Raw genomic sequence first — 54,466 nt, forward strand, 5'->3', positions numbered from 1 at the left:
CAGTCCCAGGACGTTCGCGATTCCACACTCCGAACGCGACGTGGTGGTCTCGACGGATCTGCGACGCTTCTTCCCGTCCATCGGGTTCGATCGAGTGGTCGCGATCTTCGAGGCCGTGGGCTATCCGCGGAGGGTCGCGGCGAATCTCGCTGCACTGTGCACGACGGTCACCCCGGCGGCCGAATTGATCGGAATGGATCGTCCGACCGCGGCGAAACTTCGCACGACACACTTACCGCAGGGCGCGCCCACGTCACCGGCTCTGGCCAATCTCGCTGCGCGACAACTCGATATCCGCGTCTCGGGCCTAGCAAGGTCGATGGGTGCTCGCTACAGCCGCTACGCGGACGATCTTGCGTTCTCCGGCGGTGCAGACCTGAAGGTCGACACGCTCTTGTGGGCGGTCTCGCAGATCGCCCACGACGAAGGCTTCGCCATTCATCCCGACAAGACGAGGGTCCGACGCTCTCATCAGCGGCAACAACTCACCGGACTCGTCGTCAATTCGTGGCCGGCGGTACCGCGAGAGGAGTACGACACGCTCAGGGCGCTACTGCACAACTGCATCCGCTCCGGCGCGGCTGGGCAGAATCGACACGATCACAACGACTTTCGAGCGCACGTATACGGACGCATTGCTCGAATCGGCGAAACGAACGAGACGCGTCGAGCAAAGCTGTTGAGCATGGCTTCGCGAGTGAACTGGGACGAGCCCGCAAGCTCGTGAACACGGCTGCTGATCGGAATTGTTCATTTATGTTGACTTCTGAGCCATATTAGTTCATATTGTGCTCATGTACATGGCACGGCGCGACGCCGGCTGATGCTCGCTCATCAGCGCCAACAGAAGATTCTCGACCAGGTGACGGCTGCGGGCGCAGTCAAGGTCGCGGATCTCGGCTCAGCATTGTCAGTGTCCGACATGACAATTCGACGCGACATCAACGAACTCGTCGCCCGCGGTCTGGTCGAGCGCGTGCACGGCGGTGTGACGCTGCCGCGGTCGGCGAGCGCCTTCGAGCCGGGCTTCTCCGCGAAGTCGGAACTCGATCGAGATGCCAAGGGTGCCATTGCTCGCGCCGCTGCACGATTCGTTCGGCCCGGAACCTCCATCGGCATCTCCGGTGGCACCACGACGCACGCCCTCGCACAGGAACTGCTCGACGTACCGAACATCACCGTCGTCACCAACTCACTTCCCGTCGCCGACGTCTTCCACACCGGTGGCCGCACCGATCAGACCGTGCTGCTCACCGGCGGGCAACGCACGCCCTCCTACGCACTCGTCGGACCGCTGACGGTCGGTGCGCTGCACAGCATTCACCTGGACATGCTGTTCCTCGGAACGCACGGAGTGGACTTCGAATCCGGGCTCACCTGCCCCAATCTGATGGAAGCACAGACCAACCAAGCGCTGGTTGCGTCGTCGCGTCGCGTCATCGTGCTCGCCGACCACACCAAGTGGGGTGTTCGGGCGCTCGCCAACATCATCCCGCTTTCCCGCGTGGACGTGTTCGTCACCGATGCCGGACTCGACCCCGGCGTGCAGGACACGTTGTCCGAGAGGGTCGACGACGTGGTGATCGCCGTAGGCCCAGCCATCGACACGAACGAGGAAACGAGCACTCGATGACCGCGCATGACGGCACGACGCACTCGATGCGCAAGACGTCGACCACCTTGGCCGACGGCCGTGAGCTGATCTACTACGACGACACCGAACCGTACGTCTCCGGTGGAGCCACCCGTGACCTGGTCGATACGCGAGCACTCACGCCGTCGATGTCGTTGTCGCAGATGCGGTTCGACGTCCTCACCGGTGAGTGGATAGTGATGGCCGCCCAGCGGATGGACCGGACGTTCCTGCCGCCCGCCGACGCGTCACCGCTGGCCCCGAGTCGCCCCGGCCGCCCGGCGACCGAGATTCCGGCTGCGGACTACGACGTGGTGGTGTTCGAGAACCGCTTTCCTTCATTGTCCGAAACCGCAGCGCAGCAATCACTGTCGGCAGAAGTCGATGGCGAGGCGCTGTGGCCGCTGATGCCGGGGACCGGACGGTGCGAGGTGATCTGTTTCGCCAGCGATCCCGATACGTCTTTCGTGTCGTTGGAACTGTCCCGTGTCCGCACGATCATCGACGTCTGGGCCGATCGCACCACGGCTCTGTCCGCGATCCCCGGCGTCCAGCAGGTGTTCTGCTTCGAGAACCGCGGTAAGGAAATCGGCGTCACCCTGACCCACCCGCACGGTCAGATCTACGCGTACCCGTACCTCCCGCCGCGGACGGATGCATTGATGCGGCAGTCCCGCAACCACTTCGAGCGCACGGGCCGAGTCCTGTTGGCCGATGTACTGGCCGCGGAACTGCGCTCGGGTCGGCGCATCGTGGTCGACGCCGAGCGCTGGGTTGCGTACGTGCCCGCGGCATCGCGCTGGCCGGTCGAGGTGCACCTCGCTCCCCGTCGCGACGTCGCGGACCTCGCCGAGCTGAGCGACGTCGAGCGGGACGAGCTGGCCACGGTCTACCGAGATCTACTGCGCGGCGTCGATGCGTTCTTCGAGGGCGTCGACGAGGTGCCGTACATCGCGGCGTGGCACCAGGCACCCGTGGGAGCCGATCGTGAGCTGGGACGCCTGCACCTGCAACTGTTTTCGATGATGCGCTCACCGGGTCGAATGAAGTTCCTCGCCGGATCGGAATCCGCGATGGGGGCGTGGATCAACGACACGACACCCGAGCGAATTGCGGACCGCCTGCGCGAGGTGCTGGCATGAACTGGCTCGACGTCGTCGCCGAGGAGGATCTTGCCGACCGAGCGGCGGAGTTGTTCCGCAGTGCGTTCGGCGGCGTACCCGACGGTGTCTGGATCGCGCCGGGCCGGGTCAATCTCATCGGTGAGCACATCGATTACGCAGGCGGACTGGTATTGCCGTTTGCGCTGCCGTACGCCACTGCGGTCGCCGTGCGCCGCCGTGTGGACACCACGATGCGCGCCGTATCGACGCACACGGACCAGGCGTGGACCGGTGAACTCGGTGACATCGGGCCGGGCACTCCGTCGGGCTGGGCTGCCTACGTGGCGGGGGTGTCCTGGGCACTCGACACCCACGGAGTCGGCGGAGTCGATGTGGCCGTGCACTCCTCGGTGCCGGTGGGTTCGGGGCTGTCGAGCTCGGCGGCCCTCGAATGCTCCTTCGCCCTGGCTCTGGACGACCTATTCGATCTTCGACTCGATCGAAAGGTGCTGATAGAAGCGAGCATTCGTGCCGAGAACGAGATCGCAGGCGCGTCGACGGGCGGTATGGATCAGAACATCGCGATGTCGGCCGAGCCGGGACATGCGCTGCTGCTCGACTGTCTCGACGGTTCGACGCGCCAGATTCCCCTCGATCTGGCGGGCTCGGGGTCGCGATTGTTGGTGATCGATACCAATGCGCCGCACCGGCTGGTCGACGGTCAGTACGGAGCGCGTCGAGCGGCCCTCGACACGGCATACGCCGAACTGGGGGTGACGACGTTGCGCGGACTCGACCCCGATCAGGCAGTGGCAGGGCTCGACGACCAGACACTCGTTGCCCGAGTCCGCCACGTCACCAGTGAGATTCGACGCGTGGAGCGAGCTGCGGAGCTACTGGACAGTGGTAACGCCGGCGCGGAACTCGGTGCCCTGATGACCGCGTCGCACACGTCCCTGCGGGACGATTACGAAGTCAGTTCACCGGAACTGGACAGCGCTGTCGACGCGGCACTGCGCGCCGGTGCGTACGGGGCCCGAATGACCGGCGGGGGTTTCGGCGGCTCCGCGATTGCGTTGGTTCCCGCTGATCGAATCGATGCGGTGGCCGACGAGATCAACAGCAGAGCAACACGATCGGGACTGCCGGAACCCACCTTTCTCACGGCCGAGCCCGCCGGCTCTGCGCATCGATTCTTCTGACGGTTCGCGAGCAGATCAGCTACGGACCTGAGACGCCGCGAACTGTGCCCCCTGCGTCGTGGAGCCGTTGGTTCCGTACTGAAGGTGCGCGAATGTGTTGAAACCGCCGATCTGGCACACCGGATCGCCGAAGTTGCAGAAGCTGCGGGCCCGCGGGCCGTAGGTGGCGCTGGCCGTTTCGATTTTGCTGCCGCGCAGTCCGATCGGATTGCCGAAGACGACGACTGCCTCGACTCGATCGGCTATTGCGGCCGGGATGACGGCACCGGTGATGCTGCTGGGGGTTCGCACACCGACAGCATTGGTGACCACTGTCGCGCCCTGCGAGTATCCCGCGATCACGAACTTCGTCGACGGGCAGGAGGCGGCAACGGAGTTGAGATGTCCGACGAGGTCGCGCGATCCGGGACCGGCGCTGGCCTGGGTGAAATCGGCCGCGTAATTCACGGCATAGGTGCTGACCGAACGGTCCGACAGCTCGGACTTCAACCGATCGACGAACGGTGTGCCGGTGATCCCAAGGCCGGGGAATTCGCCGGTTCCGCGGGCGAACGAGACATCGACGTCCGAACACGGAGCTGCGTTCGCGACTCCGGACGGTAATGCCACGAAGAACGCGGAAACTGCCAGTGCTGCAACTGAATATGAAGCCAATCGCTTGTTCATGGAGTACTCCTCGGTCGGTGAATGTGCCCGTCGAACCATAGCTGTGTCGACCCGACAGGTCCGGAAATTGCGGCCGAAATCTCCGATCCGAGCAATCTTCCTGGAACGCTGGCTTCTCAACGCCTGTTGCGTTATTCTCCTCGGCGGGGTGAGCCCGATCCGCGCCGAGTGTGGATCCAAATTTTTCCGGGGGGAATCAAGTGTCGAACAAGTGGTTGCGCGCCGTCGTGGTGTCTGCAGTGGCGGTTGCGTTGTGTCCGATTGCCACGGCGTCGGCGGATCCTGCGCCCAGCCCGGCACCAGCGACCGTGATGGGCTCGATCGAGAACGGGCCGGGCAGCTTCAGCGTCTTTCGCACCGTCGACAGCGGCCAGCGGCCCACTGCCGAGGACAACGCCGCATGCAACGACTACTTCGGCTCGCCGCGCTCGCTGACCGTGGTCGAGCGGTTGGACGCGCGGATGTACACCTTCACCAACGATCCGTCGACGGGCTTCCTGCAGAACCCCACCGCACAGAACGTCGGACCCATCTACGTGTGCGACGGGCCGATGGTCGACGGTCAGGCCTTTCTCGACCAGTGGGGCGCACTGACGGCACCCGGCCTCGGCACGCTGTCGATGAGCGGGCCGTGCGGTCTCGAGTTCATGATCGGCTCGCCCGGACGCGCGGCCGTGGATTGTGTTCTGCGAGTGAATCCCAACGAATCCGGGGTCACCGACGGTGTCGCGACCAGCAACTCGATCGCCAATCCGCTCCGCCTGCCGGACGGGCGTACCGGCTCGTTGTGGACCCTCTACACGCTCGGTGAAGGTACCGCTCCCGTGCCGGAGCCCCTCGCAGGAACGCCGCAGCCGACGGGATCGGTCAAGTACAGCGTCGGCCGCGAGGTGAACTCGGTCTCGACCGGTAGCACTCCTGCCTGCCCTGGAGGTGTGCGTACCACCGAGATCCACGCAGTATCCGTGGACGCCGCCACCGGCGCGGCATCGACCGAACCTTCCGAGGACGTCGCCGCCACGGCGTCGATCTGCTACCAGAACCCGTCGTCGCCGGACTTCGGCGCATCGCTGAGCATCACCAGTTACGGCGTCACTCCTGCGCTCACGGCCACGTCGACCGGACAGTGCCGTCGTACCGATCTGCCCATCGAGCCGGGCACCGTGCAGCAGTCGTGCGGGTTCACCTTGCCGCCGCAGCCCGCCCTCGGTCTGACCGGCGGCCAGGTGACGCTCAACGGCTTGGTTCCTACGAACGACGCTGCAGGATCAGCCAATTCGGCAATCTGGACCACGTCGTTCCTCGGTTCCATCACACCTCGATGATCGGCCGTCGGACCGGGGTTCTCGTTCTGGCGTTGGTAGCGAGCTGCATCTCGGGCACTGTCGTGACGGTGCCAGGGGCAGCGGCCCAACCCACCGCTGGTCCCCTCGGCTACGGGCAGACGAGGGATATCGCTGTCGTTCCGCTACCGGGGCAGCCCGAAGGAATGGCAATCGATCCCGAGGACGGCAGCATCTGGTCGGGATCGAATCGGCCCAATTCGTCTGCGGACGTGTGGCATTGGGATGCCGACGGCCGCTTGCTCGAGACGTTTTCGTTGGTCGATCACGTACCCGCAGAACATGGCGTCAACGGCATCGCTCTCGACGGGGACGGTCGGGTGTACGCCCTCGACTACTCGGGAGCGCGGGCCGTGCGCATCGATCCGGCGACCGGAGCGCAACAGGTCTACGCGACGTTCGCTGATCTGCCGACCTGTGCTGGGGCCGTGGGTATTCCGTGCGAACCGTCGCCCGTCGATCGACCGGCCTGGCCGAACTGGGCTACGTTCGCACCCGATGGGGCAATGTACGTCAGCGACCTGAATCAGGCCACCATCTGGAAGGTTCCCGCGGGCGGTGGAGCGGCCCAAATCTGGTATCACAACGCTGATTTCGCATCCATCTACAGCATCAACGGCATGCAGTTCGACGCGGCGGGGCGTCTCGACTTCGTGGTGACAATGTCTTTCGCCCCGGACATCACGTCGATCGGTCGTGGCGACGTGTACCGCATTACGCCGGACTCGGACGGTGCACCGGGGCCGCTCGAAAAGGTGGCCGTGGTCGGGCAAGGCGACGGCTTGGCGATCGGAACGAGCGGACGCATCTACGTGCCGATCTCGAACCCCATCGACAATTCGATCCAGGTGGTCGACCCGAGTACGGGTGCTGTGGTGGCAGACTTGCCGGCCATCGTCGATCGCGTCACCCGCTCGATTCCCTATTCGACCCCGGCTTCGGTGGCATTCCGGGGAACGTCGTTGATCGTCTCCAATCACGGTCTCCTCGCAATCGACCCGCATCAGTGGGCGATCCTCGAGCTCGGGGTGGGGGAGACGGGATTGCCACTGCATTATCCGACGGGACTGGACCGGATCCCCGTGCCGTGAAGATCGGGTGCAGTAGACCGCGCTCAGAGCGGTCCACTGCACCCGATTTTCTGGTCTTGACCCTCACACTGTGTGAGACAGGAGTCTTGGAGGGTCATGTTCAGCATCGGAGAGTTCGCATCGATCGGCCGGGTGTCGGTTCGGATGCTTCGGCATTACGACGAGATCGGGCTGTTGACGCCGGCGCGGGTTGATCCGTTCACGGGCTATCGCTCGTACGACGGCACGCAGTTCGAGGTTCTGGGTCGCATCTTGATGTTCAAGGATCTCGGGTTTCGGCTCGACGAGGTGACGCAGATCGTGCACGCCCAGGTCAGTGACTCTGAGCTACGTGAGATGCTCGCCGCCAAGCGCGATGACGTCGCCCATCGGATCGACCTCGACGCCGCTCGCCTGCGCCGACTCGATGCGCGGCTCTCCCACACCGAAGGGATTTCGATGATCACCGTGGACACCAAGTCGCTACCGCCCAACCGGATAGCCGTCGTCAGCGAGACCGCCCCCGGGTTCGGTCCCGAGAACATCGGCCCCGTGATCGGGCCGATGTACGCACGACTCGCCCAGACGCTGGCCGCGCACGGTGTGAGTTTCGGTCCGTCGTCTATCGCCATGTACGAGGCCGTCGACGATGGGGACGGTACGGGCATTGTCGTGCATGCCGCATTCGAGGTAGGACCGGAAGTAGCGGCCGGTGAAGGCTACGAGGTTCGCGAACTTCCGCCCGTCGAGCTCGCGGTAACCACTGTTCACCACGGTTCTATGGCGACGATCGGTGAGACCTGGGAGCAATTCACGGCGTGGATCGAGGCCAACGGCTACGAACTCTCGGGCATCTGCCGTGAGTACTACCTGGTATCGGAGCCGCAGCCGCAGGAGAACTGGGTGACCGAACTGCAGCAGCCGGTGATCCGGCGTCAGGACGCCTGAGCGAGCTCCACGAGGGCAGTGCACTGGCAACCGCCGGTGACCTCCTCGCATTCGAGAACCAGGAAATGGCGGACGTACTCGAGGTCCACGCAGTTCGGCTCCGTGCACTCCGCACCGCCGACCGCGTGGATCACGAGTGTGCCGTGGCAGGTATCGAAGCTGGCGGACATGCGAATCCCTTTCTGTCGTTTGTCTCTACATCCTTGATATCACCGGGCTCCGACAAGTTCGGGAGAAGACGAGCGTGTTCGACGCCTGAGCTGGGCAATCGCGCGTCGACCCACGTACCGACGGTAGGGCTGGCCCTACCTCACGTCGTGGGTTCACAGTGAGGACGCCCCGGCAACTGCCCACTTAGGCTCATCCGCATGAACCAGGCATTACCGATTCCCCTGAATCCCCTCAGAGCGTGGATTTCGCAGCAGTGGTGGTTGGCGATGGCGTCGCTGTTGGCGACGACGTTCGCCGGCCTGGGCGGTTGGCTGATCGTCGGTCTGCTCCTGTTCGCGGTGTTCGCATTGCCGTTCGCCCTCAGCGGTGTACTCGTCTTCGTGTTCACGATCGTGGTCCTTCGTTGGCTGGACATCGCGGCACGAGCGGGCATCGACCTCACCAGCGGCATCGAGATCACGAAACCCGACACCATCGTCTATCCGACCAGCTGGCGAAAGTTGGTGTGGTGCGTCCGCGACGTCGGGCTGTGGAAGTCGCTCGTCTACTGGATCATTCGTATTCCGATCTCGGCTGCCCTGCTGTTCTTGCTGCCGGCGCTCTTCCTGGCGCTTCCTGTTCTTGCGGCCGCCCCGATCGCGTGGTTGGTCACCGATCCCGAGGGCACGGGCCTGGAGATTGCCGAACGAGTGGACTTCCCACTGGTCGCGTTGATCGGAGTGGCAGCTCTGGTGGTACTGGTTGCCGGCGTTCCGCCACTGACGACCCTGCTCGCAAAACTCGATTGGTGGAGCGCTGCAGCACTTCTCGGACAGTCCGAGTCGAGCAAGCGGGTGAACGAACTGACCGTGAGCCGTGCTCGCGTCGTCGACGCCGCCGATGCCGAGCGGCGACGCATCGAACGAGACCTGCACGACGGTGCCCAACAACGGCTGGTCTCGGTGGCAATGTCACTGGGGCAAGCGAAGTCTCGCGCATCCGCTACCGAGGACGTGGTGTTGAGAAGTCTGCTCGACGATGCACATCGAGAGGCCAAGAATGCAATCGGTGAGATACGGACGTTGACGCGTGGACTGCATCCCCCGATCTTGACCGATCGCGGACTCGACGCAGCACTGTCCTCGGTCGCGGCGTTGTCCACGGTTCCGGTGACCATCGAGATCGACCCGGCCCTCACCGGCGAGCGACGGCTGAATGCCACTGCCGAATCGACGGTGTACTTCGTGGTATCCGAGGCTCTCACCAACGTCGGCAAGCACGCCAAAGCCGGCCACGTGCAGGTGAACGTCGTTCGCGGCGAGTCCTCCGTTGCAGTCACCATCGTCGACGACGGTTGCGGCGGAGCGCATCTGGAGCCCGGTGGTGGATTGGCCGGACTGGCCGACAGACTCAGTGGAATCGATGGAACCTTGGCCGTGACCTCGCCGACTGGTGGCCCGACACGAGTGGAGGTGACCATCCCATGCGAGTGATCATTGCCGACGACTCGGTACTGCTACGTGAGGGTGTTGCACGTTTGTTGATCGACTCCGGTGCCGAGGTGATCGGAAAGGTAGGTGACGCGGCGCAGCTGTTGACGCTGATGTCGGCTACCGAGCCCTTGCCCGACGTCTGCGTCATCGACGTACGGATGCCTCCGACATTTCTCGACGAGGGACTGCGAGCGGCACTGGTCATTCGCGAGCGTTGGCCCGATGTCGGAGTACTGGTGCTCTCGCAGTACGTGGAGGAAAGGTATGCGGCCGAGCTCATTCGACAGAGCACGGACGGCGTCGGATATCTGCTCAAGGATCGCGTCGCCGATGTGGACGAATTCTCCGACGCGGTGAAGACCGTCGCCGACGGCGGAACGGTCATCGATCCCGAAGTGGTGCAGCAGATTCTGGCGCGCGCACCACGTTCGGATCCACTGGACTCGCTGACGCCGCGAGAGCGAGAGGTGTTGACGGCGATGGCCGAAGGCAAGTCCAATGCCGGCATCGCGGCCACTCTGGTCGTCGGTCAAGCAGCAGTCGAAAAACACATCGGAAACATCTTCGCCAAACTCGGTCTGCTCGGCGACAGTGCGGATCACCGCCGGGTCATGGCAGTCCTTCGATACCTGGGAGCTATTCGATGAATCGAATTCCATTGTTGCGCTACTCGTTGGCGATCACCACCGCGGTCGTCGTGGTCGGTACGGCCGGAGCCGGCACCACTGCTGCGATCGCCCTCGGCTTCTCCGTTCCGAAGACTCAGAACTACGACTACTCGGTCGATCACACGATCGACGGCTCGCAGCTGACCGTGACGACCGGGTTCGCGCATCTGAAGTTCGTGCCCAGTCCGGATGATTCGCTGCATGTTCGAGCGCACGGTATCTACCGAGGAGACAGTCCGACGATCGATATCGCCGCGGATGGATCGACCGTGGCGGTGGAATGCGCCTACGACAAATATGGATCCTGCGACGCCGATGTCGAATTGCAGATCCCGGCTGATCTGACCCTGACGGTCGACGGCGCAAACGGCGACGTCGTATTGTCCGATGTCGACGCCGACGTGGACATCTCGACAGCGTCGGGATCGGTATTCGCCCGTGGATCGGCAGGCACTCTGCGCGTGGACACGCGTTTCGGTGACGTGAAGATCAGTGATGCCACGGCGACCGCTGTCGAGGTGACTACGACCTTCGGCGAGATCACTGTCGAATCACGCACTGCGCCGGAATCGGTGAAGGCGCGCAACGTGATCGGTGACACGACGATCGGGCTTCCGCCTGCCGACTTCTATGCCGTCGACGCCAGATCCGAGAAGGGGGACGTCGTCGTCGACGTGGTCAACGACCCGAGATCACCGAAGACGGTGTCCGCCAACAGTGAGGAAGGGCAGATCACCGTTCGGCCGCGGTAGCGCGGTTGAGTGACTGCGTCGCCACGCACTGAACGAGCGGACGGAGGAAGTCGTGGGACGCGTCAACCACGGCCACGGGTGCAATTCCTGCGGGGACAGGGTGGCCGAGATGCGCGCGAAACCGGGAACGGGTGCCCAGGTGGTAGCCAACGATCGCCCGGCGAGTTCTTCGGCCACTCGTCCTCTGCGAACTTCCAGCTCGCGAGTCGCTGCGATCTCCCCGAGTGTCTCGGCGAGAAAGACCAGTCGCTTGCCGGATAGCTTCAGTCGGCGCAACAGTGGCTCGTCGAAGACGAATACCGCCGGTCGGTCGGGGTCGGCGGCCAGTGCGGGATCCGTTCCACTCAACGATTCCGCGGTCAGCCACACTTGTTGCGCACCTTCGCCTTCCGCCTCGGATGGGCCAGCGGGAACCGGTGCCTTGTTCAGATCGGGACCGTCGACCGCGGGCCCGAGGTCGTCGTCGGGCCAATTCTCGATGGGGCAGGCATCTTTCAGTGCGCAGTTACGGCACAGTGAGGGTGCCCGCTTGTTCACCTGCCAGCGGCTGAAGCCGTAGACCTTGCCGCTTCCGGTCCCGACCGTCCACTGCCAGCCGAGACGATTGGCCGCGCGCGAGCCGTCGAGCAGGTGGGCGAACATCTCGTCCTCGCCATCGCGCCACGTCGCCCCGGCACGCACGGCCCACTGGGAGGCGAGCCACATGCGAGTCTGATTGACCAGCCACCCGTCGTCGTGCAATTCACCCACCACCGAAGACATGCAGTTCATCTCCTCGGGCCACGGCTGCGCAGTCCAGTTCTGCGGTCTCGGCTGCTCACGGCGTAGCGAACGGCCGAGATGGGACCCGGTGCGCGCGTAGAGATGGCGGGCATATTCCTGCCACATCAGCTCGTCCCGATAGCGGGAACGGTCGCGTGGGGGAGCGTCGGCGACGGCGTCCCAGACCTCCCGCAGCGTCAGCAACCCGTGGCGGATGTACGGCGACATGCGGCTCGCGCCGCGGCGATTCACCGGGAGAACGGTGCTGCGATCGCGGGCGTAGCCGGTGATGTCGAGGCCGGCCAGCGCGGCATCGGCAGCAGACTGACCGCCGCGAATGCCTCCCGCCCTGATGCCTTCCGGGCCCTCGCGCGTCAGGTCGCCCAGATGCTCGGCAACCCAGGCAACGACGTCCTCGGTGGTGAAAGCGTCGGCGATGGAGGGAGGAGGAGGTAGCTCGGACATGCGGTCGGTCTTCCCCGTTGAAACGGAACGGAAACTCGAACTACAAGGCGGCGTCCAAGAGCTCGATGTCGGAGTCGTTCAGGATGAGGTGCGCTGCCTCGACGTTCTTGCGCAGGTGGGAAATGCTGGTGGTTCCGGGCAGCGGAACGACCGTCGCCCCGCTGTGACTACCGCGGTGATGAACCCATGCCAACGCAACTTGGCCGGGTGTCACCCCTCTGTTCAAGGCGACCCCCGCGAGAGCGACATCGAGGGGCGTGTCATGTGTGCCGGTGAGATTGCCATGCCCGAGGGGCGAATGTGCGACGAGGGCGATGCCGAGCTCCGCAAGAGTCGGCAGAAACAATTCCGCCTCACGATGGGCGAGCGACCACTGTTGCTGCACAACGGCAATGGGATGTACTGCGTGTGCGCGACGGATGTCGTCGACCGTGATGTTGGACAAACCGAGGTGGCGAATCTTGCCCGCCGACTTCAGTTCCGCCATCGCGGTGACCGTGTCCTCGATCGGTGTGTCCTCGCTGCGATGATGCAGGTAGTAGACGTCGAGGTAGTCAACGCCGAGCCGCTCGAGCGTGCCGTCGATCGCACTGCGAACCGTCTGCGGATCGGCCTTGACGGACCAGTCGTCGAAGCGACCCGATTCACCCCAGTAGACGCCGAACTTGCTGCACAGCGTCACCTCATCACGATGAGAACCCAACGCGCGCCCCACTGTTGCTTCGTTGCCGTACATTTCGGCTGTATCGAGCAACGTCACGCCTGCCTCGATGGCAGTGCGAATCAAGACTCCAGGATCTCGGTCCTCGTCCCCCCAGCCGTCGTCGGTCAGTCGCATCAATCCGAGGCCCTGAAGCGGTGGGATGTCGAGTATCCACGGATTCGCGTCTGTCATGGCCGACAGGGTATGACCTCAAGTGCCGTCGAGGTCAAGTGATTGCCCGTTGTGTCTTGGACGCTGGGCTCGTTCGGGTACTCCAAAGTCTTGTCAGCACTGCCCCTGCTGGGATCAAGAAGAGTGCGTAGGGTCCGCCAACCGCCCATTGCTCCGGTGTGGACAGCTCGGGACTCCAACTGTTCGGGTCGCGGCGGACAGGGCCGCCGTAGACGGCAAGGACAGAGTTGATCACGATCAGCAGGCAATACGCCGTTGTGAGGGCGAGTCCGACGGTCGCGTACCAACGGCCTCGGTGCGAGCTCTGGGGCGACGGGAGTTCGAGACTGCCAGCAATGGAGAAGACTGCAGCGGGAAGGAGAACGATCAAGCCGACGGCCGTGGTGATGTTCCACGTGACTACGACGTCCCCGATGGCGTCGTAGCCGATACCCGATGCGCCCGCTGCGAGGCTGATACCCCACCACAAGAGGGGAAGCGTTCCTGTCACGATCACGCCGCGGCGAAAAGATCTCGTGTGGTTCGGCCGCGTTGTCATGACGCCATTGGTATCACCGTCACCCGGGAGGCTCGGGTCAAGGACGGTCACCGCGCGAGGCTCGTACGTGTGTTCGAAAACTTGTCGGTGGGTCGCGGTAGATTTTGTTCATGCTTTCGGGGGACGGCGGATCAGGGGTGGACGGCATCGAGACGGTGCCGCCAGCTCCCGATGTGTCCGATCCCGAACTGTCGGCGCTGGTCTCAGCCGTCGAATCGACGGTCGCCGAATTGGCCGGGCAGGGGTCGGTGTCGTGGACGAATGCCGACCGGCGTGCGGTGATTCAACGCATGGAAACTGTGTCGCGGTCCGTGACGGCGTACTCGCACACCTGGCTCAACGAACTGATCAGCCAACACGGCCTCGACGTGTACCCGGGATCGGTACCGTCGTCGGTGGCATGGATGCTCCGGATCACCCCACGAGCAGCCGGAGCCCGAGTGCGCCTGGCTGCGGAGTTGGGTGACCGCACCTCCTTCTCCGGCGAAGTACTGCCCCCGTTGCTGCCGCACACCGCTGCAGCGCTGCGGGCAGGGCTGCTCGACGCCAAACACGTGCAGATGATCCGCGAATTCTTCAGACACCTGCCCTCCAGGACTGACCCACAGACACGCGATCTCGCCGAAGAGCAGTTGGTGGGTCTCGCATCGACCCGACGACCCGACGACTTCGCGCCGTTGGTGGCGCACCTGGACTCGATCCTCAACCCCGACGGCAATCACGACGATGATGACGACGACGAGAACGGAAAGCCGAGGCCGCGCAAGCGACGGGATGCGTTCTTCTATCTCGGTGAACAGGGTTCCGACGGTATGTCGGAAGGGAAGTTCTGCGTCGACTCCGAACTACGGGCCTACCTCGAAGCTTTGTTCTCCAAGGCCGCGAAGCCGGGGGTGAACAATCCTGCCGACCCGACATCGGTCGTCCACAACGAGACCAGCAACGAGGACAAAGACGAGACCAGCTACGACGACAAAGACGAGGCCGGCGGTGATGACGACGGCGGGGGCGGCAGCGCTACTACGCCGACGCCCGAGTCCTTTCCGGGCGATGCCGGGTCCAGTCATGCGGGCTTGTGGGATGAGACGAACTACGACAGTGACGGCGACTGCGGTGACGATGACGACTGCGACGGTGTCGACTGTGGTTGCGGCACAGGGTCCGACGGCACAGCCGCACCCAAGGACGCAGCGGCGCCCGACGGAGCTGCTGACTCAGACGACGCGGCAGATATACGTGATGCTGCCGCCGCGCGGGATCGACGCACCCAAAACGAACGCCGCCACGACGCCCTCAAGCTCGCGCTACGGCAGACACTTGCATCCGGGACACTCGGCACGCACCGCGGTCTACCCGTCACCGCGATAGTGACAATGTCGCTGCGGGATCTCGAAGCCGGCTGCGGATACGCCATGACCGCCACCGGATCACGCGTCAACATCCGCGACGCCATCCGCATGGCCTCCCACGCCCACCACTACCTCACCATCTTCGACGACCACGGACGTGCCCTCTACCTCGGCCGATCTAAACGCATCGCCTCAGCCGATCAACGCATCGTCCTCATCGCCCGAGACCGAGGTTGCTCGTTTCCGTCGTGCACCCGCCCGGCAACGTGGTCGCAAGCCCACCATGTGACCGACTGGGTCGACGGCGGCAACACCGACATCGACTCCCTCACCTTCGGCTGCGACATGCACCACGCACTCGTCGGCACCGGCCCCGGCAAATGGGCCACCACCAAAACCACAGCAGGACATCGATACCCGGGCCGCACCCTCTGGCACCCACCAGCCGGAATGGACCCCAAGCGCCGCGGACTGATCAACCACGCCCACCACCCCGAGGAAGTGCTGTACCCGCCAGACAAGCCCGGCGATGCCGGCGACGAGGAACCACGACAACCCGCATAACGACCCACACAAGCGTCACGGCACAGCTCTGTCTGTCGTCAGTACATGGCCCCCACGGACCGGTCGTGCGCGAAAAATAGCAAGACTCCAGAGTGGTTACCTGCGTACGGTGAGCCCATGATGGTTCTCGCGAGCAGGACTGCGGTGTTGTCGCCGCCAACCCGGTTCGTGTGGAAGGCGTTGATGCGACCCGACCTGCATCCGTCCAATCGCGGGTTTGCGTGGCCGGTGATGTTCGAGGGTGCCGCTCTGCCTGGAATTGTCGAGAGCAGCGAGTTCGACCGCGTCGTGTGGAGTTCGCCGTGGCCGACGGTTCCGGATGTTCTGCTGCAGTTCGATCTACGCCCGGAGACTCGTCTTCGATGGACGCTGTTGGCTCACGCGCCGGCACCGAGTCAGCAGACCATCGACTGGTTGCGCGACCAGGTCAGTCACCTGGTGAACGTCGACCTACGAAACGCGCTGGGTTACTGACCGCGAGAGCTATCGGTTGCCGCCGCTCGGCCCGTAGGGGTAGCGCTTGCCGACTGTAAACCACAGAATCGGCCCGACGATCGGCAGGATGAACGCAGCGAACGCCCATGCCAGCTTGGCCAGGCAACCCGTGCCGGGATCGCGGACAATCGATACGAGCGCAAGAATGAACAGGGCTAGGGCGATTGCGCCACCGGCAGGTGCCATGTGTCCGACGTTAGCTCAATCTGAGCATTCGATACTCATATCAGCCAGTTCACGAAAGTGGTTGCTGCGGCTTGTGTCCGACGGCTATGACATCTTGTCGCTCTCGATGGCGTGTACCCATGACTCCGGATTCTCGACGAGCCATGCAGCGGAGTCCGCCGCCGCTTCCGTTCGGAAGTGCACGCGGAGCAGGCTTCGTCCGACGGTCTTGCCGGCATGCGAGCCTGTCACGTCCGCGCCGTCTATGTCCTGCAACGGTATTCGAAGCAGGGTGGAGCTTCCGATGCGGCGGAACCACAATTCGCTGTCGGTCAGGACGAGCGCGCCGTTTCCTCGGACCTGAGCGCCGCCCTTGGATCCGAGGCCGAAGAAGTTTGCCATCGGATCCGACTTGACCACGCTGGAGTCGGCGAACTGTTGCGCGATCGCCGACTGTGACGACGAAGACAGTCGACGCACCAGCACTTTGACCAGCACCGCAATGCCCACGATGAGCAGCACGACACCCACAATGCCGAGCAATACAATCACTGTGACATTCATCGGCGCATCGTATCGAGCTACGTCGGGTTTGTCCGGTCGATACTTGCTTGGGAGTCCGCCGATCGGCCACAGAGAATCTGAGGTAGGCAAACGTCTTGACCGACTCGAACCCGTGCGTGATCCGACTGCACGCGTAGCGGCCCACTCAGTCCAATAAGCTGGCCCTCGATGAGAGGGGAGACGGCAATGGACAGTGACAGGAACCCCACTCTGCCGTTGGCGTTCGATCTCGCCTGGATGGGCTCGGTGGTGGTGTGGCTGCTGCCCGTCGGTGTGGCGTGGGTGTCGATCTTACGTACCTCCCACCGCCGTCGTGGTGCCGCTTTCTGGTGGTGTCTGCTCGTGCTGGTCATGCCGATCACCGGTGCGTTGATCTGGTTCGCGGCTCGGCCGAGAACTCCTGGGTCGATCAGCGATTGAGTTCGTAGCGGGCCAACCACAGTCCCGGCCGTACCTCTTGGTCCTCGGTGTGTACGAAGCCGAAGGACTCGTACACACCGCGTGCCGGTGGGTTGTCACGGCCGGTGGCCACCTGTACGCGCTGTCCGACAATCGATCCCAACATCGCGTCGACCAAAGCGCGTCCGATGCCCCGTCGGTGCGCGTGTGGTGCCACCACCAGACGATCGATCTCCGTCTCGGACCACGCTGCAGCCCCGAGTATTTCGCGATCGGTCCACGCGACGAGCCAGTGGACCCGCGCAGCACAGAGATCGTCCACCGACTCGTGCAGCAGCGGAATTCGGTCGTCGCCGATCAGGCTCGCCTCCACTGCATACGATTCTTTCTGTACCGCGAGAATCCGCGCGGCCAGGGATCGATCGGCGGCGGGGTCGACGCGAACGATCTCAATAGCGTCCACCGGCAGGAGCAGGCAGAGCATCGAGTGCAGCAAGGTGGTCCGGGCTCAGGGTCAGCGTCGCTGCAGCAGCGTTCTCGTCGAGGCGCGTCGTACGTCGGGTACCGGGAATCGGCACCACACGCTCGCCCTGCGCCAGGACCCAGGCCAGGGCCACCTGCGCCGGCGTCGCACCCAGCTCGTTGGCGACACCTGCAATGGCGTCGACGATCACGAGATTCGCGTCGAGGTTGTCCTGGCTGAAGCGAGGCAGGCGCGAACGGAAATCGTCTGCGGCAGGGGTGGTTCCACGAAAGTTCCCGGTCAGGAATCCGCGGCCCAACGGCGAGAAGGGGACGAATGCGGCACCGTTGTCCTGCGTCCATTTCAACGATGTTGCGAGATGGTCGCGCGTCCACAGCGACAACTCGGACTGCACCGCGGAAATGGGATGCACCTGCTGTGCGCGGTCCAGTTGCTCGACGCTGAACTCCGAGACACCCAGTGCCCGAACCTTTCCCGCCTGAACCGCCTCCGCCATTGCGCCGATGCTGTCCTCCACGTTCACCTCGGGGTCAGGGCGGTGCAGGTAGTACAGGTCGATGTGGTCGACGCCCAGGCGGCGGAGCGAGTCGTCGATCGTAGACCGTAGATGCTCCGGCTTGCCGTTCGGGCCCGAAATGATGGGTTCTCCCGCGTCGCCGATGTGAGAAACGAGACCGCCCTTGGTCGCGAGCACAACCTCGTCGCGCCTGCTTCCGATGGCCTTGCCGACGACCTCTTCATTGGTGAACGGGCCGTAGACATCGGCAGTGTCGATGAAATTCACTCCCAGGTCCAAGGCGTGACCGATGACTCGATCGGGGGTCTCCGTCTGATCGTCGGCCTTGTATGCCCAGGTCATTCCCATGCAACCCAAGCCGATGGCACCCACCTCGGGGCCGTCGTTCCACAGGGTCCGGGTCGGTATTGTCGGTGCGCTCATGGTCTCGACCATAGAGAAGGAAATGTGTTGTCGCTCGGCCTGGCCGGGCGGATAGCATCGCCGCATGGCTCTTCCACACTCGAAGGTGTATTTCGGCGACCGTTTGGTCGAGGCGCAGGATGCGACGCTCGGAGTTGCCACCTCGGCCGTTCTCTATGGGCTCAGCGTCTACACCGTGTTTCCGGTGCAGGTGGACGGCGGGCGTCGGACGGCATTTCGATTGCGCGATCACTATCAGCGGCTCGTCGAATCCTGCAAGATCATCGGCATCGACACCTTTGCCTCGCAGTGGACGTTCGAGCGATTCGTACAGGCGACGCGGGACGTGGTTGCCGCCAATGCCCCGACGGCAGAGGTCTACGTTCGAGCCACCGTTCACGTCGACGAATCGATTCCCGGAACGCGGGTGCGTGGGCTGCACACTACAGTCTCGATCTTCCTGTACGACGCCAATCCCATTGTGCCGCAGAATGGTATGCGGTTGAAGACGAGTGTGTGGCGTCGTATCCCGGACTACGCCATTCCCTCCCGTGCCAAGGTGAACGGTGCCTACGTCAATTCTGTTCTCGCCAAACAGGATGCGATCGACAGTGGGTTCGACGACTGCATCTTCCTCGACATCAACGGTCACGTCTGCGAGCTCAGTGCCGCGAACATCTTCCTCGTCCGTAATGGAGTGCTCGTCACACCCGACGTCACCAGCGACATCCTGGACGGCATCAACCGTCGGACGATCCTGACCCTCGCTCGCGAAGAAGGACTGACCGTTCAGGAGCGCACAGTCGACCTCACCGAGCTGTACATTGCAGACGAAGTCTTCGTCTGCGGCACCTCTGCCGGAGTTGCCCCGGTATACGAAATCGATGGGCGTGCAATAGGAAACAAGGAAACAGGCCCAGTGACGCTCACTCTACGAAAGCGCCACCAGGCCGCGCTCACCAGTGACGAGGTGCATGGTTGGGTGAGCGTGCTCTGACAGTTACGTAGGGCAGGTCGCCGTCAGGCCGCTGATCAGTGCGTCACTTGCGAACTGGAACATCGGATCGATGGCCGGGTCCGGTGCCGCAGACGTCCAGGCCACGGACACCTGACGATCCCCGTCCGGGCTGGAGAAGCTGAGTGTGCCGTACCCGAAGCCGTTGCCGCGCTGACCGAATACCAGTTCCCCGGAGCCAGGATTGCATGCGTCACCACCGAGCAGCAGTCCGAGCCCGTACGTGGACGGCATCACCACCTGCATCTCGTCGATCAAGTTCTGCGGGATCAGCGTGCCGTCGAACAAGGCTCGGAAGAAGGTGTTCAGATCACCCACGGTCGAGACCACTGCGGCGCCCGAGGACCAGATGCTGGCATCGTAATCGGTTACGTCGGTGTAGGTTCCGTTCTCCAGCGCATAACCGTGCAAGGCATTCTCGGGTATTGCCGAGTCTGTCGGGTAGGTGGAATCTTTCATGTCCAACGGGTCGAAAATTCTGTCCTGCAATGACTGCCCGATGCTCTTTCCATCCAGTTGCGAAGCAATACGCCCGAGCACAACGTAGTTGGTGTTCGAGTAGACGAACTCGGTACCGGGTTCGGTCGGCCACGGCTGGGCCAGCGCTTCGGCGATGTGCTCGTCGTCGGTGACGACATCGCCGGATCGGGACGCGATCGCGGCTGCGCTGTCGAAGCCGGACAAGGAGTCCGGTAGCCCGCTGGTGTGATCGAGGAGCTGGCGCACCGTCACCGGTTTCGGAAGTAGACCCGGCAATAGTTCGTCGACCTGCTCGTCCAGTTGCAGCTTGCCCTCGTCGACCAATTGCAGGATTACCGCCGCGACCATCGGTTTGGTGACGCTGGCGATACGGACCGGGTCGTCGGCGGACGCGGCCTCGGTGCCCCCGCGCTCGACGACACCGGCCGCTCCCGACCACGTGTCTTCGCCGTCGCGTACCTGCGCGACAGCGGCAACAGACCCGGCGTCGACCAGTGCGTCCAAGGCTGCCTGGACGTCGTCGGTCTTGATGCTTCCGCTCGAGGGCGTGGTGGTGACCGGCGCGACAGCCGACGGTTCGTCGGTAGACGAGCACCCACTGACCAGCAGTGACGCAGAGATTGTGAGGGCGGCGAGGATTCGTAGCTTGCTCATGCTTTCGACACTATTGCCGGGGAACAGGGGATTTCAGTGTCAAATGTCAGTGATTTTCGATGAACGGCAGGACGGGAACCAGAGCGCGAGTGGAAATATCGTGTCGTACGGCGGTGACGAACAGGTTCTCGTCGAGAACGGCTTTCGAGTTCAGGGCGGGATAGGAGACCGAGACCGAACTGCTGTCTCGCTCTCGATCACCGATGACCGCAATGTACGAGTCGCGGTGCAGTCGAGCACTCCTGATGCGCGCGCCGAGCGAACCCTCCTCGAGGACTTCGGCTCGAATCGATTCCCCCTGCAGTCGGCCGACCAGCGCCCGTGCTGCGAGTGAATGGGTATCGCCCACCGGAATGACGGCTACCTGCCGAGGGGCGAGCCACGGTGGCATTCGCCCGGAGTGGCGTTCGATCAGCATTGCGGTCAACCGCTCCATCGAGCCGAGTACGCCGCGATGAATCATCACCGGACGGTGTTTCGCGCCGTCGGACCCTGTGTACTCGAGCCCGAACCTTTCCGGTTGGTTGAAGTCGATCTGAACGGTCGACACGGTGTCGCGATGACCGGGGACCTGAACATCGATCTTCGGCCCGTAGAAAGCGGCCTCGCCGTCGCCGACGGTGAACTCGCGATCACCCAGCGCGTCACGCAACTGCCGCTCGGCGGTATTCCATTCCACCTGATTGCCCAGGTAACTCCCGTCTCGGGAGCGTACGGACAGACGGAACAACGGCTCGAGACCCAGTACCGCATAACACTTCTCGACCGATTCCAGAGCGCGGCGAACTTCGTCGCGAACTTGATCCGGACTGCAGAATACGTGCGCGTCGTCCAGTGAGATCTGCCGTACGCGGGTCAATCCGCCCAGCACACCGGACAATTCGCTCCGGAACATCGATCCCAGCTCCGACACTCGAAACGGAAGGTCGCGAAAACTACGCCCACGCGCGGCGAAGACCTGGGTGTGATGCGGGCAATTAGCCGGGCGCAGAACGAATTCCTCTTCACCGATCCGCATCGGTGGGAACATATCGGCCGAAAATTTGTCCCAGTGTCCGGATTTCTCGAACAGGGAGCGCTTGGACAGAACGGGGGTGTAGACGCCGAAACAACCCGAGCGCGCCGATTCCTCGGCTGCCAGCTTCTCCAATTCTGCCCGGATGACGGCACCGTCGGGAAGCCACAGGGGTAGCCCGGCACCGATGGCCGGACTGGTGTCGAACAAGTTCAGCTCGCGACCGAGCTGGTGATGGTCTGACATCAAGGGTGCTCCACTTCCACTGTGTCCCAGAAGAAGTGACCCAGAAAGCAAAGAACCCCGGGAAACTACTCCCGGGGTTGTTCGATTCAGGTCGGTGCAGGCCTACATCGGACGCCGGAAGATTGCCGGCGTCGTCGTCTGTGGCTGCTGGTGCATCATGGCGACGACACTACAACGCATCTGCGACGGCTGGCAAGGGCTCTCAGCGATCGACCTGGCAGAAGCGGAGGTTGTTCGAGAAGGGATCGGTGACCGTCATGGTAGGTCCGCCCGGTGCGTCGTGATCGATTCCTGGTCGGCTGTGCGGGTTGTTCTTCTGCAGCAGTTCGGCATTGAAGGACGTGACATCCGCGATCGGTATCCACACCGATGTTCCGGGTGTGCCGTCGCCGTAGTGCTGGGATAGATCCAGGGTGCACTGCGCACGCGAAATGCGTACGTAGAGCGGCAGATGCGGCTCGAATCGGTGTTCCCACTCGACGGTGAATCCGAGGTAGCCAATGTAGAACGCGCGCGCTTCGGAATCGTCGAAGATACGGAGAATCGGAATCGCCGGGCCGAATGCCTTCATGACGACGAGTGTGACATGCCGAGCAGAACTTTTGCCGCGGCCTTTGCTGCAGCAGCAGATTCGGGCGACTCCGTGATTGCCGCGGTGGTTTGTGCACCCTCGGCGAGGAGGGCGATCTGCAGTCCGACGGTCGGCGCACATCCGGCCTCGACGGCCAATTCGGTGACGTACTCGATGAAGTGTCGCTTGTGCTGCTGCGCCGCGTCGGCGACCTCGGGCATCGTGGCCCCCAGTTCGCCGAACGAGTTGATGAAAGCGCAGCCCCGAAAATTGTCCTGACGAAACCACTGGTCCAAGAAGTCGAAGATGGACAGCAGTTTCTCGCGTGGTGAGTCGTACGCCGCCGCGGCAGCTCGAATGCCGTCGTTCCACTGGCCGGTGCGGCCTCGCAGCACTTCGGCGACGATGGCGGTCTTCGACGGAAACAGTGAGTACATGCGCTTGAGGGAGATGCCTGCGCTGCTGCGGAGCTCGTCCATCCCGACTGCCTGAATTCCGCGCGCGTAGAACAACGAATCCGCTGCTCGAATCACGTCGTCGCGCCCCAGTTCGGTACTCATGACCCACCTACCTCTTGCCGAGAGAACCAACGTTCTCTACAGTAGTCCACACGCGGTGAGAACGACCGTTCTCGCTCGTCGAAGTGCAGGATCACAGGAAGGCAGGATCATGGCGTACATCAACGTCGGAACCGAGAACTCCACCCCCGTCGAGGTCTATTACGAGGACCACGGCACCGGTCGACCGGTCGTTCTCATCCATGGCTACCCACTCGACGGCAACTCCTGGGAACGTCAGTCGCGGGCGCTGCTCGACGCCGGCTACCGCGTCATCACCTACGACCGCCGTGGATTCGGGCAGTCGAGCAAGCCGACCGTCGGATACGACTACGACACCTTCGCCTCGGACCTGGACAAGGTGCTCACGGAGCTGGATCTTCGCGAGGTCATCCTGGTCGGATTCTCCATGGGCACAGGTGAACTCGCGCGATACGCAGCGAAGTACGGCACGGATCGCGTCGCGAAGTTCGCTTTCCTCGCCTCACTGGAGCCGTTCCTCCTGCAGACCGACGACAACCCGACCGGCGTCCCGCAGTCGGTGTTCGACGGCATCGACAGTGCCGCGCGAGAGGATCGCTTCGCCTGGTTCGACAACTTCTACAAGGACTTCTACAACCTCGACGAGAATCTCGGCACCCGCATCAGCGAGGCCGCCGTGCGTGCGAGCTGGAACACCGCGACCCACAGCGCTCCCGTCGCCGCCTACGCCGTCGTGCCCACGTGGATCGAGGACTTCCGCGGTGATGTGGAGAAGGTCCGCGAATCCGGGAAGCCCACCCTCATCCTGCACGGCACCGCCGACAACATCCTGCCGATCGATGCCACCGGTCGTCAGTTCCACAAGGTGTTCCCGGAGGCACAGTACGTCGAGGTCGACGGCGCACCTCACGGACTGCTGTGGACGCACTTCCAGGAAGTCAACGACGCGTTGCTCGCGTTCGTGAAGTAGAAGCACGACGGCGGCAGGCACATGGCTCGCCGCCGTCGTCGTGGCTAGACCGCGACCACTCCGTCGTGGTCGCTGTGGACGATCTCGCCCGGGTTGAAGGTGACGCCGCCGAAGCTGACCGGCACGTTCTTCTCGCCCGAGCCGGTCTGCGTGCTCTTGCGCGGGTTGGTGCCCAGTGCCTTGACGCCGATGTCGAGCGTGCGCAGGATCGCCGAGTCGCGCACCGCACCGTTGACGATTACACCCGCCCAACCGTTGGTGACGCCCCGGCCCGCGATGATGTCTCCGACGAGCGCGGTATGAACGCTGGCATCGCCGTCGACCACCAGGACGCCGCCGTTGCCGGGCTCGCTCAGAGTCTGTTTGACCAGCAGATTGTCCTGGAAGCAGCGGATGGTGGTGATGGGGCCCGCGAATTCGGTGTTCTTGCCGAACTGAATGAACTGGGTGTCGCAGCTGCGGATGTCGGGACCGATCTCGTCGGCCAGATCAGCTGTTGCCTTGAATTCCACAGGTGAAGTCATGCGCCACAGACTATCGTTCGACCGTCAACCGCGACCGTGACGGCGTTCGTAGTCGTTTCGGGTGCGGTCGGCGCGATTCTGCGCCTTGGCGTTGATCAGCTGCGGGTCGAGGCCGTGGATCAGCAGACGATGTCGTCGATAGACGTTCATCAGCGCAATCGCGAAGTAGACCAGGGGGATGAAGAGCAAGGCCATCATGGCCAGGGACATCCACAGCGGGCCTGGAATCAACAGGAACAACAGCAGCAGTGGAATGACGGGCACAGTGAACCGCGCAAGGTAACGGACCTGGGCGCCGTTGCCCACCAGATCCTCGCGAACCCAGTCCTGCATGGACTCGGGCAGCGTGCGACCGAACGAATAGCCCAGAAACTGCAGTGGGCTCGGCGTCACACGTTCGGTGGTCATCGCGCAATGCTAGTCCGATTGTTCTTGGTACATCTCACCGTTGACTGCGGTTTATCTCATATGTGACGATAGCGTCAGTTGGGCCCGGGGTGGTGTCGAAGACAAGGACAAAGACCGTGATCGATCGCAGAACCCTGCTCGGCGCGCTCGGCGCGGCGACGATCTCCGGTGCTGCGCTCGCTGCGATCAACTCGGGGACCGCATCGGCGACGCCGGCCGCCGGCGGTGTGATCGACATCCACTCACACATGGTTCCGGACTTCTACCTGCGCGACGCCCTCGCGTCGGGCATCGTCTTTCCCGACGGCATGCCGAAGTGGCCGTCCTGGTCGGTCGGCGAACACCTGGCAATGATGGACGGCTGCGGCATCGACAGCGCGATTCTGTCCGTCTCGTCACCCGGAGTGCATTTCGGCAACGACGGCAAGGCTGCCGATCTGGCCCGACGCGTCAACGACTTCGGAGCTGAAGTGGTTGCCGGCCAGCCACGACTCGGGTTCTTCGCGTCGCTACCACTGCCCAACGTCGTCGACTCGACGGTCGAGGCCATTCGCGCACTCGATCAGCTCGGTGCCGACGGCGTGACGGTGATGTCGAATGCAGGCGGAGTGTATCTGGGCAACGCCGTGCTGACGCCGTTGCTCGCTGCTCTGGACGCGCGGTCGGCGGTCGTGTTCGTTCATCCGACGTCGCCGCCGAATTCTCCAGCGGTATCGCTCGGGCGGCCGGCACCGATGATCGAATTCCTTTTCGACACAGCACGAACCGTCGTCGACCTGATCCTGCTCGGCGTGGTCGATCGATTCCCGAACATCCGCTGGGTGTTCACTCACGGCGGTGGAGTCCTGCCACTACTGGCGGATCGCGTCGACTTCTTCCGGACCCAGGTGGGCCTGGGAAGACCGAAAACTCCGGATGTGTTGCAGCGCTTGTGGTTCGACCTCGCTGGTACCCCGGTCCCGCGGCAGCTGCCCGCATTGTTGTCCACCGTCGGCCCCGATCGTCTGGTGTACGGCAGTGACTACTGCTTCACGCCGATCGCCGCGGTACAGGACCAACTGCGGTCACTCGACGCCGGTGCAGCGAACGGCGGACTCGCGAACTGGCGCGCGTCCACATCCGACAACGCCCGCCGTCTGCTGAATCTCTGACCCGAAGGAGACGACCGTTGACGACGAAAGCGCAAGCACTGCAGCCTATTTCCGAGCACTGGGATTGGCAGATGAATGCCGCCTGCCGCTCGATGCCGGTCTCGATGTTCTACCCCCCTCTGGGTTTGAGGGGGTACTCGTTGAAGAGCCTCGAGCGACAGGCCAAGCTCGTGTGCGCTCAATGTCCCGTTATCGCGAGATGCCTGCAGCACGCACTCGACTCGAACGAAAAACACGGAGTCTGGGGAGGTTCGACCGCACACGAGCGGTCCGCGATGGTTCGCGTCACCCCTGACGAGCGGCGTTCGCGACAATGACATCGCGAAGGTACTGCGCCAAGCCGTCGGCAATGTCGTTGTAGTGCTTGGCGAATCGCTCGTCGGCGATGTACATCTCCGCCAGGTTCACCTGCATCTCGTAGCCGCAGTCGTAGTACCGCTCGATCGATGCCCGATGACGCTCGGCGAGTTCCCCGGCCTCGGTGGAATCCGGTGACACACCCCGCTGCAACGCGGCAGCGAGATCCGCTTCCAGTAGGTCCGTCTCCTTCTTGACGGCCTTCCAGTCGTCCTTGGTGAACGACGCCGTTCGCTGCTGCGACTGCTTCCACTCGTCGGTCTCGCCCCAGCGTTGCTCGGCTTCCTCGGCGTACTCCTCGCCGGGCCAGTTGTCGCCGAAAATCTCGCGCTGTTCCTCGGGCGTCAGTTGTATACCCATCTTCTTCGCCTCCATCATCTTGTCCACGGCCGCAGCCATTGCGTGCAAGTGATCGATCCGCTCGTTCAACAACTCTCGCTGCCGACGCAGATGCGCCATGGCATCGACCGTCGGGTCGTCGAGCAACGCCGCGATGGCGTCGAGCTGGAACCCGAGTTCCCGGTAGGTCAGCACCTGATGCAGCCGCTCGACATCGGCCGACGAATACGTCCGATAGCCCTTCGGGGTTCTCCCCGACGGCACCACCAGCGCGATCTCGTCGTAATGGTGCAGCGTTCTGACGCTCACACCCACCAACCGTGCGACAGCACCGACCTGCATGCTGTTCGAATCATCGACGAAAGACGAATCACTCACGAAGGACACTGTGCTGCCTCCCGTGGCGTGAGGGTCAAGCCTTCGACTACCGACCCCTAGCGAATCACACGTTCGCAGCCTGCGGTGGACTGGCCGGCGAGGCGCTGACCGAGCCAGTCGTATGCTCCAGGACGGCCGTTGGTCTGTGCCAGCGAATGATCTCCGGGAACCTCTTCGAGACGGACGGACGCACCGGCAGCGCACCACTGGTCCTGCACGGCCTCGGCGCCTTCCTTGGGAATGAGGAAGTCCTGCAGGCCCTGGTAGATGTAGATCGGTGCGTCGGGCTTGCGCTGTCCCATCCGGTTCTCTTCGACGACCGCGCGGCTGATGGGGTGGTCGAATATGTTCGGCACGCTGGACAAGGCCTGCTGCTGGATGAGTAGTAGGCCGCTGTAGGAGAGTGCGTCCACGCACTGATCCTTGGCGAGAAGTGCTGCACGCAAACCGTTGTCGTTGGAGAGCTGAAGCATCTCGGGATACTCACGAGCGATTCCGACCGTCGCAGCGAAGAACAGTCCCGAACCGATCTGACCGTTCAGCGAAGTCTGCAGAATCTTGTAGTCGGTGGGCGGGCCACCGAACGCGACGCCGGCGATGTTCAACTCCGGCGCGTACTCCGGGGCCAACTGCGCGGCCCAACCCGAGGCGATTGCACCGCCGGAGTAACCGGTGATGCCGATCGGCGCATCCGCAGCAACTCCTGCACTCTGGGACGCGCGTAAGCCGTCGAGCACGGTGTGTCCGGAGACGAGACCGGCCGAGTAGGCCTGCCGCGGACCCTGGTAATCGGTGACGACCACGGTGTAGCCGCGTTCGAGCAGGATCCGAACCTGATCGATTTCCTTGTTGGTGCCCCGCGGGAGTGTGTACGAGGGCGCGCACTGATTGCCCAGCGAGTCCGTTGCCTCGTTGTACGCGATGACAGGACGATCGCCTGCCCCGGTCCACGGCGCGTTCGGCGTCAGTACTGTCGTCGCCGCGGCGATGGGGCGGTTCTTGGAATCGGTCGACCGGAAGAGCAACTGCACGGACGACGCCTCGGGCGTCACCGCGACATCGCGGCGGTTCAGTACCGCGCCGGGCTGCAGGCTCTCGTATCCGGCTGGGGGATCGAACCACGGATCGCCCAGGGAGGTGGGCAGGTACGCAGCGGGATCGCGCGGCGGAGCGAGAAAATCCTGAACCGGATCTGCCTGGGCCGACGGTGCGAACGACAGCATCACTGCTGCGGCTCCGGCCAGAACGAGTGCCTTACGCATGTGTTTCCCACCCTGTTGCTTCCGAACGCCCCGACGTCGGAGTAGACCACCGACCATGGTGCCACAGGGTTCGGCAATTTCGGCCCTGTGAAGTGAGCCGAAGACCAGGTAGGTTGTCTGTTACTCAGAACACTACTCTCCAGTAGGGATGAAAAAATGCCTGCTCCGTCCACTGCGACCTTCTCCCGGCTCGCTGATCTCATCGCCATTCCCGACGCCGAAGCACGCCCGACCAAGACGATCACCGAGGTGTTCACCGGTAAGGAGCTGGCAACCATCCCGGTCGGCACTGCTGCCGACGCGACGGCAGCCATCGCGCGCGTACGCGCAGCTCAGGTGGCATGGGCCAAGCGTCCGGTCTCCGAGCGCGCCGAGATCTTCCACCGCTACCGTGACCTGGTGCTTGCGCATCGCGACGAGCTGATCGACATGGCGCAGGCCGAGACGGGTAAGTCCAGGGCCGCCGCTCTCGAAGAAGTCCTCGACATCTCGATGACCTCGCGGCACTACGCACGCACTGCCGCCAAGCTGCTGGCCCCGAAGAAGGTCACCGGCATGCTGCCCGTGCTGACCAAGACTCGGGTTCGGTATCAGCCGAAGGGCGTCGTCGGAATCATCTCGCCGTGGAACTACCCGATGACCCTTGCAGTGTCCGACGCCATCCCGGCTCTGTTGGCGGGTAACGGCGTCATCCTCAAGCCCGACAGCCAGACGCCGTACTGCGCGCTCGCCTGCGTCGAATTGCTCTACAAGGCCGGCCTGCCCCGTGACCTGTTCGCCGTGGTCCCCGGCCCGGGTTCGGTGGTGGGAACCGCCATCGTCGAGAACACCGAGTACCTCATGTTCACCGGCTCCACCGCCACCGGCCAGCTCCTGGGTGAGCAGGCCGGGCGTCGACTCATCGGGTTCTCCGCCGAGCTCGGCGGCAAGAACGCGATGATCGTTGCCAAGGGCGCAAACCTCAGGGAAGTGTCCGACGCGGCCGTGCGGGCCTGCTTCTCCAACTCCGGCCAGCTCTGTATCTCCATCGAACGTATCTACGTCGAGAAGTCGATCGCCGCCGAGTTCACCGAGAAGTTCGGTCAGCGGGTGCGCAACATGAGCCTCGGAGCCGGTTACGAATTCGGTATCGAGATGGGCAGCCTCATTTCCGAGGATCAGGTCAAGACCATTTCGGCCCACGTCGACGACGCCAAGGTCAAGGGGGCGACCGTGGTCGCCGGCGGTAAGGCCCGCCCCGATATCGGCCCGTTGTTCTACGAGCCGACGGTGCTGACGAATGTCACCGAGGACATGGAGTGCGCGGCAACCGAAACCTTCGGACCGCTGGTGTCGATCTACCCCGTAGCGGACGTCGACGAGGCCATCGAGAAGGCCAACGACACCGAGTACGGACTCAACTCGAGCGTGTGGGCCAAGACCAAGGCGCAGGGCGAAGCCATTGCGGCGCGGCTGCATTCGGGCACCGTCAACGTCGACGAGGGCTACGCACCGACCTGGGGCTCCACCGGAGCGCCGATGGGCGGAATGGGCGCGTCCGGTATGGGCCGCAGGCACGGCACCGAGGGCCTGCTCAAGTACACCGAGTCGCAGACCATCGCGACGACCCGTTTGCTCAATCTCGGTGGACCGCGCGGACTTCCGCCGAAGTTGTGGGCAAAGATCATGCCGCCCTTCGTCAAGGCGCTGAAGTACATTCCGGGTCGGTAGAACAGCGGTTGCGTCGACGTCGAGGGAGGTTCTACGTAGCTCGTAGAACCGAGATGCTCAGTGCTCTGGTATAAATCGAGTCGGTTCCGGCTCGGTCGAACTCAGGCCACGACTGCCGATCGATTCCCTCGTCGTCGAACGCTGTCACGGGTACGTCCCACACAGTGGAGCCGGTTCTGATGTCGATGCCCTGCAGCACTTCCGGTCCGAAGAGGGTGGCGACGTCCCCGTCGAGGGCGCCGACCTCCGAGAACCGCCCCGATTCTCGACTCCACAGCGTGTTCCCTGTGGCGAGGTCGATTGCGGATTCGGTGGCGGTGTCGTTGTTGCGCAGCAGTGCAACCGAACCCGTGACGGCGTACACGAGTCCGCGCGTCCGGAGGAACCTCGCGGCGGGGGCGGCGATGTCCGGTGGAACGGTCCAGACGAGTCCGTCGTCGGTCCACACCGGATCGGGATTCGACGGCCGATAGCCGCTGGTTCCCAGCAGAATCGGGCTCGACTCGGCGGGGGCGTCGAACGTCGGCTGCTGCAGGGTCACGGAATCCGTTGCTGCGAGCACGGTTCCGTCGGTGTCGACGACTTCCGAGCCCGTGACCACGCTGGGATCGGAGCAGTCCATTCGCTCCACCCGAACAGTGCCGTCGCGGGCAGCGGCACCCGACCGAGCGCAACTGGGAATCGTTCTGGACCATAGATTGTCGCCGGTGTCGAGGTCGAAGGCGAACACGCCCTGATCGTCGTCGAACAGGCCGATCCCGTTCTGGGTGTGCAACGTGGAGGTGAACTGGGAGCCCGACGAGGACGCGGAATCGAACTGCACCGACCAGTCCGCGTCGAGGGCATCGACCGTTCCACGCGATACCGTCGGCCTGTCTCCCTCGTCCACCGCGTGCGAGGTGTACACGTGGCCGTCTGCGGTGGTCAGATCGGTGACGGGAAATGCCGCGTCCCGCGTGCTCGACTCTCCGGATTCGGCGTCGACAGTGAGGATTTCGGACCTCGTGCCGGTGTTGCCGCGATAACAGACGACCTGCCCGTCGACGAATTCCTCACCGCAGCCGACAACGTCCTCCGCGGGGACGCGCCATCGCACGGCACCGTCGGCGATGTCCAGTCCCACCAGGGTTGCGTCGACGAATTCCCTGCCGTCGAGCCGGCCGACGAGGGTGACGACCGTCGACCCGTCGGTGATCGAACCGGATTCCATCGAATCGGTGTCACTGCCCTGAACGGGATCGCGAAATTGCCCGCCTTCGATACCGACATCCGAGGGAGTGAGAGTCCATCCGAGGCCGGGAGCAGAACCTGTTGCGCCGTCGACGGGAGTGCCGGCGGGCGGCGGTTGCTTCTCCACTGCGCACGACGCGCAGGCAAGCGTTGCTGCCAGGACCGCCGCGGCGGCGGAGATCCGGAGACGACGTGTCATGAAAGGTGCTCCCGCCTGTGCAGAACCGACTGACAAGGTGGGCGGTCTGTTCTTCGAGCATAGAGAACGAAAATTCCCCGCACTCCTGGTGGGGTGCGGGGAATCTCTCGTGGTGCTGGGCCTAGTTGACGCTGTGTCCGTTCAGTCCTGCGTGTGCGTAGTCGTTGTGGCTGTCGGGGATGTGGTTGTCTCCCAGCACTCGAGCGATCTGCTGCTCGCTGAGTCCCAGACGGCGAAGCCTCTCGCACACGGCATCGAAGTCGAGCATCTTCGCATCGAGTTCCTGCTGCAGTGCGATCACTTCGGCGCGGATGGTCTCGGCCTCGTCCAATGCGGCCAACGTGTCCTTCGGCTCGGGCAACAGCAGAGCGAGCAGTCGATCACGTGCATCGGTGCTCAGACCCTCGAAGGGGCGTTGTCCTGGCTGAGCCTCGTGCCGACCCTCGGTACCGCGCTCCGCGGAGACGTAATCCTGAGTAGCACCGAAAGACGGGATCTCGGCGAGTTGGTCCGCTGGCTCGTTTACAGGTCCTTGCGCCGGGGTCGAGGCGATGTCGATCGTCTGGCGCAGCGGGCGGTTCGGGATGAAGACGACCGCAACGAGCGTCACGATCGCAACGAATCCTGCGATGAGGAAGATGCGTCCGGTCGCGTCACCGTAGGCGGTGCGGATGACGTTGACGATCGGTTCGGGCAGCGCGGTGAGATCGAGTGATCCACCGCCGCTGGCCGAGCTGTCGACCCCGAGCTGCGCGAGTCCCGCTGCTGACTTGTCGGCGACGCGAGTGGCCAACAGTGAACCGAGAACCGAGACGCCGATGGCGCCGCCGAAGGTTCGGAAGAACGCAACCGTCGACGATGCTGCACCGACGTTCTGCACACTGACCGTGTTCTGTACTGCGAGAACGAGATTCTGCATCAGCATGCCGGTACCGAGTCCGACGATGGTGATGAAGATTCCGACCGTCACCAGGCTGGTGGCGTGGTCGATGGTGCCCAGGAGCAGGAAGCCGACGACCAGAAGGACGGAACCGGTGACGATGAACGGCTTCCACTTTCCGAACTTGGTGATGAGCTGACCCGAGCCGACGGAGGCGACGAGCATGCCGAATACCAGTGGGATGGAGAGCAATCCGGCTTCGGTGGGGGAGTAGCCGCGAGCGGTCTGGAAGTACTGGCCGAGGAAGGTGGTGGCTCCGAAGAGGCCGACACCGACGGCGATCGAGGCGATGATGGCCAGTCCGGTGGTGCGCTCGGTGACGATCTTGAGCGGGATGATCGGCGACTTGTGCCGAGCCTCGACGATGATCGTCGCGGCGAGCAGCAGAACTCCGCCGCCCACCAGGTAGGCAGTCTCACGGGAGATCCAGGCGTAGTAGTCGGCCTTGCCGGCGAACGAAACCCACACGAGGAGAACGGAAACGCCTGCGGTGAGCAGGAGCGCACCGAGCCAGTCGATGGAGACGTTGTCCTTGCGGACGGTCTTGATGTGCAGTGTCTTCTGCAGCAGGCCGAGGGCGACAACTGCCAGCGGCACGCAGACGAAGAAGCACCAGCGCCAGCCGAGAGGGCTGTCGACGATGACGCCACCGAGGATCGGGCCACCGGACATCGACACGGCCATGACGGCACCGGTGTAACCGGAGTAGCGACCGCGATCACGCGGGGAGACGATGGTTCCGATGATGGCGATGACGAGAGCCGTCAGGCCACCCATGCCGATGCCCTGCACCACACGCGCAGCGAGCAGCAGCGGCACGTTGTGCGCGAAGCCGGCGATCAGCGAGCCCGCGACGAAGATGACGATCGCGCTCTGAACCAACACCTTCTTGTTGAACAGGTCGGCGAGCTTGCCCCAGATGGGCGTGGATGCGGCGTTTGCCAGCAGTGCCGTGGTGATGACCCAGGCATACGCGGTCTGCGAGCCTTTCAGATCACCGATGATGGTGGGCAGCGCCGTCGAAACGATGGTGGTGCTCAGCAGCGCAGTGAACAGCGCGGCCAGCAGGCCGGTGAGGGCTTCGAGGATCTGGCGGTGCGACATCGCGTCGGGATCGACGACTGCCTGATTGGGCGGAGTTTCCGCAGATGTTGTCATGTCTTTATCTCGCAATCGATTCAAGGCGGGCCACGTCCTGGTGTTGAGCGTGGGCGTCTTCGGTGAAGGTGTCGTTCAGTTTGCGGATCGAGTCCAGTGCATCGAGTGCCTCGGTCTCGCTCCAGCCGCTCAACATCTCTGCCAGGCGACGTGCGCGTTTGTCCCAAATTTGTTTCAGTCGAACCTGACCGTCGTCCGACACACAGACCCTCGACGCTCTTCGGTCGTCGGGATCGGCATGTCGATCGATGTAGCCGAGGTCGACGAGGTCCGCGATCTGCCGGCTGAGGGCAGACTGGCTGACGCAGAGCCTGCTGGCGAGGTCGGTTTGCCTGCACTCACCCTCCGTCGCCAGGATGGTCAGAACCCCGGTCAGCGCCTGCGGCAGTGGTGAATCCTCGACTCCGGTGGTCACGGCCTGCTTCAGCGTTCGCCCGAAAAGGAAGACCTCTTCGACCAGCGATTCCGCTGTCGTGGATCGAACTGCCATGAGTACTCCAACGATGAGTTCCTATTTACTTGCTGTCTGCAACCATATATATACATACATGCGCTAAGCAAATAATATTCCTGTCTCGTGGATCACAGGGTTGGAGCTGCCGGGTTCAGGCCGGGTCCGAGGAGGGGAACGGCTCCTCGGATGTGGATGTATGCCTCCGATCGCAGTCGGAAACCCGAAACTAGGGGAGCCGATCCCGGCCCTTTCGACCCGTACGGGATCGTGGCGAAATCAGGCCGTTGGTATCTCGTCGCCGACGACCAGGGGGACGTCCGGCTGTTCGCTCTCGAACGACTCTCGGCCTACGAACAATTCGACGAGCCAGCCGCTCTCCGAGCAAACGAAACCCTCCGCACCAGATGGGCCGCGTTGAAGGAACGCACCGAGAAGCGAGGTCGCGTGAGCGTCACCGTCCGCCTGCCGGAAAATGGCCTCGACTTGGCGCGGCGGATACTGGGCAACCGCATCCACGATGTCTCCGACGCAGAAGACGGCTGGTGCACCGTCATCGTCCGCTACCCCGATATCGAGTCAGTGCGTCAGCTCCTTCAGTTCGGCGACCACATCGAGATACTCGCGCCGGAGGCAGCTCGCAAACGTATCGGTCAGCTCGCTACGGTCCTGGCTGAAAGACACTCACCCCCGGACACATGACTGCCGACCGGAACGCTGGGTGAACGACTCGATGGCTTCAAAGGCTGTGGATCTCGACCAGTTCTTCGATGCCCCGAAGCTCCTCCGCATTGCGGGTCATCAGGCGAGCATCGTGGGCGTGTGCGGTTGCCGCGATCATCAAGTCCAGAGCCCTCGCCTGTGGGCGGCGGCCGCCTTCTCGAACTGCCGCGGCCAGCCGACCATAGCTTCGGGCAACGTTGGCATCCACTGCAAGTGGTTCGAAACGGCGCTCGACCGCAACCAATCGCTGAAGTCTCAGGGCGCGCTGTTCGGACGTGTGAGCAACCAACACTCCGAAGTGAAGTTCTGCCAGGCTGATCGCACTGATCGCAACTTCTCCCTCGATGCGATCGAGTGAGTCTCCTATGAGGACGCTGGTGTCGAGCACCGTCCTCATCGCTGCCATGGGTCCTTCATCGAGTCGCCGATGTCGATCAGATCGCCCGCAAGGGTCGGGTCGTGTTCCGAGTCGAAGACATCGGCTACGTCGTCGAACGTCTTCCATTGCTTTCGCTCTGCCGGACCCAACAAGGCGCTCGGTCGTCCTGCGACCGTGATCAGCAGCGACTCGCCGGCCTCCGCGCGCTTGACGTGGTCGGACGCGTGCTGCCGAAGCTCTTTCAGTCCGATGGACTCCATATCGAAAGGGTAGCACTTGTGCTACTCGGAGTTCGGGGTTTGTCGTACCCCTCGCCTACTCTCTCGACCACACACATCCGGGGGGACATCATGAGCAACCGCAGATCGCGCAGCAGAAAGACCAGTCGCGAGGCCTACATACGAGCTCCGCGTGAAAGGGAAGCCCTTTTCTGGCCGACCATCCTTCTCCAATTCTCCGATTGGCTGATCGAGAAAAGCTGGGCCACAGACCAGTTGACGGCTTTGGCGGCAGCGATGACAGTCGATCGGTCGGTCCGCGAGCGGAACGTGAGCGTGTACGGCGCAGATTTCCCGATCGACATGTTCTGTCTCGATGATCACGAGTACTTCGACTTCGACTTCGACGAGTGTGAACAGTCGCCGAGAGAGCGCGACGAGATCCGCTGCGCCATCGATCTGTTCGGTCGGTTCGTCATTGCTGAGCGATTGTCGCCATCGCAGAACGAAGAGATTTCGAGGGAGATCGGTGATCTGACTGCATTTCCACCGGTGCCCAGTTCTCCGGTGTCGCCGGGGCGCGCAAGCCCGCTGAGTACGCCGGTAGTCGTCTCACTCCTGCAGCGTTTGGCCACGTGGGCTGCGACCGAGCGAGGCGCGCCATCGGCTCGCATCGACTACTGGGACGACTCGTCCGAAGTCGTTGCTGCGCTTGGGATTCCCGGTTTCGACAGTGTCGCTACACAACCGGACTTCATGGCGATGGTGAGTTATCGATCGGTGTTGGATACCGCCTGTAGGGTCGGTGTTCTCGAGAACTCGGGCCAGAATTACACCCGCGGACCCGAAGCCGGTGCTTGGGTGGTGTCTCCGAGTGCAGACCGAACTCGCGCCGCCGTGGTCGAGGCGTACGGATCCTGCTTGACGCCTGTGTACGACTCCGGCGATGATTCCGTGCAGTCCGAGCTCGTGGCAGGCTCGGCGTTGGCGACCACCGTGCTCGTGCGCAGCCTCGTCGGTGATCCGGTAGGGGAATCCGACGGTGTCGTCCTGGGAACGATGTCGGACAGTAAGTTGATTCAGACCGTCGCGACACTCCGGTTCATGTCGATGTTCGACCTCGGATTGCTCGTCAAGGTGAACGACAAGTTCTGCGTACCTGACCCTCTGGCACCCATGCTGCTCGAGGCGCTCGATCGTGATCGTCTGCGTCGTTCAGAGCGTGCTGCATGAGCAGGCCGAAGGTGGTATTGCAATCTGCGACAGTGAAGCGGAGAGAACGGACGTCCCCGCGGGGACGCTTTTCGCCATACAGTCCGGGCATGGACGTTGTACGCGCGATGCCCCTTCTCACGGTCGCCGATCTCGATGCGGCGCTGGACAAGTACGTCCAGGTCACCGGCATGGAGGTGGTGATGAATCACGGTTGGATCGCCACGCTCGCGCCGTCGGGTGACAGTGCGGCGCAGCTCAGCCTGATCACCACCGACCCCACCGGACCGGTCAATCCGTCGGCGTCGATCGAGGTGGACGACGTGGACGCGGCGTACCGGGCAGCGATGGACGCCGAACTCGAGATCGTCTACGAGATCACGAACGAGGAGTGGGGCGCGCGTCGATTCTTCTTCCGCGACGCCGACGGCAACGTGGTGAACGTGCTCTCTCACCTGTGATGGGGAGCCGGCAACTCTGCGCGCCGAACACCTCTGAGGGTGCGGGCGGCCACGGTGAACCAGGCGGCGACGAGTAGGACGTACAGGGCAACGGCCAGTGCCTGTATTGCGCCGAACTCCAGCGCGTGCCCCAGCGCGTGCCCCAGCGCGGTGGCTCCGGTGACGCAGGTGCCGATGGGAAACGTGAACGACCACCACGTCAGCGAGAATCCCAGGTTCCGACGCGCCGCGTGCACGGTGAGAGCCGTTGCAAGGGCGAACATGAGCATTCCGAAGCCGCCCATGACCAGCCCGTAGCCGATGCCGAAAACATGGAGCCCGACGGCGATCGACGATTGGGAGCCGGTGAATACCGAGGATGCATCGGTGCCGAGTAGGTTCGCCGCGGTGATCGACTGGCCGATCAACCCCAGCGTGATCCACACCGTCGGTGTCGCGTCGACGGGCGGCAGACCGCCGTGCAGCAGACGCCCGTAGATCAGGGTCAGCGTGATCATCCCGACGATCAACGACAGGCCGAACATCGCGTAACACGCGCACAGCAGCGCCAGCCGCCACTGGCCCTCGGGCAGATGCGAAAGCAGCAACGCTCCGGTCGACGCCGAGACCATCGGCGGAACGACGGGCATCAACCACGCGGGTAGTGCCGTGACCTGCTCCCGGTGAGCGGATGTGATCATGCGGAAGGGAACGGCGACGCTCGTGGCGAGACCGGTCACCGTTCCGGCGATCCACAGAGCGGCGAACAGAGCCGTCGCTGCGGTCGGTCCGAGCAGATCCGATCCGAGAAGACCTGCCCCTGCACCGACGGTGAGCAACGCCATGGGCGGAGCGCCGTAGAACTGCACCATCACCGGGTGCCGGGCGTAGGCGACGGCCTGGTCGCGGTGCCCGGTCCAGTGCAGTGCGAACGCTCCGCCGATCACGAACAGGGCGGTAGCTGCAATCACCCACACCGCAACGGCGAACACGTGCAGCGCGGAGAACTGGACGGGCAACGTCGCGCCTGCGGTGGCCACGATGCCGGTCCCCATCACCGCTGCGAACCAGTTCGGGGTGATGTGCGCGAATTTCTGGTTGCGCGCAACAGGCTGGGTCGTCACTGGTGCTGGTTCGGTCACGGTCATGTCTTCAGCGTGCTTGTTTCCGCGCCTGTCCGGTAGGTACCGATTCAGCCCTCACTCATAACTCAGGGTTATGGCTGAGGGTGGATCTGTGCTGCGACAGTGAGCAGTCCCGCGGCCGGGCCGCTGGGCGCGCGGCCGGACGGCCAGATCGCCTTCAGCTCTCGGCGCAGGGTGAGTCCTGGGATCGGCACGCGAATCAGAGTGCCCACGGCCAACTCGGGGGCGACGGCCAGTGAGCTCAGAACGGCACCGCCGATTCCTGCCCCGACTGCCGACTTGATCGCCGTCGTCGACGACACCTCGAGGAGCGGCGACACCGGCTGTCCGAGACCCGCTGCAGCCAGCGCGCTTTCGTACGCCGAGCGCGTTCCTGACCCGGGTTCGCGGGTGACCAGGGCAGTGGCGACGATATCGGCAGCGGACGGTGGAGTTGCCGTCCAGGAGTGCCCCGGTGCCACCACGAGCACCAGTTCGTCGATGGCAACTGTCCGATGTTGTAGAGCTGCAGGAACATTCGGGCTTTCGATGAAACCGATGTCTGCAGCTCCCGCCGACACTTTCTCGGCGACGACCGACGAGTTGCCCGAGCTCAGCGACGGAACGATGTCAGGGAGGTTCGAGTGGAGCGTGACCAGCCAACGCGGCAAAAGATATTCTGCGACAGTCTGACTCGCCGCGATCTTCAGTTGGCCGATGCGTTCGGCATGCAGCGTGGCGATGGCCGTCGCCAAGTCCTGTGCCGACCGGACGACCGGCGCCGCCCAACTCGCCACGAGCTCACCGAGTTCGGTCAGTACCGTTCCACGCGCCCCGCGTTGCAACAGAGGAGCGCCTACGCGCCGTTCCAGTGCGCGAATGCGTGCACTGGCGGCCGGCTGCGACATGCCGTGAGCCCGACCCGCTCGCCCGATGCTGCCGAGCTCGGCCACCGACAGCAGCAGGTCGATGCTGGTGAGATCGGCGACATGAGGGGGAAGCGGCACAGGGCGAGCCTACTTTCGTCAGTAGTCGCTGAACAGGTCCAGCTCGCCCTCGGGCTCGGTGTCCGGGTCGCCGTCGCTCTCGGCATCGACACCGGAATCGCGCTCGTGCAGCACCGAACCCACCAGCGCGGTGACGTCGATCGCGGCGGGATCGGGAATGGGATGTCCCTCGACGAAAGCGAGGCGCTCGGCCGACAGGTAGGCCAGGCGCACCGCCTGGACCACGAGGACGCGTCGTAGACCCTCGGAGACCTCACCGCGTTCGCGAGTGACGGCAGCCAGCCGCGAGATGGTCTCGGCGCGGCGGGCGATGCGGATGTCGGGGTGGCCCCGCTCGCGGCGGGTCTGCTCGGAGATCAACGATCGACGCAGCGACGCGGGGAGTGCGATGGGCTCCGAGACCGGCGGAATCTTCTCGTTGAGGATCGCCTTGTGCCGCGACTTGTCGATGGCCTCGAGGTACGCCGTGTACTCGTGCGCATTCAGATCACGCTCGGCCGCACGGAATTGCTCTGCGCCGTCGGACTTCTTGAGGTCCTCGTACTGCCACAGCGGCCAGATCTCGATCTCCGCGACCTCGAACACGTCGAGCACGCGCATCGCAACGGCGTCGGTTCGCTGGTTCGTGAGGTGTCGCTGCACCCGGACGCTGAGCTTCTCCTTGGTCTGCCCCACGTAGATCGGCTCGCCGTCGTAATCGTAGAAGGCGTACACGCCCCACTTGGCCGCCGACCACACCCGGCCCTGATCGTCCCTCTCGCTCAACACTTCTCGCAGCGCGGTGCGAAAGGACTGCACATCGTCCGCGGGCAGAGTGCTTTTGCGCGGCGCTACGGCCGACGCACGTAGAGAGGACTTACCGTGACTGGACATGTGTCGCAGCCGTATTCGGTGAACTCAGCGTCCCGGTGACGAGGGGCATCAGGTAGTGCTCGGCAAGCCAGGCGACCACGGGAACGCACACCGCATCGCCGAAACCGAAGAGCGCCTGGTTGTTTCGCAGACCGTCGAGGGTGTACTCGCCGGCACCCATCAGGCGGGCGTATTCGAGAGGCGTCATCCAGCGCACTTGAAGGCGACCGTTGCCCATCTTGACCACTGCTTGCTTGGACGAACCGCCACGTGCGGTGCGTAGGCAGCCGGAGATGTCGTCGGGGCGAGCCTCCCAGACCGCGACGCCGTTGCGAGTGCGACGGTAGGCAGTGCGGTAGCTGACCTTGCGGGCTTTCTTCAGAATCTCGATGCGCTGCAACTGAATCGGCGACAGTGACGCCACGAACGCCGCGGTGCGGTCGGCATCCCACCACCGCTCGTCGCGGTAGTCCATACGCTCGACCAGATCACCGAGACCACTGGTCAACGGAATGGGCGGACTCGGCAGCGGAGCCCGATGCGTCAGCAATGTCGAATCGCCGTACACCGCCTGCAGCCAATCCGGCCGAAGCTCACTGTTGGGATCGCGGGCATCCTCGGGGGGATTCTGCGCACCGACAAGGAACAGACGCGGACGCGACTGCGGGACGAAGCGTCGAGCATCGATGGTGAGCACATCGACCGAGTAGCCGAGCTCGTTGAGCTCACGGACCGCCGCCGCCAGATCGTCCCCACCGTGACTGGTGGCCAATCCGACGACGTTCTCCAATGCGACCACCTCGGGGCGCGCATCACCGAGTTCGCTCAGCACCCGGGTGAAATGCCGAAACGTCGAGGAATTCTTGCCCGCGAGACCGGCCCGTCCGCCGGCCAACGACAAATCGGTGCACGGAAACGACGCCCACGCCAGCGACAAGCCCTCGGGCAGATCGTCAGCCCGAGTACGCGCAACATCGCCGAGCTGAAAATGGCCCGCATCGTCACCGAAGTGCTGGCGGTACATGTGATGCTTGTCGCGCTCGATGTCATTGGCCCACGACACCTCGAAACCGGCCTGCTCCAGGCCCATTCGCACCAAACCGATACCGGCGAAGAACTCCGCGACCGTATGGATCCGACCGAGCGCAGGTGCCGAAGAACCACTCGGCACCACAGTCAACTTCGGCATGCACCCAGGCTAGTACAGCGCCCCGACAGACTTGTCCTTACGCCGTGGTCGCCAACGCCGCCGCCAAGCCGAACGCGACCGCCAGCAGGCACAGGTGCCCGGCCGCTCGCCCCACCGAGTGCTCCACGGTCGATCGGTGCGCGGCGACGGAGGGCAACCACGTCCGGCGAATTCGGTGAGCGAGCCCCATCAGAACCACCGTGACAAGGATCTTCGCGAGAACGATTCGGCCGTAACCGGTCTCGATCACGGCACCGGGGCTGTCCAGCTTGAGCACAGCGTCCAGCACTCCGGTGCTCGCGACCCCGACGACGCACCAGAACGCGACTCGCGAATAGACCGGCAACAGCGTCGCCCATGCGGATTTGCTCCGCAGACTCAGCGCCATCGCGCCGAGTACACCGAGCCACACCGACGCGCACATCACGTGCACGGCAACGGCAATGGAACCGAACGAGAACTGCGACATGTGCCCGGTGATCGGCCGCGCGACCAGAGCCAGGGACGCCAGCACGATCACCGGAACCGGGGACCAGCTCGCACCCAGCCGATACCCGGCCACCCCGATGGCGCACAGCGCGAAAGCCAGTAGCACCGTCGCCGCACCGAGACGACCCACGGAAATCGACGTTGCGAACGTGGTGAAAGCACTCGGCGACAACGTCAGTGGGGTACGCCCAGCAGAATCCGCGGCCGCAGCAGCCAGCAGGACCGACTCGGCCACCGCCCACAGCCCTGACAGAAAACCGATGGCGCGCCACATCACCAGCGGATCGACGGCGGGGCGTCGAGACTCGGAATTGCTGTCCAGGACAGCGAGAACTCCGAATCCCAACACCACCGCCCCCGACGCCACCGCGATCACCCGTAGCCACGACGACCCACCGGGAAAGGTGGGGAACGCCAGCGCGAACGCCGCCGCTACCCCCACAAACGCCGCAGCTGCGGCGGCGAGCACGAGCCGAACGCTTCTCTCACTCACCGCAGCCACGTCGGTACTACTTCTGGTTCTTCGGCTTCCGCAGGGCGAATGCCAATGCCCCGGCGAAAGCGAGAACAGCCACGACGATCAACACGATGTGCCCATAGCCCCCGAGAAACGAACCCTCGGACGCCTCGGAGCTGCTCGACGCGTCGGCCGGTGCCCCAGGGGTGCCGGAGCCTTCCTGCGTCAGCGTGAACGTCGCGGTACCGCTCACCGGATGGCCGTCGGCCGAGGTGATCCGATACGCGAGGGTGTACTCGCCGATCGGTCCCAGCTCACCGACATCGACGACGACACTCTGGCCCTCGATGCGGGCGTCGCCCTTCGACCAGATGTTGCCGTCGGGCCCGACGACGTTGAGCGTGGCGAACTGCGACTGCGGCACCTCGTTGAACGTCACCGATGCCGTCCCGGGGGATGCGTCGAGCGAGGATCCGTCGGCCGGGCTGTATCCGGTGACCTGCGAATGCGCCGAAGCCAGAGGCGCAGTGACGAGCAGCGTCAACAGCGCCATCACCGACACGACCAGCGCCCTCATGCGCGACGGCTCCTGATGGTCGCGCCGATGCCCAGGCCCGCGCCGATGGCCCCGAGGACGAGTCCGACGCCGGCGAGCCAGCGAGCAGTGTTGTCCGAGGCCGTGTTGTCGGAAGAGGACGCCTGCGACGATGCCTCGGTGGTATCCGTCGACTCGGTGTGGGTGCTGCCGTGCGCCTCGCCACTTGCTGCGGCGAGAGTCAGAGTGGGAGCAGGCAATTCGGGCTCGCTGCCGTCCTCGGCCATCGGCTCGTTCCAGTTGACGACCTCACCGTCGGTGTAGGTCTGTGTGGCTGGGAACGAGACGCTCTCCTGCTCGGGCAGCGGGCCCGCCGAGAGCAGGAACTGTTGGAACTGGCCGGGGCCGACCTCGGCACCGGGATTCGCCGTCCACGTCACCGAGACCGCGAGATCCGCAGAGTCCTTCTCGACGGTGGACGTCCAGCCCGGGATGGGCTGTGTACGAGCAGAGTTGAGGCCCGGCAACGTGACCTTGACCGAACTGGTCGAGGCGGTATCGGACTCGGTGGGAACGCGGAACGTCAGTACCGAGTAGCCGCCCTGCTCGGCGTCGGGAGCGGAGACGACGACGTGCGCGGACGCTGCGCCTGCTCCGATCAGCAGTGCGCCGACGGTGGCTCCTGAGACGAACAGGGCACGGGAAAGAGAGCTCTTCATGGGTTGGGTCATTTCTGTGTGGCGTAGCGAAAAAGGATGTCGGTCAGAACGCCGACCGCGAGTGGAGCCCGCGGAATGAGCAGAACGACATCGGGGGCCCGCGACGAGAGATGACCCAGTCCAGAGCGGTGCCGTGCACCGACGGAACCGCAACGGACATGGATACGCGCCCGACGGCGGAACCGTCGGGCAGGGGAGTGAGGAGCGCGAGAACAGCGCGGACGATGGACGTGATCGGTCCGTAGAGGCGTTCGGCGGCGGCGATCAACAGCGCGGCGACCACGGATGCGGCCGCGTGGAAGGCAATCATCGCTGTGCTGGGGAGCAACGAGTGGCTGTGCAGCATGCCGGGCATGTCGCTCAGACTCAGCGCGAGGTGGGCGAGAAGTTGGCCGCCCATCAAGGCCGGGAGCAGTACCGTCGACCGTCTCGGTACCGCTGTCATGGCACCGATACCGATGCTGAGGACGATCAGCAGGGCGAGGGCGGAACCGTCGGGATACCCGCCTCCGGCCATACCGTGTGCGGCCACGGCGAGCGCCGCGGTGACGCTACCGACAGCTCCGCCGCGAAGCGGTGCGGCTGAGCTGTCGGTCATCTGTCGGACTGGGTTCAGCGCACGCCGAGGCGGGCGAGCAGATCTGCTTCGATGCCGTCGAGCTCGGCCGAGATGGCGGCGTGTGCAGTCTTGCGGCGAGCCGGCGGCATCTGCTCGGACGCGCGGACAGCGGTGGTCAGATCGTCCAGACGCTCGCTGATCGCGGCACCGAAGCTCTTGGTCTCCGGATCGGAGTGGCGCGCACCGATGGTGCTGAGCGACTTCTCGGCACCGGCGATCCGCGCACTGAGCTTGCCGCCGTGGCCGGTGTACTCGCTGAGCTGATCGGGAGCCACACCCAGCTGCTGCGCCTTGCGATTGTCGAGCTGCGCGCGAACCACCGTCGCACCGCGGTAGAGGATCGGAGCCAGCACGGGTATCAGTAGCCGCGCGATGCCGAGGTACTTGCGAATCTGAGCCACGCTGAGTGTGCCCTGCGCTGCGGCCTTCTGCTGCGCCCGCAGAGCCGAGACCTGCGCCTTCTCGACGTTCTTCTGCGACTTGGCCTCGACCGCGCTGAGCTTGCGCTGGGCCTTGGCGATTGCTTTGAGCTGCTTGCGCTCGTTCTTCGCGCCGAACTTCGCCTCGAGTGTGGCCTTGTGCTTGAGAGCCTTGGCCTCTGCCTTGCGAGTGGCTCGACCCTTACGCTTGCGGAACAAACCCATCGACAAGGCTCCTGACGTGTGCTGCTAGGCGGAAATGGTGCGTTACCCCCACCCTAAGGCAGTCGACGGTCGCGGGCTGTCGGAGGGCTGACCTAGTGTCTAGCAGTGTGAACGGTCAACGAGAGGCAGCGCCTGTGTTGCTCGATGCCGGATCGTTGACGCGGTGCAGGCATCGGCTCTATCTCGACACCGCCTACGGGTCGTTGCTGCGCGGTGAACCGGAGAATCCTGGGGTGCGGCAGCGTAGAGAAGCTGCCCAGGCGCATCGAGAGAGCATTCGCGCCCAGCTGGCCGTGGCCGATCCGACGCAGTGGACCGAGATCGACGAACCGACCGCCCGAGATGCCGCCGACGCCACCCTCGCGGCGTGCCGCGCCGGAGTGGCACGCATCTGGAACGCGGTATTGCCCCTCGAACGTGACACCGGTCGACGCGGTCGCAGCGAACTGCTCGTGCGCGACGCGTCGGGCGGGTACATCCCGGTGATCGTGGTCAACCACAAGGTCACCGACCCCGGCCGCGGCGCGCGAACCACTCCGTTGACGCACTGGGCTCCGGCCGTCGACGAAACCAGGAAGGTCCGCAGTCAGTTACGCGACCAGCTACGACTCGCGCACCTGTATCGCATGCTGGCGCACGAGGGCCTGAACACGGCCACCCCGATCGGGGGCGCAGTGGGCTACCGCGGCGAGTGCATGCTGGTGCACGATCTCTCCACGATTCTCGATGAGTACGACGTCCGCTTCGCGGACCGACTCTCGGTTGCTCGCGGCGGCTCGTTCACAGTTCCCTCGCAGGTCAGCGAATGCCGTTCGTGTGCTTGGTGGTTCGACTGCAAGCCCCAGCTCGAGGCGGTTCGCGACGTCTCGCTCGTCGCGTCGGGCTCTCGCGCCGATGTGCTGCGCAGCGCGGGCGTGCGCACCATCGACGAGCTGGCGCAGTGGACCGGACCTGCTCCCGAGGAATGGCCGTTCGGAAACTTCGACGACGCCGTATCCGCAGCGCTGGCCTGGCGGGCCGACGTGCCGTTGCTGCGGCGCTCGGAGACCGTCTCGGTTCATCGCGCGGACGTCGAGGTGGACGTGGACATGGAGAGCTACCAGGAACACGGCGCGTACCTGTGGGGCACGCTGCTCACCGAAGCCGGCGGGCCGTCGCCGAAGTATCGCGGCTTCGTCACCTGGGATCCGCTGCCGACCGTCGACGAGGGCCGCTCGTTCGCGGTGTTCTGGAACTGGCTGATGGACACCCGCGCCGACGCCGCTGCCCGAGGCAAAAGCTTCGCGGCGTATTGCTATTCGCGTCAGGCCGAAGACAAGTGGTTGCTCGATTCCGCACGCCGATTCGCCGACGTTCCCGGAGTACCCACCGAGGCGCAGATCCGCGAGTTCATCGACAGCGAGCAGTGGGTGGACATCTACCAGGCCGTGAGCGATCAGTTCATCTGCCCGAACGGCAAGGGACTGAAGAAGATTGCGCCGGTGGCCGGATTCGCGTGGCGCGACGACGAAGCGGGCGGCGAGGCGTCGATGGGCTGGTATCGAGAAGCCGTCGGATACGACGCGGAGCCCGATCTCACGCAGCGCGAGCGACTGCTCGTCTACAACGAGGACGATGTGCTGGCGACAAAAGTGTTGCGGGAGTGGATGTCCGACCGCGCGGAGAAGGAAATCCCGACCGTGGCGGACCTACGCGCCCGCGCGTGACCCCGCCTCGATCGGCGGGGCCACGGAGCGACTCCTAGCGCGGAGCCATACGGATTGCGCCGTCCATGCGGATGGTCTCGCCGTTGAGGTAGTCGTGCTCGGCGATCATCTGCACCAGCTGCGCGTACTCGGTGGGCTGCGCGAGACGCGACGGGAACGGCACCGACGCCTCGAGGCCCTGACGGTATTCCTCGGTGACGCCTGCCAGCATCGGGGTGTCGACGATGCCGGGAGCGATGGTGTTCACGCGGATACCGACCTGGGCCAGGTCACGGGCCGCGGTGATGGTCATCGCATGCACGCCGCCCTTGGAGGCGGTGTACGCGATCTGGCCGATCTGTCCCTCGAACGCCGCGACCGATGCGGTGTTGATGACGACGCCGCGCTGGCCTGCGTCGTCCACGGTGGACTGCGACTGAATCCGGTTCGCGGCCAGACGCATCACGTTGAACGTACCGAGCAGGTTGATGGTGATGACGGTGCGGAACAGCTCCAGATCGTGCGGTCCCTTCTTGGACAGGATGCGGCCCGCCCAGCCCACACCGGCACAGTTGACGACGATGCGCAGCGGCACACCGGATGCCACGATCGTGTCCAGTGCGGCCTCGACCTCCGCCTCGCTGGTGACGTCGGCCGGAATCAGTGTCACGCCGGCAGGGACGTTGTCTCCGGCACGCTCGATGGACTGCGGTAGATCCAGCCCGAAGACGGTGACGCCCGCGGCGGCCAGACGTGCAGACGTTGCGGCCCCGAGGCCCGACGCCCCGCCGGTGACGAGTGCTGCTGTTCCTGAAATCTCCACGTACGATCCCCTTCGCTCACGGTGATGGGCCGCGGCACAGGCAGCGACCTCGTAGTCGTTCTGCACCATAACCGGCGGGGGACCTCAGCTACCGGCGGGCACCCTGCTTCGGCAGGGGTCTACTTGATTCCGCTGCGCGCGAATCCGGCGATGAAGTACTTCTGAAAGACCAGAAACAGCAACGCCATCGGCACGACGTTGATCAGCGCGAACGCCATAGTGGCACCGTAGTCGCTGTTCGCCTGGCCCTGCAGGTACAGCAGGCCGATGGGCAACGTGAACAGCTCGTTCTCCCGCAGTGCGATCAACGGCCACGCGAAGTCGTTCCACGATTGCAGCAGGCTCATGAAGGCCAGTACCGCGATCAGTGGTCCCGACAGAGGCAGCACGACGCGTCGGAAGATCTGCCAGTGGCCTGCACCGTCGAGACGGGCGGCCTCGAGCAGCTCCCGCGGGATGCCGAGCATGAATTGACGCGCGAGGAACAACCCGAACGCCGACGCCGAACTCGGCAGAATCACCGCCCAGTACGTGCCGTACAGGCCGAGCCCCACGACGATGCGAAACAGCGACACCATGATCACCTGCACGGGCAGCACCAACGTCGCCAACGCAATGAAGAACAAGGGTGTGGAGAAGCGAAAGCGTAAGTGTGCGAACGCATATCCGGCCAGTAGGCTCGTCGCCACGGTGATGATGGTGACCACGACGGCAATGGCGATCGAGTTGCCCAGCCACGTCGCCACGGGGAACGAGTCGAACACGCGGGTGAAGTTCTCCCACGTCACCTGCCTCGGCCACAATCGCAGTTCTCCACCGCCCAGCAACTCGCCGCGGGTCGAGAACGCCACGGCGAGCATCCAATACAGCGGGGCGACGGTGATCAGCCCGATGACGGCGATGATCACCGTGCGCAGTACAACAGCTCGACGTGCGGAAGCGCTTGCAGGCCTGCTCATTCGACCAGATCCTTCGTTCGGCTCGCCCGCCACTGCGCGGCGGCGAACGTGAGGGCGAACAGGAACAACACCATCCCGATCGACGCCGCATAGCCCTGATCGCGGGTGACGAAGCCCGTCTCGTAGGCGTAGGTGACCAATACCGAAGTCGCCCCGCCCGGTCCGCCGCCGGTGAGAACGAAGACCAGATCGAACACCTGGAACGAGTAGATGACGTTGAGCACCAGCAGGAAGAAGGACGTCGGACCCAGCAGCGGCACCGTCACGTTCCGGAAGCGTTGGAATGCGTTCGCGCCGTCCAACCTGGCCGCCTCGTACAGATCAGGGCCGAGACCTTGAAGGCCGGCCAGGTAGATCAGCATGTTCAACCCGGTGCGCCACCACACCGTGGCGATGACGATCGACGCGAAAGCCGGCCCGGGTGAGGACTGCCAATCGATGGCGGGCAGACCGAGGAATCCGATCAGATTGTTGAGCACGCCCGAGTTCTGATCGAAGACGAGTATGCCGATCAGGCCGGTCGCGACGCCCGAGACCGCCATCGGCAGAATCACGAGCGAGCGCCACAGCGGCCGAGCGGGCAGGGCGGAATTGAGCAGTACCGCCGCGATCAGACCGAACAACATCGACAATGGCGTCACCAACGCGGTGAACAGCAGCGTGTTGCCCAGCGCCCGCCAGAACAGCGGATCATCGACCAGCCGAGCGTAATTCGCGGCACCGACGAATTCGCCTGCGCCGAAACCGTCGGTCCGTTGCAGGCTGACGACGAACGCGGCGACGAGCGGGACGAGTACGAACACGGCCAGCAATGCGTAACTGGGTGCGAGAAACCCTGCGGCCGCGAACGCCTCTTTCCTGGCCCCGGCGCGCTTGGTCGTGGTTCCCGGGTCGGCCTTGGTAACCACTGTGGCCGTCATGCGCCGGTCACTCCGGCAATTCCGCTCTGCAGCGCAGACACCGTGGCGGCGGCATCCTGCGAACCCGCGAAAGCGAGATCGAGCTGCTCCTTGAGCACCGGGATGATTCCCGACATCGACGGCGAGGCCACCTGCGCCGCATCCTGCGGCTCCACGGTGGTCGCCTGCGCCGCGAAGATCGGGGCCAGTTCCGAGCGGATGTCGAATTCGAGGTCGGAGTTGAGCAGGTCGGTGCGCGTCGGCAACAGCGAGGCGGCCTTGCAGAAGTTCCGCATCTGCTCCTGCTGGGTGACGAACTCCAGGAACGACGCAGCCAGCTCCGGCTGAGAAGTCTGCGAGGTCGCCACGAGCGCGTTGCCACCGAAGTCGCCGCCGCCCCGGCGATCTCGCGGCGCGAAGGTGGCCGTCCAATCGAAACTGGCCGTCGCATCGGCGTCGGGCACTTGGAACGCACCGGACCACACCATGGCCACCGACTGCGAGAACCAGGCCTCGCTGGCGTAACTCGACGACGCGATGGTGTTGTTGGAGGGCACGTAGCCCTTCGAGAAGAACGACGACGAGAATTCGACGGCCCGGCGCGCCTCGTCCGAATCGATCAGCGGTGTCTTCTGATCCTTGGCGAGGAAAGCGCCCCCGGCCTGGAACAGCAGGCTCAGCCAGCGGGTGACGCCGTTGCCCTGCCAGTTGTACGCCCACGGATACTTGTCGGCCGGCAGCGAGGAACGTAGGCGATCACCGATCGACGCCAACTCGTCCCACGTCCAGGCGTCGTCGAGGCTGGTGGGAATCGAGTCGATACCGGCCTGCGACAACAGGTTTCGGTTCACCAGAATCGACGATGTGTCGGTGTGGTGCGGCAGTCCGTAGGGAATTCCGCCGTTCTGCACCGCGGCCCACGCCGTCGGCGTGAACTGATCACGCGTGTCCGACGCCAACAGCGGCGAAAGGTCGAGCAGTTGGCCGCGGCCCGCATACGCGCCGAAGGTGTAGTAGGGAACGCGGAAGATATCGGGCGGGTTGCCGGCCTGCAGCTGGGCATCGATGTTGGTGAACATCTGCTCGTACGGCACCGCGTTGAGGGTGATCGTCGACCCCGGGTTGGCCGCCTGAAATGCATCGATCGACGCGCGGAAACCGGCCAACTCGGCGTCGGTGCCCCACGTGGTGAACGTGAGCGTGCCCTCGGCCTGCTGCGACGGGCTGGATTTGACGAAGCCACACCCGGCCAACAGCAGCGGGACCGCGGCAGCGCCGGAACCGATCAGAAACGAGCGACGATCGAGAGGCATTTGGGTCTCCGTTCACCGGCTGTGGCAGTACAGACCGACTGGTCCGCCGCAGAGTAACCAGGGCGGGCTCGGTCCAAACACCATCGATCAGCGCCTTGTGTGACCGGTTTCGTCGTACTCGACTCGCTGTGCGCCCTCGCCCAGGTCGTCGAGCAGGATCGTCGCCGCGGCGGTACGACCGGGTGGAAGAAGCCGGACCGTCACCGATCCGACGTCCGCTGCATCGAGCGCACTCGACGCTGCAGCAACGATGCGTTCTCGGACGTCGTCGTTCAGTGCGGCCGGGCCGCGGTCGTCGAGCATCATCACCTCCACCCCGCGGGCTCGGGCAGATCTGGCCGCGCGAGCGAGTTCGGGCCGCATCAGGCCGCGGGCGCGCAGCGTGTCACGAAGCTCGGCCTCGAGCAGCCGGCACGCGAGGATGTCCTCGTCGGTGGGATCCGGTCCGTCGGCGATGCGTTGCAGCAACGGACGGGCCAACGCGTCCAGGCTGGCCAGGCGTGCGTCGCGCTCCTCCAGGACAGCCGCCGCCGCAGCCCGGGAGGCGATGCGCACCGTCGACTGCGTGCGCAGCTCGAAAATGGCTGCAGCCAGTGGACGGATGGTGAACGCGAAGAACGTCGACATCAGCAGCGGCGCGATGTTGATGGCGCTGAACGAGAGCCCGTACAGAAATCCCTGGCCCGTCATCGCCGCCCACCCGATGGCCACGGACATGGTCAGCACCAAACCGAGCCACGCGGCCGGTGTGCGACCCCGGACGCACATGAAGGTGTAGATCACCACGGACATCCCCAGCGGCCAGGTCTGCAGGCTCCCGGTCAGCGGTACCGGCAGCACGGCGAAGACGAACACCGCTGCCACCGGACCCGACGCGGTCAGCAGAACTGTCGAGCGAAGCCCGAGCGGATCGCCGGGGGCACCGAGCAGAAGAACCACGGCGGCGGCGAACACGACAACCGACACGAACGGCGGCCATACGGCGGACACGCCGCCCAGCGTGGCGCTCGCGCAGACGGCACACGCGAGCACGTAGAACACCGCAACGGCGTACGCGGCAGGCGACTTCATCGACAGCAGATCGCGAACGTCCTCACCGTTCATCGCTTCCAACCCAACCGCACGGTGGTACCTGCGCTCGAGGACTCGATCTCGGCCGATCCGCCGTCGAGCTGGCGCATTCTGCCCTCGATGCTGACGGCGACGCCGAGTCGATGGGACGGCACCGACCGTCGATCGAAGCCGATGCCGTCGTCCTGCACGGTGATTCGCATCGACGAGGCAGCCAGCTCGACGGCGACCGAACGGTGCGACGCCTCGGCGTGAATTCGACTGTTGCGAAGTGCTTCTGCCAGTGCAGCAGCAATGGCCCGTACGGCGTCGGCGGGATAGACCGCCGTCCGCTCCAGTGCGTCCTCTCTCACGGTGAAATCGATGGACTCGTCGACCGTCGTTGCGGCAGAACGAAGCTGAGCCGATGTCTCGGCGGCGGAGAATGTCTGGGAGATCGAGCCCGTGGACAGGTCGTCGAGATGCGTCAGTGCCGAGCGGGCCTGACGAATCAGACTGGGGGTGCGACCGTGGCGCGCTACCGCGAGCAGCGAGGACATGACCTCGTCGTGGATCAGCGCATCGAACCGTTCGCGCTCGACTTCTCGTGCGTTTGCCGCCGCTGCCCGGGCGGCGGCGTCGTGCGTCGAGGAAATGGTGGCGTCGAGAATGCGTCCGGTGCGCAGTGCGGCCAAGGTCGCGGCGACGAACACCGTGCAGAACATCAACCCGAAGAAGATTTCTGCGATCACATTGCTCCGGGGAAATGGTTGTCGCACAGCCTGATTGATCAGCTGCACGAGAACGACGCTGACGGTCATGTGCGCGAACGCCGGGACAGGACGCCACACCGTTGCCGCAGCGAGCGCAGCAAGACCGGGGAACACCGCGAGAAATGTCCCGGCTCGATCGAACGTCTCACCGTCCCAGGCCACCCACCACAACAGAGCCATGATCGGGAAGGTCGACGCCGCGACGGAACCGGCGATCTTGATGACGGTGACGCTCGGGTGAAAGGTGAAGGCCCCGAACGCAAAACCGCTGCCGAACACCACGACGGTGGTTACCGGAGTCCACCAACCGGAAACAACGTCGCTACTGCGTGCGATATCCGGTATCAACAGCAATAGGTAGATGAGATAGCCGGTACCGACGAATCGGCCGAAAATTCTGATCAGTCGGTCGGTCGATCGATGTGCGGCATCGGTATCGGCGGAACCCGGTCCGCCATCTCGAACGTTCATTCACCCCTCCCGGAAGAGGAGTGTAGTTCAAGGTCAGGCGAGTTCGGTGGTGGTCTGCTTCTCGGTTTCCCGCGCGGCCCTGGTGCGGGAGCGTCGAACGAAAACGGCGATCAGAACTGCCGACATCGCGAAGACCGCTGCAGCCGCGATGTACGGAGCGGCAGTGCCCGGCATCAGGCCCTCGAAGAACAGGACGGCACCGAAAACGAAGAACAGGATGGCTGCGCCGTACTGAATCATGCGCTCCGGCAGATGTTTTCCGAGAACCGCACCGACCACGATGGCGAGTGCATCGGCCGCGACCATGCCGACCGTCGAGCCGATCCATACTCCGACCCAGTCGTTGTCGGCGGCGAGCGTGACGGTGGCCAGCATCGTCTTGTCGCCCAGTTCGGCAAGGAAGAACGCCGACGCGATGGCAAGGAACGCAGATTTGGTGACCCGGGATGCTTTGGAGCCCTCGTCGTCGGAGAGGGAGTCGCCGCGCAGTGTCCACAGGCCGAAGACGAAAAACGCGATGCCGCCGACGATGGAGATCAGCTCGGTGGGGATCGACACTCCGAGGAAGTGGCCCACTGCGACCGAGACCAGATGCACGACGGTGGTGGCCACCGTGATGCCGCCGATGACGACGTACCACTTGTAGCGCAGGGCAAATGTCATGGCCATCAGCTGGGACTTGTCGCCCAACTCGGCCACGAATATGACAGCGAAACTCAACAGCAATGCAGACAGCACAGCAGACTCCTCGGTCGTCGAACGGACCGAAGGTCTCGCCCACCGGAACTGGCCGGTTCAGGTGCCGGGTCGCTGTGGCGCAACCAGTATGTCGACACGGTGATTGGGGGCTACTCCCCTTCGCTGCAGACGACTGTAAGGTCCGGATCGCGAAATGTCCAATGCGTCAATAAGTTTGGGTTCCCGAAAATTCGTTTGTGGGCCGCGGTCACGACGCGAGGAGCATGGCCAAAACTGCGGTGTCGGGATCGCTGATGGGATCGAGACCCACCCGACTGACCATCGAGGTCACGGTGCCGTCGGACTCGGCCTCCACCCACGCGGCCCGGTGGTCGAGCCCGAGGTGCGGCAGGCCGGGCAGAAGGACGCAACCCGATGCCGCGCCCGCACACTCCGGGAGCGACGGTGTCGTTTCCGACGGCGGATGCAGCATGAACAACGCGGCAGGCTGATGCGCGGCGAAGCGTCCTGGAGCCAACGCGAAATCTCCGATCACCGGTCCCTCGGCAACGACCAACCCGACCGTCCCCGGTGCCGGATCTTCGGGCAATTCTTCACGTACCCCGAACACCGTCGACGTTGCCAACAGACCCGGCATCGACGCCACCCGCACTGCAAGGGCAAGAAACTGCGCCCATTCCTTGGTGGTGTCGGGCCAACGGCCGGAAATCACGAATCCGCGCAGCAGACCGGCGGCATGAAACGGTGAAACACCGATGAGATCTCGCTCGTTCATCTCGATCGTTCCTCCCATACAGGTACAGGGCTCGAGCCGGGTACACGACGTTGGGTAAGGATGAGAATGAACCGAAATCGGCTGGCACACAAGATGGGGAGAGTGCCAGCCGGCTTCGAAACGCGAAAGGGCCACTGCATCGATCTGCAGTGACCCGTTCGGCGTCAAGAAATTACGGGAAGATCAGA

General features: G+C 64.2%; 62 protein-coding genes (2 of these 62 only partly in view). 22 read left to right on the forward strand and 40 right to left on the reverse strand.

Features of this window, described 5'->3' with window-relative positions; all coding sequences use genetic code 11:
- The 4 genes from ACNEOT_RS02795 to galK form a co-directional block, all read left to right on the forward strand.
- On the forward strand, positions 1-727 hold the 3' portion of the coding sequence (locus ACNEOT_RS02795; RefSeq protein WP_415971939.1) for a reverse transcriptase family protein. 545 nt of this gene lie to the left of the window's left edge; only the last 727 of its 1,272 coding nucleotides appear in the window; its start codon lies off the left edge, out of view; it ends in the stop codon at positions 725-727.
- A 96-nt stretch (positions 728-823) separates the two neighbouring features.
- Positions 824-1,633: a DeoR/GlpR family DNA-binding transcription regulator gene (locus tag ACNEOT_RS02800; protein ID WP_415971941.1), complete on the forward strand. Its 810-nt coding sequence runs from the start codon at positions 824-826 to the stop codon at positions 1,631-1,633.
- A 26-nt stretch (positions 1,634-1,659) separates the two neighbouring features.
- Entirely contained in the window at positions 1,660-2,775 is a 1,116-nt protein-coding gene (gene galT, locus ACNEOT_RS02805) for a galactose-1-phosphate uridylyltransferase (RefSeq protein WP_415973630.1), read from the forward strand.
- Complete coding sequence (gene galK / locus ACNEOT_RS02810) at positions 2,772-3,938, forward strand: galactokinase (RefSeq protein WP_415971943.1); 1,167 nt, start codon at positions 2,772-2,774, stop codon at positions 3,936-3,938. The genes galT and galK overlap by 4 nt, the downstream gene beginning before the upstream one ends.
- 15 nt (positions 3,939-3,953) lie before the next feature.
- Here galK and ACNEOT_RS02815 read toward each other — a convergent pair whose 3' ends face one another.
- Entirely contained in the window at positions 3,954-4,604 is a 651-nt protein-coding gene (locus ACNEOT_RS02815; protein WP_415971945.1) for a cutinase family protein, read from the reverse strand.
- Positions 4,605-4,804: 200 nt separating this feature from the next.
- Here ACNEOT_RS02815 and ACNEOT_RS02820 point away from each other — a divergent pair, with 200 nt between their 5' ends.
- The 3 genes from ACNEOT_RS02820 to ACNEOT_RS02830 all read left to right on the forward strand — a co-directional run bounded on the left by ACNEOT_RS02820 (position 4,805) and on the right by ACNEOT_RS02830 (position 7,965).
- A complete protein-coding gene (locus ACNEOT_RS02820; RefSeq protein WP_415971947.1) occupies positions 4,805-5,929 on the forward strand; it encodes a hypothetical protein in 1,125 nt (374 codons plus the stop codon).
- Complete coding sequence (locus ACNEOT_RS02825) at positions 5,926-7,038, forward strand: SMP-30/gluconolactonase/LRE family protein (protein ID WP_415971948.1); 1,113 nt, start codon at positions 5,926-5,928, stop codon at positions 7,036-7,038. Before ACNEOT_RS02820 ends, ACNEOT_RS02825 begins: the two co-directional genes overlap by 4 nt.
- 96 nt (positions 7,039-7,134) lie before the next feature.
- The gene (locus tag ACNEOT_RS02830; protein ID WP_415971950.1) at positions 7,135-7,965 is read left to right on the forward strand and encodes a MerR family transcriptional regulator; all 831 of its coding nucleotides are present in this window, start codon (positions 7,135-7,137) and stop codon (positions 7,963-7,965) included.
- Here the strand turns inward: ACNEOT_RS02830 and ACNEOT_RS02835 are convergent.
- The gene (locus ACNEOT_RS02835; protein WP_415971952.1) at positions 7,953-8,135 is read right to left on the reverse strand and encodes a hypothetical protein; all 183 of its coding nucleotides are present in this window, start codon (positions 8,133-8,135) and stop codon (positions 7,953-7,955) included. The genes ACNEOT_RS02830 and ACNEOT_RS02835 overlap by 13 nt on opposite strands.
- A 198-nt stretch (positions 8,136-8,333) precedes the next feature.
- Between ACNEOT_RS02835 and ACNEOT_RS02840 the strand changes: the two genes are divergently transcribed.
- The 3 genes from ACNEOT_RS02840 to ACNEOT_RS02850 are packed head-to-tail and all read left to right on the forward strand — an operon-like array spanning position 8,334 to position 11,028.
- A complete protein-coding gene (locus ACNEOT_RS02840; RefSeq protein WP_415971954.1) occupies positions 8,334-9,608 on the forward strand; it encodes a histidine kinase in 1,275 nt (424 codons plus the stop codon).
- Positions 9,599-10,255 carry a response regulator gene (locus ACNEOT_RS02845; protein WP_415971956.1) on the forward strand — a complete coding sequence of 219 codons (657 nt, stop codon included), beginning with the start codon at positions 9,599-9,601 and terminating at the stop codon, positions 10,253-10,255. Before ACNEOT_RS02840 ends, ACNEOT_RS02845 begins: the two co-directional genes overlap by 10 nt.
- Positions 10,252-11,028: a DUF4097 family beta strand repeat-containing protein gene (locus ACNEOT_RS02850; protein ID WP_415971957.1), complete on the forward strand. Its 777-nt coding sequence runs from the start codon at positions 10,252-10,254 to the stop codon at positions 11,026-11,028. Before ACNEOT_RS02845 ends, ACNEOT_RS02850 begins: the two co-directional genes overlap by 4 nt.
- On the opposite strand, the gene ACNEOT_RS02855 is transcribed toward ACNEOT_RS02850, so the two are convergent.
- Genes ACNEOT_RS02855 through ACNEOT_RS02865 form a run of 3 tightly spaced genes read right to left on the reverse strand, consistent with a single transcriptional unit; the run spans position 10,969 to position 13,688 of the window.
- Positions 10,969-12,255 carry an FAD-binding domain-containing protein gene (locus ACNEOT_RS02855; protein ID WP_415971959.1) on the reverse strand — a complete coding sequence of 429 codons (1,287 nt, stop codon included), beginning with the start codon at positions 12,253-12,255 and terminating at the stop codon, positions 10,969-10,971. The two genes, ACNEOT_RS02850 and ACNEOT_RS02855, sit on opposite strands and share 60 nt — an antisense overlap.
- A gap of 40 nt (positions 12,256-12,295) precedes the next feature.
- A complete protein-coding gene (locus tag ACNEOT_RS02860) occupies positions 12,296-13,150 on the reverse strand; it encodes an aldo/keto reductase (protein WP_415971961.1) in 855 nt (284 codons plus the stop codon).
- A gap of 34 nt (positions 13,151-13,184) precedes the next feature.
- Positions 13,185-13,688 carry a hypothetical protein gene (locus tag ACNEOT_RS02865; RefSeq protein WP_415971963.1) on the reverse strand — a complete coding sequence of 168 codons (504 nt, stop codon included), beginning with the start codon at positions 13,686-13,688 and terminating at the stop codon, positions 13,185-13,187.
- Positions 13,689-13,798: 110 nt separating this feature from the next.
- Between ACNEOT_RS02865 and ACNEOT_RS02870 the strand changes: the two genes are divergently transcribed.
- Complete coding sequence (locus ACNEOT_RS02870) at positions 13,799-15,601, forward strand: DUF222 domain-containing protein (protein ID WP_415971965.1); 1,803 nt, start codon at positions 13,799-13,801, stop codon at positions 15,599-15,601.
- A 117-nt stretch (positions 15,602-15,718) separates the two neighbouring features.
- A complete protein-coding gene (locus ACNEOT_RS02875; protein ID WP_415971966.1) occupies positions 15,719-16,075 on the forward strand; it encodes a hypothetical protein in 357 nt (118 codons plus the stop codon).
- Positions 16,076-16,084: 9 nt separating this feature from the next.
- On the opposite strand, the gene ACNEOT_RS02880 is transcribed toward ACNEOT_RS02875, so the two are convergent.
- Together ACNEOT_RS02880 and ACNEOT_RS02885 are read right to left on the reverse strand one after the other, a co-directional pair.
- The gene (locus ACNEOT_RS02880; RefSeq protein WP_415971967.1) at positions 16,085-16,282 is read right to left on the reverse strand and encodes a PLD nuclease N-terminal domain-containing protein; all 198 of its coding nucleotides are present in this window, start codon (positions 16,280-16,282) and stop codon (positions 16,085-16,087) included.
- Between the two features lie 84 nt (positions 16,283-16,366).
- The gene (locus ACNEOT_RS02885; RefSeq protein ID WP_415971968.1) at positions 16,367-16,825 is read right to left on the reverse strand and encodes a hypothetical protein; all 459 of its coding nucleotides are present in this window, start codon (positions 16,823-16,825) and stop codon (positions 16,367-16,369) included.
- A 186-nt stretch (positions 16,826-17,011) separates the two neighbouring features.
- Here ACNEOT_RS02885 and ACNEOT_RS02890 point away from each other — a divergent pair, with 186 nt between their 5' ends.
- The gene (locus tag ACNEOT_RS02890; protein ID WP_415971970.1) at positions 17,012-17,245 is read left to right on the forward strand and encodes a PLDc N-terminal domain-containing protein; all 234 of its coding nucleotides are present in this window, start codon (positions 17,012-17,014) and stop codon (positions 17,243-17,245) included.
- Here ACNEOT_RS02890 and ACNEOT_RS02895 read toward each other — a convergent pair.
- Both ACNEOT_RS02895 and ACNEOT_RS02900 read right to left on the reverse strand, forming a co-directional pair.
- Positions 17,235-17,687 (reverse strand): GNAT family N-acetyltransferase, encoded by a 453-nt coding sequence (locus tag ACNEOT_RS02895; protein ID WP_415971972.1) that lies wholly within the window; start codon positions 17,685-17,687, stop codon positions 17,235-17,237. The two genes, ACNEOT_RS02890 and ACNEOT_RS02895, sit on opposite strands and share 11 nt — an antisense overlap.
- A complete protein-coding gene (locus tag ACNEOT_RS02900) occupies positions 17,674-18,648 on the reverse strand; it encodes an aldo/keto reductase (RefSeq protein WP_415971973.1) in 975 nt (324 codons plus the stop codon). Before ACNEOT_RS02900 ends, ACNEOT_RS02895 begins: the two co-directional genes overlap by 14 nt.
- Before the next feature lie 64 nt (positions 18,649-18,712).
- On the opposite strand from ACNEOT_RS02900, the gene ACNEOT_RS02905 reads away from it, so the two are divergent.
- Positions 18,713-19,624, forward strand: a complete 912-nt coding sequence (locus ACNEOT_RS02905) for an aminotransferase class IV (protein ID WP_415971974.1) — start codon at positions 18,713-18,715, stop codon at positions 19,622-19,624.
- Between the two features lie 3 nt (positions 19,625-19,627).
- Here ACNEOT_RS02905 and ACNEOT_RS02910 read toward each other — a convergent pair whose 3' ends face one another.
- From ACNEOT_RS02910 to ACNEOT_RS02925, 4 genes are all read right to left on the reverse strand, one after another.
- Entirely contained in the window at positions 19,628-20,776 is a 1,149-nt protein-coding gene (locus ACNEOT_RS02910) for a serine hydrolase domain-containing protein (protein ID WP_415971976.1), read from the reverse strand.
- 46 nt (positions 20,777-20,822) lie between these two features.
- The gene (gene thrS, locus ACNEOT_RS02915; protein ID WP_415971978.1) at positions 20,823-22,037 is read right to left on the reverse strand and encodes a threonine--tRNA ligase; all 1,215 of its coding nucleotides are present in this window, start codon (positions 22,035-22,037) and stop codon (positions 20,823-20,825) included.
- A 202-nt stretch (positions 22,038-22,239) separates the two neighbouring features.
- Positions 22,240-22,608: a glyoxalase superfamily protein gene (locus ACNEOT_RS02920; RefSeq protein WP_415971980.1), complete on the reverse strand. Its 369-nt coding sequence runs from the start codon at positions 22,606-22,608 to the stop codon at positions 22,240-22,242.
- Positions 22,605-23,168 (reverse strand): TetR/AcrR family transcriptional regulator, encoded by a 564-nt coding sequence (locus tag ACNEOT_RS02925; RefSeq protein WP_415971981.1) that lies wholly within the window; start codon positions 23,166-23,168, stop codon positions 22,605-22,607. The genes ACNEOT_RS02920 and ACNEOT_RS02925 overlap by 4 nt, the downstream gene beginning before the upstream one ends.
- A gap of 109 nt (positions 23,169-23,277) precedes the next feature.
- Here ACNEOT_RS02925 and ACNEOT_RS02930 point away from each other — a divergent pair, with 109 nt between their 5' ends.
- The gene (locus ACNEOT_RS02930) at positions 23,278-24,117 is read left to right on the forward strand and encodes an alpha/beta fold hydrolase (protein ID WP_415971982.1); all 840 of its coding nucleotides are present in this window, start codon (positions 23,278-23,280) and stop codon (positions 24,115-24,117) included.
- 44 nt (positions 24,118-24,161) lie between these two features.
- Here ACNEOT_RS02930 and rraA read toward each other — a convergent pair whose 3' ends face one another.
- Both rraA and ACNEOT_RS02940 read right to left on the reverse strand, forming a co-directional pair.
- Positions 24,162-24,641: a ribonuclease E activity regulator RraA gene (gene rraA / locus ACNEOT_RS02935; RefSeq protein ID WP_415971984.1), complete on the reverse strand. Its 480-nt coding sequence runs from the start codon at positions 24,639-24,641 to the stop codon at positions 24,162-24,164.
- A gap of 24 nt (positions 24,642-24,665) precedes the next feature.
- Positions 24,666-25,049: a DUF5313 family protein gene (locus ACNEOT_RS02940; protein ID WP_415971985.1), complete on the reverse strand. Its 384-nt coding sequence runs from the start codon at positions 25,047-25,049 to the stop codon at positions 24,666-24,668.
- 116 nt (positions 25,050-25,165) lie between these two features.
- On the opposite strand from ACNEOT_RS02940, the gene ACNEOT_RS02945 reads away from it, so the two are divergent.
- Both ACNEOT_RS02945 and ACNEOT_RS02950 read left to right on the forward strand, forming a co-directional pair.
- Complete coding sequence (locus tag ACNEOT_RS02945) at positions 25,166-26,200, forward strand: amidohydrolase family protein (protein WP_415971987.1); 1,035 nt, start codon at positions 25,166-25,168, stop codon at positions 26,198-26,200.
- A 71-nt stretch (positions 26,201-26,271) separates the two neighbouring features.
- Positions 26,272-26,517 carry a WhiB family transcriptional regulator gene (locus ACNEOT_RS02950; RefSeq protein WP_415973632.1) on the forward strand — a complete coding sequence of 82 codons (246 nt, stop codon included), beginning with the start codon at positions 26,272-26,274 and terminating at the stop codon, positions 26,515-26,517.
- Here ACNEOT_RS02950 and ACNEOT_RS02955 read toward each other — a convergent pair.
- A complete protein-coding gene (locus ACNEOT_RS02955; RefSeq protein WP_415973633.1) occupies positions 26,486-27,238 on the reverse strand; it encodes a MerR family transcriptional regulator in 753 nt (250 codons plus the stop codon). The genes ACNEOT_RS02950 and ACNEOT_RS02955 overlap by 32 nt on opposite strands.
- A gap of 92 nt (positions 27,239-27,330) precedes the next feature.
- Complete coding sequence (locus tag ACNEOT_RS02960; protein ID WP_415971989.1) at positions 27,331-28,536, reverse strand: lipase family protein; 1,206 nt, start codon at positions 28,534-28,536, stop codon at positions 27,331-27,333.
- A 156-nt stretch (positions 28,537-28,692) separates the two neighbouring features.
- On the opposite strand from ACNEOT_RS02960, the gene ACNEOT_RS02965 reads away from it, so the two are divergent.
- Positions 28,693-30,246 (forward strand): succinic semialdehyde dehydrogenase, encoded by a 1,554-nt coding sequence (locus tag ACNEOT_RS02965; protein ID WP_415971990.1) that lies wholly within the window; start codon positions 28,693-28,695, stop codon positions 30,244-30,246.
- A 31-nt stretch (positions 30,247-30,277) separates the two neighbouring features.
- On the opposite strand, the gene ACNEOT_RS02970 is transcribed toward ACNEOT_RS02965, so the two are convergent.
- The 3 genes from ACNEOT_RS02970 to ACNEOT_RS02980 all read right to left on the reverse strand — a co-directional run bounded on the left by ACNEOT_RS02970 (position 30,278) and on the right by ACNEOT_RS02980 (position 34,263).
- Entirely contained in the window at positions 30,278-31,675 is a 1,398-nt protein-coding gene (locus tag ACNEOT_RS02970; protein WP_415971991.1) for a PQQ-binding-like beta-propeller repeat protein, read from the reverse strand.
- Positions 31,676-31,796: 121 nt separating this feature from the next.
- The gene (locus ACNEOT_RS02975; RefSeq protein ID WP_415971993.1) at positions 31,797-33,773 is read right to left on the reverse strand and encodes an MDR family MFS transporter; all 1,977 of its coding nucleotides are present in this window, start codon (positions 33,771-33,773) and stop codon (positions 31,797-31,799) included.
- A 4-nt stretch (positions 33,774-33,777) separates the two neighbouring features.
- Positions 33,778-34,263, reverse strand: coding sequence for a MarR family winged helix-turn-helix transcriptional regulator (locus ACNEOT_RS02980; protein ID WP_415971995.1), 486 nt, complete (start codon positions 34,261-34,263; stop codon positions 33,778-33,780).
- Positions 34,264-34,419: 156 nt separating this feature from the next.
- Here ACNEOT_RS02980 and ACNEOT_RS02985 point away from each other — a divergent pair, with 156 nt between their 5' ends.
- On the forward strand, positions 34,420-34,926 hold the full coding sequence (locus ACNEOT_RS02985) for a WYL domain-containing protein (protein WP_415971997.1): 507 nt from the start codon (positions 34,420-34,422) through the stop codon (positions 34,924-34,926).
- 37 nt (positions 34,927-34,963) lie between these two features.
- Here ACNEOT_RS02985 and ACNEOT_RS02990 read toward each other — a convergent pair whose 3' ends face one another.
- Together ACNEOT_RS02990 and ACNEOT_RS02995 are read right to left on the reverse strand one after the other, a co-directional pair.
- Positions 34,964-35,452 (reverse strand): type II toxin-antitoxin system VapC family toxin, encoded by a 489-nt coding sequence (locus ACNEOT_RS02990; RefSeq protein WP_415971999.1) that lies wholly within the window; start codon positions 35,450-35,452, stop codon positions 34,964-34,966.
- Entirely contained in the window at positions 35,341-35,586 is a 246-nt protein-coding gene (locus ACNEOT_RS02995) for a type II toxin-antitoxin system Phd/YefM family antitoxin (RefSeq protein ID WP_415972001.1), read from the reverse strand. Before ACNEOT_RS02995 ends, ACNEOT_RS02990 begins: the two co-directional genes overlap by 112 nt.
- 90 nt (positions 35,587-35,676) lie before the next feature.
- Here ACNEOT_RS02995 and ACNEOT_RS03000 point away from each other — a divergent pair, with 90 nt between their 5' ends.
- Entirely contained in the window at positions 35,677-36,777 is a 1,101-nt protein-coding gene (locus ACNEOT_RS03000) for a hypothetical protein (protein ID WP_415972003.1), read from the forward strand.
- Positions 36,778-36,866: 89 nt separating this feature from the next.
- A complete protein-coding gene (locus ACNEOT_RS03005) occupies positions 36,867-37,217 on the forward strand; it encodes a VOC family protein (protein ID WP_415972005.1) in 351 nt (116 codons plus the stop codon).
- On the opposite strand, the gene ACNEOT_RS03010 is transcribed toward ACNEOT_RS03005, so the two are convergent.
- The 9 genes from ACNEOT_RS03010 to ACNEOT_RS03050 form a co-directional block, all read right to left on the reverse strand.
- The gene (locus tag ACNEOT_RS03010) at positions 37,208-38,344 is read right to left on the reverse strand and encodes a TDT family transporter (RefSeq protein ID WP_415972007.1); all 1,137 of its coding nucleotides are present in this window, start codon (positions 38,342-38,344) and stop codon (positions 37,208-37,210) included. The two genes, ACNEOT_RS03005 and ACNEOT_RS03010, sit on opposite strands and share 10 nt — an antisense overlap.
- Before the next feature lie 68 nt (positions 38,345-38,412).
- Positions 38,413-39,327, reverse strand: a complete 915-nt coding sequence (locus ACNEOT_RS03015) for a LysR family transcriptional regulator (RefSeq protein WP_415972008.1) — start codon at positions 39,325-39,327, stop codon at positions 38,413-38,415.
- Between the two features lie 18 nt (positions 39,328-39,345).
- Positions 39,346-40,200, reverse strand: coding sequence for a GIY-YIG nuclease family protein (locus tag ACNEOT_RS03020; protein WP_415972010.1), 855 nt, complete (start codon positions 40,198-40,200; stop codon positions 39,346-39,348).
- Positions 40,184-41,368, reverse strand: a complete 1,185-nt coding sequence (locus ACNEOT_RS03025) for a DNA cytosine methyltransferase (protein ID WP_415972012.1) — start codon at positions 41,366-41,368, stop codon at positions 40,184-40,186. The genes ACNEOT_RS03020 and ACNEOT_RS03025 overlap by 17 nt, the downstream gene beginning before the upstream one ends.
- Before the next feature lie 37 nt (positions 41,369-41,405).
- Complete coding sequence (locus ACNEOT_RS03030; RefSeq protein ID WP_415972014.1) at positions 41,406-42,350, reverse strand: copper resistance D family protein; 945 nt, start codon at positions 42,348-42,350, stop codon at positions 41,406-41,408.
- Between the two features lie 16 nt (positions 42,351-42,366).
- Complete coding sequence (locus ACNEOT_RS03035; protein WP_415972016.1) at positions 42,367-42,891, reverse strand: copper resistance CopC family protein; 525 nt, start codon at positions 42,889-42,891, stop codon at positions 42,367-42,369.
- Complete coding sequence (locus ACNEOT_RS03040) at positions 42,888-43,568, reverse strand: YcnI family protein (RefSeq protein ID WP_415972018.1); 681 nt, start codon at positions 43,566-43,568, stop codon at positions 42,888-42,890. The genes ACNEOT_RS03035 and ACNEOT_RS03040 overlap by 4 nt, the downstream gene beginning before the upstream one ends.
- Positions 43,569-43,611: 43 nt before the next feature.
- The gene (locus ACNEOT_RS03045; protein WP_415972019.1) at positions 43,612-44,166 is read right to left on the reverse strand and encodes a hypothetical protein; all 555 of its coding nucleotides are present in this window, start codon (positions 44,164-44,166) and stop codon (positions 43,612-43,614) included.
- 14 nt (positions 44,167-44,180) lie between these two features.
- Entirely contained in the window at positions 44,181-44,831 is a 651-nt protein-coding gene (locus ACNEOT_RS03050; protein WP_415972020.1) for a DUF6474 family protein, read from the reverse strand.
- Between the two features lie 107 nt (positions 44,832-44,938).
- On the opposite strand from ACNEOT_RS03050, the gene ACNEOT_RS03055 reads away from it, so the two are divergent.
- Positions 44,939-46,537, forward strand: coding sequence for a TM0106 family RecB-like putative nuclease (locus ACNEOT_RS03055; RefSeq protein ID WP_415972022.1), 1,599 nt, complete (start codon positions 44,939-44,941; stop codon positions 46,535-46,537).
- Between the two features lie 34 nt (positions 46,538-46,571).
- Here the strand turns inward: ACNEOT_RS03055 and ACNEOT_RS03060 are convergent, their stop codons facing one another.
- The 9 genes from ACNEOT_RS03060 to ACNEOT_RS03100 all read right to left on the reverse strand — a co-directional run.
- A complete protein-coding gene (locus ACNEOT_RS03060) occupies positions 46,572-47,339 on the reverse strand; it encodes an SDR family NAD(P)-dependent oxidoreductase (protein ID WP_415972023.1) in 768 nt (255 codons plus the stop codon).
- 119 nt (positions 47,340-47,458) lie between these two features.
- Complete coding sequence (locus ACNEOT_RS03065; RefSeq protein WP_415972025.1) at positions 47,459-48,298, reverse strand: carbohydrate ABC transporter permease; 840 nt, start codon at positions 48,296-48,298, stop codon at positions 47,459-47,461.
- Positions 48,295-49,218, reverse strand: coding sequence for a carbohydrate ABC transporter permease (locus tag ACNEOT_RS03070; protein WP_415972027.1), 924 nt, complete (start codon positions 49,216-49,218; stop codon positions 48,295-48,297). Before ACNEOT_RS03070 ends, ACNEOT_RS03065 begins: the two co-directional genes overlap by 4 nt.
- Entirely contained in the window at positions 49,215-50,510 is a 1,296-nt protein-coding gene (locus ACNEOT_RS03075) for an ABC transporter substrate-binding protein (protein ID WP_415972028.1), read from the reverse strand. The genes ACNEOT_RS03070 and ACNEOT_RS03075 overlap by 4 nt, the downstream gene beginning before the upstream one ends.
- A gap of 87 nt (positions 50,511-50,597) precedes the next feature.
- Complete coding sequence (locus ACNEOT_RS03080) at positions 50,598-51,614, reverse strand: hypothetical protein (RefSeq protein WP_415972029.1); 1,017 nt, start codon at positions 51,612-51,614, stop codon at positions 50,598-50,600.
- Positions 51,611-52,804, reverse strand: coding sequence for an ATP-binding protein (locus tag ACNEOT_RS03085; RefSeq protein WP_415972031.1), 1,194 nt, complete (start codon positions 52,802-52,804; stop codon positions 51,611-51,613). Before ACNEOT_RS03085 ends, ACNEOT_RS03080 begins: the two co-directional genes overlap by 4 nt.
- A gap of 33 nt (positions 52,805-52,837) precedes the next feature.
- Entirely contained in the window at positions 52,838-53,542 is a 705-nt protein-coding gene (locus tag ACNEOT_RS03090; protein ID WP_415972032.1) for a TMEM165/GDT1 family protein, read from the reverse strand.
- Between the two features lie 208 nt (positions 53,543-53,750).
- Entirely contained in the window at positions 53,751-54,278 is a 528-nt protein-coding gene (locus ACNEOT_RS03095) for a peptidase (RefSeq protein ID WP_415972034.1), read from the reverse strand.
- A gap of 172 nt (positions 54,279-54,450) precedes the next feature.
- Positions 54,451-54,466, reverse strand: the final stretch of a protein-coding gene (locus tag ACNEOT_RS03100; RefSeq protein WP_415972036.1) for a superoxide dismutase. The gene runs 608 nt beyond the window's last position; only the last 16 of its 624 coding nucleotides appear in the window; the start codon falls outside the window, past its right edge; the stop codon is at positions 54,451-54,453.

The sequence above is a fragment of the Rhodococcus sp. 077-4 genome (assembly GCF_047782425.1).
GTDB lineage: Bacteria > Actinomycetota > Actinomycetes > Mycobacteriales > Mycobacteriaceae > Rhodococcoides.

Coding starts and splice junctions, on each gene's coding strand:
- galK (WP_415971943.1), top strand. CDS start 2,772: ATGAACTGGCTCGACGTCGTCGCCGAGGAGGATCTTGCCGACCGAGCG.
- galT (WP_415973630.1), top strand. CDS start 1,660: ATGCGCAAGACGTCGACCACCTTGGCCGACGGCCGTGAGCTGATCTAC.
- ACNEOT_RS02900 (WP_415971973.1), bottom strand. CDS start 18,648: ATGAGCGCACCGACAATACCGACCCGGACCCTGTGGAACGACGGCCCC.
- ACNEOT_RS03040 (WP_415972018.1), bottom strand. CDS start 43,568: ATGAAGAGCTCTCTTTCCCGTGCCCTGTTCGTCTCAGGAGCCACCGTC.
- ACNEOT_RS02860 (WP_415971961.1), bottom strand. CDS start 13,150: ATGACAGACGCGAATCCGTGGATACTCGACATCCCACCGCTTCAGGGC.
- ACNEOT_RS02825 (WP_415971948.1), top strand. CDS start 5,926: ATGATCGGCCGTCGGACCGGGGTTCTCGTTCTGGCGTTGGTAGCGAGC.
- ACNEOT_RS03095 (WP_415972034.1), bottom strand. CDS start 54,278: ATGAACGAGCGAGATCTCATCGGTGTTTCACCGTTTCATGCCGCCGGT.
- ACNEOT_RS02890 (WP_415971970.1), top strand. CDS start 17,012: ATGGACAGTGACAGGAACCCCACTCTGCCGTTGGCGTTCGATCTCGCC.
- ACNEOT_RS02950 (WP_415973632.1), top strand. CDS start 26,272: ATGAATGCCGCCTGCCGCTCGATGCCGGTCTCGATGTTCTACCCCCCT.
- ACNEOT_RS02990 (WP_415971999.1), bottom strand. CDS start 35,452: ATGGAAGACGTTCGACGACGTAGCCGATGTCTTCGACTCGGAACACGA.
- ACNEOT_RS02855 (WP_415971959.1), bottom strand. CDS start 12,255: ATGTCCGAGCTACCTCCTCCTCCCTCCATCGCCGACGCTTTCACCACC.
- ACNEOT_RS02835 (WP_415971952.1), bottom strand. CDS start 8,135: ATGTCCGCCAGCTTCGATACCTGCCACGGCACACTCGTGATCCACGCG.
- ACNEOT_RS02875 (WP_415971966.1), top strand. CDS start 15,719: ATGATGGTTCTCGCGAGCAGGACTGCGGTGTTGTCGCCGCCAACCCGG.
- ACNEOT_RS02830 (WP_415971950.1), top strand. CDS start 7,135: ATGTTCAGCATCGGAGAGTTCGCATCGATCGGCCGGGTGTCGGTTCGG.
- ACNEOT_RS02870 (WP_415971965.1), top strand. CDS start 13,799: ATGCTTTCGGGGGACGGCGGATCAGGGGTGGACGGCATCGAGACGGTG.
- ACNEOT_RS03000 (WP_415972003.1), top strand. CDS start 35,677: ATGAGCAACCGCAGATCGCGCAGCAGAAAGACCAGTCGCGAGGCCTAC.
- ACNEOT_RS02840 (WP_415971954.1), top strand. CDS start 8,334: ATGAACCAGGCATTACCGATTCCCCTGAATCCCCTCAGAGCGTGGATT.
- ACNEOT_RS02865 (WP_415971963.1), bottom strand. CDS start 13,688: ATGACAACGCGGCCGAACCACACGAGATCTTTTCGCCGCGGCGTGATC.
- ACNEOT_RS03065 (WP_415972025.1), bottom strand. CDS start 48,298: ATGAGCAGGCCTGCAAGCGCTTCCGCACGTCGAGCTGTTGTACTGCGC.
- ACNEOT_RS03035 (WP_415972016.1), bottom strand. CDS start 42,891: ATGAGGGCGCTGGTCGTGTCGGTGATGGCGCTGTTGACGCTGCTCGTC.
- ACNEOT_RS02995 (WP_415972001.1), bottom strand. CDS start 35,586: ATGGAGTCCATCGGACTGAAAGAGCTTCGGCAGCACGCGTCCGACCAC.
- ACNEOT_RS02880 (WP_415971967.1), bottom strand. CDS start 16,282: ATGGCACCTGCCGGTGGCGCAATCGCCCTAGCCCTGTTCATTCTTGCG.
- ACNEOT_RS02885 (WP_415971968.1), bottom strand. CDS start 16,825: ATGAATGTCACAGTGATTGTATTGCTCGGCATTGTGGGTGTCGTGCTG.
- ACNEOT_RS03020 (WP_415972010.1), bottom strand. CDS start 40,200: ATGTCCAGTCACGGTAAGTCCTCTCTACGTGCGTCGGCCGTAGCGCCG.
- ACNEOT_RS02930 (WP_415971982.1), top strand. CDS start 23,278: ATGGCGTACATCAACGTCGGAACCGAGAACTCCACCCCCGTCGAGGTC.
- ACNEOT_RS03075 (WP_415972028.1), bottom strand. CDS start 50,510: ATGCCTCTCGATCGTCGCTCGTTTCTGATCGGTTCCGGCGCTGCCGCG.
- rraA (WP_415971984.1), bottom strand. CDS start 24,641: ATGACTTCACCTGTGGAATTCAAGGCAACAGCTGATCTGGCCGACGAG.
- ACNEOT_RS03085 (WP_415972031.1), bottom strand. CDS start 52,804: ATGAACGTTCGAGATGGCGGACCGGGTTCCGCCGATACCGATGCCGCA.
- thrS (WP_415971978.1), bottom strand. CDS start 22,037: ATGTCAGACCATCACCAGCTCGGTCGCGAGCTGAACTTGTTCGACACC.
- ACNEOT_RS02815 (WP_415971945.1), bottom strand. CDS start 4,604: ATGAACAAGCGATTGGCTTCATATTCAGTTGCAGCACTGGCAGTTTCC.
- ACNEOT_RS03025 (WP_415972012.1), bottom strand. CDS start 41,368: ATGCCGAAGTTGACTGTGGTGCCGAGTGGTTCTTCGGCACCTGCGCTC.
- ACNEOT_RS02965 (WP_415971990.1), top strand. CDS start 28,693: ATGCCTGCTCCGTCCACTGCGACCTTCTCCCGGCTCGCTGATCTCATC.
- ACNEOT_RS02850 (WP_415971957.1), top strand. CDS start 10,252: ATGAATCGAATTCCATTGTTGCGCTACTCGTTGGCGATCACCACCGCG.
- ACNEOT_RS02985 (WP_415971997.1), top strand. CDS start 34,420: ATGTATGCCTCCGATCGCAGTCGGAAACCCGAAACTAGGGGAGCCGAT.
- ACNEOT_RS02800 (WP_415971941.1), top strand. CDS start 824: ATGCTCGCTCATCAGCGCCAACAGAAGATTCTCGACCAGGTGACGGCT.
- ACNEOT_RS02920 (WP_415971980.1), bottom strand. CDS start 22,608: ATGAAGGCATTCGGCCCGGCGATTCCGATTCTCCGTATCTTCGACGAT.
- ACNEOT_RS03050 (WP_415972020.1), bottom strand. CDS start 44,831: ATGGGTTTGTTCCGCAAGCGTAAGGGTCGAGCCACTCGCAAGGCAGAG.
- ACNEOT_RS02970 (WP_415971991.1), bottom strand. CDS start 31,675: ATGACACGTCGTCTCCGGATCTCCGCCGCCGCGGCGGTCCTGGCAGCA.
- ACNEOT_RS02980 (WP_415971995.1), bottom strand. CDS start 34,263: ATGGCAGTTCGATCCACGACAGCGGAATCGCTGGTCGAAGAGGTCTTC.
- ACNEOT_RS02955 (WP_415973633.1), bottom strand. CDS start 27,238: ATGCAGGTCGGTGCTGTCGCACGGTTGGTGGGTGTGAGCGTCAGAACG.
- ACNEOT_RS02905 (WP_415971974.1), top strand. CDS start 18,713: ATGGCTCTTCCACACTCGAAGGTGTATTTCGGCGACCGTTTGGTCGAG.
- ACNEOT_RS02845 (WP_415971956.1), top strand. CDS start 9,599: ATGCGAGTGATCATTGCCGACGACTCGGTACTGCTACGTGAGGGTGTT.
- ACNEOT_RS02960 (WP_415971989.1), bottom strand. CDS start 28,536: ATGCGTAAGGCACTCGTTCTGGCCGGAGCCGCAGCAGTGATGCTGTCG.
- ACNEOT_RS03010 (WP_415972007.1), bottom strand. CDS start 38,344: ATGACCGTGACCGAACCAGCACCAGTGACGACCCAGCCTGTTGCGCGC.
- ACNEOT_RS03080 (WP_415972029.1), bottom strand. CDS start 51,614: ATGAACGGTGAGGACGTTCGCGATCTGCTGTCGATGAAGTCGCCTGCC.
- ACNEOT_RS03005 (WP_415972005.1), top strand. CDS start 36,867: ATGGACGTTGTACGCGCGATGCCCCTTCTCACGGTCGCCGATCTCGAT.
- ACNEOT_RS03070 (WP_415972027.1), bottom strand. CDS start 49,218: ATGACGGCCACAGTGGTTACCAAGGCCGACCCGGGAACCACGACCAAG.
- ACNEOT_RS02925 (WP_415971981.1), bottom strand. CDS start 23,168: ATGAGTACCGAACTGGGGCGCGACGACGTGATTCGAGCAGCGGATTCG.
- ACNEOT_RS03045 (WP_415972019.1), bottom strand. CDS start 44,166: ATGACCGACAGCTCAGCCGCACCGCTTCGCGGCGGAGCTGTCGGTAGC.
- ACNEOT_RS02975 (WP_415971993.1), bottom strand. CDS start 33,773: ATGACAACATCTGCGGAAACTCCGCCCAATCAGGCAGTCGTCGATCCC.
- ACNEOT_RS02940 (WP_415971985.1), bottom strand. CDS start 25,049: ATGACCACCGAACGTGTGACGCCGAGCCCACTGCAGTTTCTGGGCTAT.
- ACNEOT_RS02910 (WP_415971976.1), bottom strand. CDS start 20,776: ATGAGCAAGCTACGAATCCTCGCCGCCCTCACAATCTCTGCGTCACTG.